Genomic DNA, 56,585 nt, shown 5'->3' on the forward strand with positions numbered 1-56,585 from the left:
CATCGGAGTCGTGGCCGTCGTGGCCATCACTTTCGCCTTCCTGCAGACCCGCAAGTCCTCCGCGTCAGCGGACATCCAGGGACTCGTGCAGAAGGACGGCTTGAGCCGCAACCACGTCCCCACCCCAGTCAAATACGACTCCACTCCCCCGATGGGCGGCGACCACGACGCGGCCTGGCAGAACTGTGATGGCCGCGTTTACGACAAGGAACTGCGCAACGAGAACGCCGTCCACTCGCTTGAGCACGGCGCTGTCTGGATCACCTACAAGCCTGATCTGGCCGCCGATCAGATCAGCAAGCTGAAGGAAAAGGTCGAGGGCAACGACTACACGATGATGAGCCCCTACCCGGGCCTGGACTCGCCGATCGCGCTCAGCGCCTGGGGCAAGCAGGTCAAGGTCCAGGACGCCTCCGACAAGCGCGTGGAAGCGTTCCTGAAGGCGTACGTGAAGGGGCCGCAGACCCCTGAGCCCGGCGCCGCCTGCAACGGGGCCAAGGACACGCCATGAGCGAAGCGGTCCGAGCACCGCGAGGACGCTGGGTGACCGTCGTCCTCGCGGTGCTCGTCCTCGCCGCGGCGGCGGTGTTCGCCGGGCTGTCGGCGCTGCGGTCGGGCGATCCCGTCTCGGACGGGCCCGAGGCCGGTTTTGCCCGGGACATGAGCACCCACCACGCGCAGGCCGTGGAGATGTCGTTCATCATCCGGGACCGCACCGAGGACAAGGCCACCCGGCTGCTCGCGTTCGACATCATCAACACCCAGTCGGCCCAGATCGGCATGATGACCGCCTGGCTGGACGAGTGGGACCTGCCCAAGACGAACCCGGGTGGGCGGATGCGCTGGATGAACGGGCACGGCGGCCACGGGTCCGCGACGGCGCCCGGCGCCGCCGCGACGGCGGGCCCGGACGGCGCGGTGATGCCCGGGATGGCCACCCGGACGCAGCTGAGGGAGCTCGAACGAATCTCCGACCGGGCCGCTGAGATCAGCTACCTGCGGCTGATGATCGCCCATCACCGTGCCGGGGTCACAATGGCCGAGGCCGTGCTGGCCCGGACCGACCACCCACGGGTGCGGCGGCTGGCACGGACCATGGTCGACGGCCAGCGGTCCGAGATCGATCTCATGAACCGCATGCTGGGCGAACGGGGCGCCGGAGGCCGGTAGCACCGCCGAGGTTTGCCGATATCGCTTGACACGTCAGGCGCGGCGCGGGTCACTGACCACCATGGCTCAGAAACTCAGCGGCTACCACCGGGCACTGGACCTGTTCGAAGGCGTGGTCGGCGGCGTCACGCGGGACGGCTGGGACCGGCCGTCCCCGTGCGCCGGATGGACGGCACGCGACGTCACCGGGCATGTGATCGGTGGGCAGTACCTGATCCGGGCCATGGCGACCGGCGCGCCGAAACCGGACATCGGCAGCGAGCCCGCCCAGTACTGCGCCGGGGACGCACTGCTGGAATGGCGGACGGCGCGCAAGGAGTGCGCCGCCGCCCTCACTGCGGACGCGCTGCGGCGGCCCGTCCCGTTCGGCAGCCTCGGCGACCTGCCGCTGGGCGACTTCCTCGGCGGTTACATGCTGGAGCCGCTGATCCACACCTGGGATCTGGCCCGGGCAACCGGCCAGCCCGCCAGGCTCGACCCGGACCTGGTCCATCACGGTTTCGCGACGGCACAGATCATCGCGAAGGAGCTCCGTGCGAGCGGGGATCTGGGTCCGCCGCTGCCCGCGCCGCCCGGCGCCGATGAGCAGACCCGGCTGCTGGCCTTCCTTGGCCGGCGAGCGGGCGGCTGAACCCGGGACGACCGCTAACCGCTACCCGCTACCTGAGCCGGGTGCGGCTGGGAGAACTCCTAGGAGAACTCGGCGAGGGTGCGCTCGGCTTCTTCCAGCCATGCGCGGCGGGCGGTCAGCGCCTCCTCGGCGTCCTTGATGTCCTTGTCCCGCCCGGCACCCTGGGCCTTGGCAAGACGCTTCTCCAACTGCTCGATGGAGTTGCGCAGCTGCGCCACCGTCGCCTCGGCGCGCGCGCGGGCCTCGGGATTGGTGCGCCGCCACTCCTGCTCCTCGGCGCCGCGGATCGTCTCCTCGATCTTGCGGAGCCGGCCCTCCAGGCGGTCGCGCTGGTCGCGCGGCACCATGCCGGCGGCCTCCCAGCGCTCCTGGATGGCGCGCAGCGCCTGCCGTGCCTGGCGGACGTCCCGGATCGGCAGCAGCCGCTCGGCGTCGGCGAGGATCTTCTCCTTCTCCTCGGCGTGCACGCGCAGCTCGGCGTCACGTTCGGCGAACGCGGCGCTGCGGGCCGAGAAGAAGGTGTCCTGGGCGCCCTTGAAACGCGACCACAGCTCCTCTTCGGCGTCGCGGGCGGCGCGGCCCGCCAGCTTCCAGCGGCGCATCAGATCGCGGTAAGCGGCGGCGGTCTCGCTCCAGTCGGTGGACCCGGACATCGCCTCGGCCTCGGCGACCAGGCGCTCCTTCTCGCGGCGGGCGTCCTCACGCTGCTCGTCGAGCGTCGCGAAGTAGACCTTGCGGCGCTTGGTGAAGGCGTTGCGGGCGGCCGACAGCCGCTTCCACAGCGCGGTCTCGGTGGGCCGGTCGATGCGCTCGGCGGCCTTCCACTCCTCCACGAGCTGGCGCAGGCGCTCGCCGCCGTTCTTCCAGTGCGTCTCCTCGGCGGCGATCCGCTCGGCCTCGCCGACGATGCGCTCCTTGATCTCGCGCGCCTCGTGCCGGGCGTGCTCGCGCTGCGCCTTGACCTCCTCTCGGCGCTTGCCCACCGTCTCGGTGAGCCCGTCGAGCCGCCGCCCCAGGGCCTCGAGATCACCGACCGCGTGCGCGTCGGTCACGGCCTCACGCAGCCGCTGAATGCTCTGCTGGGCCTGCGAGGGCTGCAAGTCGGTCGTGCGGACCCGCTGCTCGAGAAGGCCGATCTCGGTGGCCAGCGCCTCGTACTTGCGCTTGAAATAGGCCAGGGCCTCCTCCGGGGCGCCCGCCTGCCAGGACCCGACGGCCCGTTCACCGTCAGACGTCTTGACGTAGACGGTGCCTTCCTCGTCCACCCGGCCCCAGGGATCGGTCGCGCTGGACACGCTTGCCTCCCGCATCACGGGTCCGGTCGTTTCCTATGCAGACCGGACCCTCCACACCTTAATGTCCCAACGCCCTATTTCTTGGCGATCGAGACGTCCTGGATCGTGACCTTCTTCTTCGGTTCGCCCGTACCGTCCTGCCCGGCCTTGGCGATGCCACCCTTGGCGACGGTCTCCAACACGTCGATACCCGAAGTGATCTTCCCGAACACTGTGTAATCGGGGCTGAGCCCGGAATCGCCGTACACGAGGAAGAACTGGCTTCCGTTGGTGCCGGGGCCAGCATTGGCCATGGCCAAGGTGCCCTTGGTGTATTTGGCGCCGTCGGTGTTCTCGTTGCCGAACTGATAGCCCGGGCCGCCGCTGCCGGTGCCGGTGGGGTCACCGCACTGGAGCATCTTCAGGCCCTCGCTGGTGGAGAGACGGTGGCAGAAGGTCTTGTTCCAGAAGTCCTTCTTGGCCAGGAAGGCGAAGGAGTTCGTGGCGCACGGGGCCTTCTTGCCGTCCAGCTCAAGGCCGATGTCGCCCTGGCTGGTCTTGATCGTCGCCTTCACCGTGCCGTCGTAGGCCGGCTTGACCGGCGGCTTGCCCAGGTCCTTGGGCGCGCCCGCCTCCTGAGCCGCGGTGTAGGCGCACTCCCCGGGCTTGGCCGCGGCCTGCGTCGGCGGCGTCGACGGGCTGGCCGCGGCGTCGGCGTTGGCCTTGTCCTTGCTCTTGTCGTCCTTGCCACCGACGAACGTGGCCACGGCACCACCGCCGCCCGCGATGACCGCGACGGCCGCCACGGAACCGATGATCTTGACGCGCCGGGCGCGCGTCTCCCGGGCGAGCCGGGCCTGTTCCTGGCGCTCGTATCGCTGACGCGCGAGCTGCTTCTTGCGGTCCTTCCCCGCCACGTGCCTGCCCCTCCACTGTGATCAGGTGAACGTGCAGCGCATAGTAGCGGTACCGGGGACGCGGATGGGCCATCCCGCGGCCTCGCCGCCCACCGCCGGCGACGCCGCGCCGCCGACACGGCGATCGGCCCTCTCGTTCGCGGGCCCCACGGCCCCGCCGGTACCCTCGAAGCGCTGCACATCTCAGGTTCTCAGCCGTTTCCAGCTCTCAGGAAGGACGACCGTGCTCGTCGCCGGGTTCCCCGCTGGCTCGTTCGCCGCGAACTGTTATCTCGTGGCGCCCGCCGCGGGCGAGGAATGCGTGATCATCGACCCGGGTCAGGACGCCGAGGCCGGGATCGACGAGATCCTGCGCGAGCACCGGCTCAAGCCGGTCGCGGTCCTGCTGACGCACGGCCATCTTGACCACGTCTGGTCGGTCGCGCCGGTGTGCGGCGCCAAGGACGTGCCCGCCTACATCCACCCGGACGACCGCGACCTGCTCACCGATCCGGCCAAGGGCTTCGGCCTGGGCGCGGGTCAGCAGCTGTTCGGGGGGCTGACGTTCAGCGAGCCGGACGACGTCAAGGAGCTGTCGGACGGCGTGGTGGTCGAGCTGGCAGGACTGCGGTTCACCGTGGACCACGCCCCCGGCCATACGCCCGGGTCGGTGACCTTCCGGACCCCGGCGACGCAGGAGCTGCCCGACGTGATCTTCACGGGTGATCTGCTGTTCGCGGGGTCGATCGGACGCACCGACCTGCCGGGCGGCTCGTACGAGGAGATCCTCAAGAGCCTGTCGCGGGTGTGCCTCTCGCTGCCGGACGAGGCCGCTGTCCTGCCCGGCCACGGCGAGCAGACCACCATCGGCCGTGAGCGCGCCGCCAATCCGTTCCTCGCGGATCTGGCGCCTACAGACGGACCCAACAAGGGATTCTGAGCCAAACGATCATGAGTTCGAGCTTTCAGGCCCCCAAGGGGGTCAGTGAATACGTTCCGCCGCGCGCGGACCTCTTCGCCGCCATCCGGCAGGCGTTCGCCGAGCAGGCCCGGCTGGCCGGTTACGGCTATCTGGAGCTGGCGGTCTTCGAGGACACCAACCTCTTCAGGCGGGGCGTCGGCGAGTCGACCGACGTGGTCAGCAAGGAGATGTACACCTTCGAGGACCGCGGCGGCCGGTCGCTGACGCTGCGCCCCGAGTTCACCGCGGGCGTGCTGCGGTCGGTGCTGGAGAACGGCCTGCACAAGCAGGGCGGCCTGCCGGTCAAGGTGTGGACGACGGGCCCCGCGTTCCGAGCCGAACGGCCGCAGCAGGGCCGCTACCGGCAGTTCTACCAGCTGGACCTGGAGGCGATCGGCAGCGAGGACCCGCAGGTCGACGCCGAGACCATCGCCATCGCCTGGCAGTGGTACCAGAGCCTCGGCCTGCGGCAGGTGCGCCTGCTCCTCAACTCCCTCGGCTGCAAGGAGTGCCGCCCGGCCTACCGGGCGCTGCTGCAGGACTTCCTGCGAGGGCTTGACCTGGACGAGCCCACTCGGGAGCGCATCGAGATCAATCCGCTGCGCGTCCTGGACGACAAGCGCCCGGCGGTGCGGGCGCAGCTGACCGGCGCGCCGCTGATGGCCGACCACCTGTGCGGTGCCTGCAAGGCGCACCACGACAGGGTCCGCGAGCTCCTGGGCGACCTGGGGATCGAGTGGGAGGACACCCCCACGCTGGTACGCGGGCTGGACTACTACACCCGCACCACCTACGAGTTCGACCACCCTCTGCTGGGCGCCCAGTCGGGCATCGGCGGCGGCGGGCGGTACGACGGCCTCTCGGAGGACATCGGCGGACCCCCGCTGCCGGGCATCGGCTTCGGCCTGGGCCTGGACCGCACGATCCTGGCTCTGGAGGCGGAGTCGCCCGGCGAGGGTGCCGGGTTCGCCGCCCCGCCCCGCTGCGAGGTCTTCGGCGTCGCGCTCGGTGAGGAAGCCGAGCGCAAGCTGTTCGCCTTGACCGCCGAGTTCCGCCGGGCCGGGATCGCCGCGGACATGGCGTACGGAGGCAAGAAGCTCAAGGGCGCCATGAAGGACGCCGACCGTTCGGGGGCCGCCTATGCCGTGATCCTCGGCGAGCGAGATATCGCCGCCGGGTCCGTCCAGCTCAAGGACCTGGCGGCGGGCGACCAGACCGCCGTACCACTCACCGAGATCACTTCGACGTTGAAGGAAAGGCTTTCACGATGATCCGCTCGCACGAGGCGGGGACGCTCCGCAGGGAGCACGCCGGGCAGCAGGTGACGCTGGCCGGCTGGGTCGCCCGGCGCCGGGACCACGGCGGCGTCACGTTCATCGACCTGCGGGACGCCTCGGGCACCGCCCAGGTCGTCTTCCGCGAGGAGGACACCGCGCACGACCTCCGTTCGGAGTTCTGCGTCCGGATCACCGGTGAGGTTCGGGTCCGCCCGGCGGGCAACGAGAACCCCGAGCTGCCCACCGGCGAGATCGAGGTCGCGGCGGCCGAGATCGAGGTGCTCTCGGAGGCCGCGCCGCTGCCGTTCCCGATCGAGGGCGACGTCAACGTCAACGAGGAGGTCCGGCTCAAGTACCGCTACCTCGACATCCGGCGTGACGCGGTGGCCAGGGCGATGCGCATCCGCTCCGAGGGAGCGTTCCTGGTCCACGAGGTCATGCGCGAGCATGACTTCCTCAACGTCGAGACCCCCACGCTCACGCGCTCCACCCCCGAGGGCGCCCGCGACTTCGTGGTGCCGGTGCGCCTCAAGCCGGGCCACTGGTACGCACTCCCCCAGTCCCCGCAGTTGTTCAAGCAGCTGCTCATGGTCGGCGGCCTGGAGCGCTACTACCAGATCGCCCGCTGCTACCGGGACGAGGACTTCCGCGCCGACCGGCAGCCGGAGTTCACCCAGATCGACATCGAGATGTCGTTCGCCGAGCAGGACGACGTCCTGAAGGTCGGCGAGGACCTGGTGGCGCGGCTGTGGAAGGAGATCGCCGGCTACGAGATCCCGCGGCCGATCCCCCACATGACCTACGCCGACGCGATGTCGCGGTTCGGGTCGGACAAGCCCGACCTGCGATTCGGCAACGAGCTGACCGACATGACCGAATACTTCGCGGGCACCTCGTTCCGGGTCTTCCAGGCCCAGTACGTGGGCGCGGTCGTGATGCCGGGCGGCGCGTCCCAGACCCGTAAGGAGCTGGACGCCTGGCAGGACTGGGCCAAGGCGCGCGGCGCCCGTGGCCTGGCGTACGTGCTGCTCCAGGAGGACGGCACGCTCGGCGGCCCGGTCGCCAAGAACCTGTCCGACGAGGAGAAGGCAGGCCTGGCCGAAAAGGTCGGGGCGAAGCCCGGCGACGCGGTCTTCTTCGGCGCGGGCGTCCCGCACTCCACCCGCGAGCTGCTCGGCGCCGCCCGGCTGGAGATCGGCCGCCGCTGCGGCCTGATCGACGAGTCCGCCTGGGCCTTCGTCTGGATCGTGGACGCGCCGATCTTCGAGGCCGTCCACGACGAGAAGGGCGAGCGGATCGGCTGGACGTCGGTGCACCACCCGTTCACCTCTCCCAAGCCCGAGTACGCCGACGACTTCCAGGACCGGCCGGGCGAAGCCCTCGCCAACGCCTACGACATCGTCTGCAACGGCAACGAGATCGGCGGCGGTTCGATCCGTATCCACCGCGCCGAGATGCAGCAGCGCGTCTTCGACGTGCTGGGGCTGTCCAAGGAGGAGGCGGAGTCCAAGTTCGGCTTCCTGCTGGAGGCGTTCAAGTTCGGCCCGCCGCCCCACGGCGGTATCGCCTTCGGCTGGGACCGCATGGTCATGCTGCTGGCCGGCCAGGACTCGATCCGCGACGTGATCGCCTTCCCGAAGGCCGCGTCCGGTTACGACCCGCTGACCGCCGCGCCCACACCGATCACCGAGCAGCAGCGCAAGGAGGCCGGGGTCGACGTGATCCCCGGCGAGGACGAGGAGGCCGCGGAGGCCTGATCCTCCTGCGCGGCTCAGAACGATCAGGCGGGCCCTGCATCCTTGACGGGTGCAGGGCTCGCTCGTTCACCGGAAAGTCGCCGTATGGACGTTTCAGAGCCGTACAGGACGGGTAGAGCCGCGCGACTTGGGACGGTTTCCGGGATGCTGCGGCGCGGTTCAGCGGTGGTGCCGGCTGGTTGTGCCGCTCAGCGGTTGGTGCCGCTGGTGACGCGGTAGACGTCGTACACGCCGTCGATCGAGCGCACGGCCTTGAGGACGTGGCCCAGATGCTTGGGGTCGCCCATCTCGAAGGTGAAGCGGCTGACCGCGACCCGGTCGCGGGTGGTGGTGACCGAGGCCGACAGGATGTTGACGTGCTGGTCGGAGAGGACCCGGGTGACGTCCGACAGCAGGCGCGGGCGGTCGAGGGCCTCCACCTGGATGGCCACCAGGAAGACCGAGTCCTCGCCCGGTGACCACTTGACGTCGATCAGCCGGTCGGGCTGCTCCTTCAGCTGGGCCACGTTGACGCAGTCGGCGCGGTGCACCGAGACGCCGTGACCGCGGGTCACGAAGCCGACGATGTCGTCACCGGGCACCGGGGTGCAGCAGCGCGAGAGCCGTACCCAGACGTCCGAGTCGCCTGCGACGACGACGCCGGGGTCGCCGGTGGACCGCGTCCGCTTGCGCCTGGTCGGCAGCGCGATCTCGGCGAGGTCCTCCTCGGCGCTCTCGACCCCGCCGAGCGCCTCCACCAGGCGATGGACGACGTTCTGCGCGGAGACGTGGCTCTCGCCCACCGCCGCGTACAGCGACGACACGTCCGGATAGCGCATGTCGCGGGCGAGGGCGAGCAGCGCCTCTCCGGACATCATGCGCTGGAGCGGCATGTTCTGCTTGCGCATCGCGCGGGCGATCGACTCCTTGCCGGACTCGATCGCGGTGTCCCGGCGCTCCTTGGAGAACCAGTGCTTGATCTTGTTGCGGGCACGCGCGCTCTTGACGAAGTTGAGCCAGTCGCGGCTGGGCCCGGCGTCGGGAGACTTGGAGGTGAAGACCTCGACGGTGTCGCCGTTGTCGAGGGTGGACTCGAGCGGGACGAGGCGCCCGTTGACCCGGGCGCCGATACATCGGTACCCGACCTCGGTGTGGATGGCGAACGCGAAGTCGACCGGCGTGGCGCCCTGGGGCAGCGCGATGACGTCGCCCTTGGGGGTGAAGACGAAGACCTCCGACACCGACAGGTCGAAGCGCAGCGACTCCAGGAACTCGGCCGGATCGGCCGTCTCCTTCTGCCAGTCGAGCAGCTGGCGCAGCCACTGCATGTCGGCGGCCTTGCGGCCGGCGACCGTCTCTTCCTTGTACTTCCAGTGCGCGGCGACGCCGTACTCGGCCCGGCGGTGCATGCCCCAGGTGCGGATCTGCAGCTCGACCGGCTTGCCCTCGGGACCTATCACCGTCGTGTGCAGCGACTGGTACATGTTGAACTTCGGCATCGCGATGTAGTCCTTGAACCGGCCGGGGACCGGGTTCCACCGCGCGTGGATCGAGCCGAGGGCGGCATAGCAGTCGCGGACGCTGTCGACGAGGACCCGGATGCCGACCAGGTCATAGATGTCGTCGAAGCTGACATCGCGGGCGATCATCTTCTGGTAGATCGAGTAGTAGTGCTTGGGCCGGCCGGTCACCGTCGCCTTGATCCGGGCGTCGCGCAGGTCGGTCGACACGTTCTCGATCACGTCTTGGAGGAACACGTCGCGGCGCGGGGCCCGCTCGGAGACCAGCCGGGCGATCTCGTCGAACCGCTTGGGGTAGAGCGTGGCGAAGGAGAGATCCTCCAGCTCCCACTTGAGCGTGTTCATGCCGAGCCGGTGGGCCAGCGGCGCGAAGACCTCAAGGGTCTCGCGGGCCTTCTTCTCCTGCTTGTGCCGGGGCATGTAGCGCAGCGTGCGCATGTTGTGCAGCCGGTCGGCGAGCTTGATCACCAGGACCCGGATGTCGCGGGCCATCGCGACGACCATCTTGCGCACGGTCTCGGCCTCGGCGGCCTCGCCGTACTTGACCTTGTCGAGCTTGGTGACGCCGTCGACCAGCGCGGCGATCTCGTCGCCGAAGTCGGCGCGCAGTTCGTCGAGGGTGTAGGGGGTGTCCTCGACGGTGTCGTGCAGCAGCGCGCCGCACAGGGTCTCGGTGTTCATGCCGAGCTCGGCGAGGATGGTGGCGACCGCAAGCGGATGGGTGATGTAGGGGTCGCCGCTCTTGCGCTTCTGGTCACGGTGATAGTGCGCCGCGACGTCGTAGGCGCGCTCGATGAGGCGCAGGTCCGCTTTGGGATGGGTGTTGCGGACCGTCTTGATCAGTGGTTCGAGTACCGGGTTCATAGCGGGGCCGCGCTGGGCGCCCAACCTGGCGAGCCTACGGCGCACCCGGGCGGCAGACGGTGGGATCGTGGCCGGTGTCGGCCTGGACGTGTTGGCGGGTTGGACCGGAGCGGGTGGAGTCGTGGCGGGAGCCGCCTGGCTCGTGCCTGCGGGGCTCCTGCCTGCCGGCCTCTCTTCTGCGTCCTTGGCCGCTTTGGCCGCGGGCTTCCTGGTCGGCGCCTCGGCGCCGGGCGTCTGCTTCTCGGGGGCCTGTTTCTCGGGGGCCGGCTTCGTGGAAGGCTGCTTGTCGGCAGTCTGCTTCTCGTCGCGCCCGGCCGGCCCGGCCGCAGCATCCGGCCGCGCGTGCCCCGGCTCCGCGGCGTGCTCCACCGCGGCGTCGGTCACCGCGTCGGTCGATACCACCTCACCGGGCACTCAGCCTCCCCTGACATGTGGGCGCCGTATCTCGCCAGTGTATCCGGCACCCTTTTGGTGCTAGACCGTAACCAGCGAATGGACGTCCAGATTCCCCAGTTTGTCCCGTCCGTGAAGGAACGAGAGCTCCATCAGGACCGACAGCCCGACGACGTACCCGCCGCCACGCCGCACCAGTTCCGCGGCCGCCCGGGCCGTTCCCCCGGTGGCCAGCACGTCGTCGACGATCAGCACCCGCTCGCCGGGCGCGAACGCGTCGACGTGCACCTCGATCGTTTCCGTCCCGTACTCGAGATCATAGGTCTCTTCGTACGCTTGCGCGGGCAACTTTCCCTTCTTCCGCACCGGGACGAAGCCCGCGCCGAAGTGGTAGGCCACCGGGGCGGCCAGGATGAACCCGCGCGCCTCGATGCCGACGATCTTGTCGATGGTGCCGCGGCCGTGGTGGTTGACGATGGTGTCCACCACGCCGGCGAAGGCCACGTGATCGGCCAGCAGCGGGGTGATGTCCTTGAACAACACGCCCGCCTTGGGGTAGTCGGGCACGTCGCGGATCCGGTCCCGGATCAGCTTGTCGAGGTCCACTGCTCTGCTCCCTGATCATGGAACCGCGCCCCCTCCCGACGGCGTGTCGGAGGAGGGCGCGGTCCAGGGTGATTCGTGTCACTTACCCCGGCGTTGCTGCCGGCTGCCCCGCTTGGGCTGCTGGCGTGGCCCCTGCTGGACCACCTTGCGGACGGTCACGCCCGCGGGCGTCGCAGCGGTGCCGGCTTTGGGCGCCGTGTCGGTGTCACCGGCGTCGCCCTCGTCGTCGACCACCGTCTCGGCGACCTTGGCCGCCTTGGCCTGCCGCTTGGTGCTGCTCTCGCGCCGGGCGATGTTCTCGCGCAGCTGCTTGAACTTCGGCTCGCGCTCCTTGAGCTGGACCAGCAGAGGCGTGGCCACACAGATCGAGGAGTACGTACCGACGATCATGCCGACGAACAACGACAGCGACAGGTCCTTCAGCGTGCCCGCGCCGAACAGCGTGGTGCCGATGAACAGGATCGCCGCGACCGGCAGGATCGCGACCAGCGAGGTGTTGAGCGAGCGGACCAGCGTGCTGCTGAGCGCCTGGTTCGCCGCCTCGCTGTAGGTGATCTTGGACGTGGGGCCGAGCGGCTTGGTCACTTCCTTGATCATGTCGAACACCACGACGGCGTCGTACAGCGAGTAACCGAGGATCGTCAGGAAGCCCAGCAGCGTGGCCGGGGTGACCTCGAAGCCGGACCAGGCATAGATGCCGGCGGTGATGACCAGGTCGTGGACCAGCGCCACGACCGCCGCCACCGCCATCCGCCATTCGAACGCCACCGACAGATACGCGATGATCAAGACCATGAACACCGCGAGGGCCTGCCAGGCCTTCTTGGAGATCTCACCGCCCCAGGTCGGCCCGACCACCTGGGTGGTGATCGAGTTCGCTGAGACGTCCAGCTCCTTGGAGACGTTCTGCTTGACCTGGGTGACCTGGCCGGAGGTCAGGCTCTCGGTGGTCACCCGCCAGTCGCCGCCGGCCTTCTGCACCTTGGTCTCGCCGTGCACGCCGCCGCCGGCGACGGCCGAGCGGACCTCCTCGATGGAGGCGCTGGACGCCGGGATGGTGAAGACGGAGCCGCCCCTGAACTCGACACCGAAGTTGAGTCCCTGGACCAGCAGCCCCGCGATGGAGATGATCAGCAGCAGGCCGGAGATGGAGTACCAGAGCTTCGGCCGGCCGACGATGTCGGCGCTGACCTCGCCACCGTAGAACCTTGAGAAGACGGAGCGCGTGGACATCAGGCCTCCTGGCTCTTCGGAAGGGGAGCGGTGGTGCCGCCGCGGCGCAACCGGCCCGGGCTGAGGCCGGACAGCCGGTGGCCCTTGCCGAAGAACCGCGTCCTCGACAGCAGCGCCACCAGCGGCTTGGTGAAGAAGAACACCACCACGACGTCGATCAGCGTGGTGAGCCCCATGGCGAACGCGAAGCCCCGGACCCCGCCGACCGCCAGGAAGTAGAGCACCACGGCCGCCAGGAACGTGACCGCGTCGGCGACCAGGATGGTGCGCCGCGCCCGCTTCCAGGCGCTCTCGATCGAGGGCCGCAGCGTTCTCCCGGCTCTCAGTTCGTCCCGCAGTCGTTCGAAGTAGACGATGAACGAGTCGGCGGTGATACCGATCGAGACGATGAGACCGATGATGTGCGGCAGCGAGAGCCGGAAGCCCATGCCCTCACCGAGGATGACCACCGAGACATAGGTGATGGCCGCGGCCACCACGAGGCTGGACACCGCCACGAGCCCGAGGCCCTGGTAGTAGATCATGCAGTAGAGCACCACCAGCGCGAGACCGATGGCGCCGGCGATCAGGCCGCCGCGCAGCTGGTCCGAGCCCAGTGTCGAGGACACCTCGTCGATGGAGCTCTGCGTGAACTCCAGCGGCAGCGCACCGTACTTGAGCACGTTGGCCAGGTCGTCGGCGTACGTCTGGGTGAAGCTGTCGGGCGGGCCGAAGATGCTGGCGGTGCCGCCCGTGATCGCGCCGTTGTCGATGCTCGGCGCCGAGACGACCTGCCCGTCCAGCACGATCGCGACCTGGCGCTGCGGGGTGCCCTGCGGCGCCTTGAAGGCGTCGCTCGTCACCGCGGCGAACTCCCTGGAGCCCTGCGACTTGAACTTGATCGCCACGGTCCAGCTGGACTGACCCTGCTGGGGGTCCGGCGGCATGGCGTTCGCGTCGGAGACCTGGGTGCCCTGGACCCGTACCGGCCCGAGGATGTACTTGCCGTTGCCGTCCTGGTCACACGCCGCGACCCACTTCTTGTTCGGGTCGTTGGAGCCGGGCGCGGTGGTCCCGTTGGGCGAGCAGACCAGCTTCTTGTACTGGTCGATGACGGCCTTGTCATCGATGCCGGAGAAGTCCTCCTGGCCGCCGAGGTCCGGCGGCAGGCTCGGCACCTCCGACGGGTTGGGCGAGGGAGTCCCCGACGGGGTCGCCGAGGGGCTCGCCTTGCCCGTGCCGGACGGCGTGGGCGTGGGCGCCGACAGGGCCTCCGACAGCGCGCGGCCACGCGGGGTCGCCGAGGAGGACGGCTTGGCCCCCGGCTTGGGCGAGGTGCTCCCGGTCGCCTTCGGCGACGGGCTCCCGCTGGCCTTGCCCGTCGGGCTGGCCGACGGGCTGCCCGTCGGGAGCGGCTGCGTCGGCTGGGGCGTGCCGGCCCCCACCACGTAGACCTGGCGGAACTGCAGCTTGGCGGTCTTGCCGATGGTGTCGACGACCTGCTGCTGACCTTCGCCGGGCACGCTCACCACGATGTTGTTGCTGCCCTGCTTGTTGACCTCCGCGTCGGACACGCCCAGGCCGTTCACCCGCTGGGTGATGATCTTCACGGCCTGGTCCATCTGACTGGCCGGCGGATTCTTGCCCGCCTCGGTCTTGGCGGTGAGCGTCACCGTCGTGCCGCCGGCGAGGTCGAGCCCCAGTTTCGGGGTGCTCCTCCCCTGGAGGAACATGACCCCGGTCAGGGCCACCATGACCGCGAGCAACCCGAGGAGCGTGCGCGCGGGATTGGGAATGCTGCTACGAGGCGGAGCCACTGGTCGTCTTACTTCCCGTCTTCAAATCGTTGCCTGCGCGCCGTCAGGCCGAGGGCTTCTCCGTCGAGGAGGCCTTGGCCGCGGGCTTCGACTCGGCGTCGTCCGGCGCCTCGTCGGCGACGTCCTTGTCGTCCTTGGACAGATCGATCGAGTCACCGGCGGGCTTGCCGTCCTCGTCGCCGTCCTCGGTGTCCTCGGTTTCGTCGAGTTCGTCGGCCTCGTCGTCCTTGACGACGTTCATGATGGCCTGCTTGACGAACCGGGCCTCGACACCCGGGGCGATCTCCAGGACCAGCCCGTCGTCGTCGGTGGCCACCACGGTCGCGTACATGCCGCTCGTGGTGACGACACGGGCGCCGGGCTCGATGGAGCTCTGCATCTGCAGCTGCTCCTTGCGGCGCTTGCTCTGCGGCCTGATCAACAAGAAGTAGAAGACCAGGGGCACGGCGAGGAGAAGCAGCAGATTGAAGGCTCCGCCGCCGCCACCGTTCGCCGCAATAATCATGTTGCCGCCCATTGCTGGGGCTTCCTTCCGATGTGATGTGCTCCAGCCTGTCGCCAGAATGGCTTTCACGCACGGGAACCGCCGGCTGGAAGACGGTGACCAAGTCCCGGAGTCTAGAGAGTACGCGAGAGCCCGGCAACGACGTGACGACCGGCGGCGCCGGGAAGTTCCCAACCCGTTACTCCATGCCCGCCGTGCTGTGACCGCAGGGCCGGGCGGCTACTCCGGATCTTCGTCGATCTCGAAGAGGACGCCCGCCATCGGGGAGGTGGGCGGGGGCGTCAAGCCCAGGTGGGCCCAGGCCGCCGGAGTGGCGATGCGGCCGCGGGGAGTGCGGGCCAGCAAGCCCTGGCGGACGAGGAAGGGCTCCGCCACGACCTCGACGGTCTCGGGCTCCTCCCCCACCGAGACCGCCAGGGTCGAAAGCCCCACCGGCCCCCCGCCGAACTTGCGCATCAGGGAGCTCAGCACGGCCCGGTCGAGCCGGTCCAAGCCGCGTTCGTCCACCTCGTACAGGGTGAGCGCGGCCCGGGCCAGCTCAAGGGTGATCGCTCCGTCGGCGCGGACCTCGGCGAAGTCGCGTACGCGGCGCAGCAGGCGGTTGGCGATGCGGGGGGTGCCGCGGGAACGGCCGGCCACCTCGGCGGCGGCGTCGCCGGAGATCTCCACGCCCAGCAGGCGGGCGGACCGTTTGACGATCACCTCCAGCTCGGCGGGCTCGTAGAAGTCCATGTGCGCGACGAAGCCGAACCTGTCGCGGAGCGGGCCGGGGAGCATGCCGGCCCGGGTGGTGGCGCCCACGAGGGTGAACGGCGCGATGTCCAGCGGGATCGCGGTCGCGCCGGGCCCCTTGCCGACCACGACGTCGACGCGGAAGTCCTCCATCGCCATGTAGAGCATCTCTTCGGCGGGACGGGCCATCCGGTGGATCTCGTCCAGGAACAGCACCTCACCCTCGGCCAGCGTGGACAGGACCGCCGCCAGGTCGCCCGCCCGCTCGATCGCCGGGCCGGAGGAGATGCGCAGCGGCGCGTTCAGCTCCGCCGCGATGATCATGGCCAGGGTGGTCTTGCCGAGCCCGGGCCCGCCGGAGAGCAGCACGTGATCGGGTGTCCGGCCGCGCCGGAGGGCGCTGTGCAGGACCAGGGAGAGCTGCTCGCGGACGCGTTCCTGGCCGATGAAGTCATCGAGCTTCTTGGGCCGGAGGGCGGCCTCGATGACCTGCTCCTCGGGCCCGTCCGCATCGGCCGACACGAGCCGTTCCTCCCCACTCATGGCTTCGCTCCGCTGCTCGCGTCCGCCACTACCTGCTCAGCTTCTTGAGCGCGGCCTTGAGCAAGGCCGGGACGGGCGGGGTCTCGCCGCCATCAAGATCGGCGGCGACGGCGTCCACGGCCGCGTCGGCGTCCCTGGCCGACCAGCCGAGGTTGATCAGACCGGCCTGGACCTGGTCGCGCCAGACCTCGGTGCGGACGGGCGCGCGGACGTCGTCGGCATCGCCGATCGGGCCGCCCAGGCGGTCCCGGAGTTCGAGGACGATGCGCTGGGCGCCCTTCTTGCCGATGCCGGGGACCTTGGTGAGCGCGGTCAGGTCCTCGGTGGACACCGCACGCCGCAGGGCGTTGGGCGTGTGCACGGCGAGCATGGCGAGGGCCAGCCGGGGGCCCACGCCGCTCGCGGTCTGGAGGAGCTCGAAGACCGACCGCTCATCCTCGTCCGCGAAGCCGAAGAGCGTCAGCGAGTCCTCGCGGACGACCAGGGAGGTCGGCACCTGCGCCTGGTCACCGACCCGCAGCCCGGCGAGCGTGGCGGGCGTGCACTGCACGGCGAAGCCGACCCCGCCGACATCCACCACGGCTCCGTCCGGTCCGGCGGCGGCCACCCGGCCGCTGACGAAGGCGATCAATCTCCGGTCCTTCCTGTCGTACGCGCGGCAAGCCGTGCCGCGTCGATCCGGGCCTGCGCACCGCCGCGCCAGACGTGGCAGATGGCCAGCGCCAGTGCGTCGGCGGCGTCGGCGGGTTTGGGAGGGGCGTCCAGGCGCAGCAGGCGGGTGACCATCGCGGTCACCTGGGCCTTGTCGGCGCGCCCGTTGCCGGTGATGGCGGCCTTGGCCTCGCTGGGCGTGTGCATGGCGACCGGGATGCCGCGGCGGGCGGCGCAGACCATGGCGATGCCCGCGGCCTGCGCGGTGCCCATGACCGTGCGCACGTTGTGCTGGGCGAACACGCGTTCGACGGCGACGGCGTCCGGTTGCAGCTCGTCCAGCAGGGCCTCAAGGCCGAGCTCGATGCCGAGCAGCCGGGTGGCGATGTCGTCGTCCGGGCTGGTCCGGACGACGTCCACGCTCACCAGCCGCAGCGGCTTGCCGGGGGCACCCTCCACGACGCCGACACCGCATCTGGTGAGCCCCGGGTCCACTCCCAGCACCCGCACGGCCCACCCCTTCGATCATTTGTTCGGCAATCGCCAACGGTACCGAAACAGCATGGCACCGGCACGCAAGTGGCGCGTCGTGTCCCTGCCGGTCAAAGGTAGCCGCCGGTCAGAAGTAGTCGAGCGGCTGGGCTGCGAACGCCGCGGAGATGACGGAAGCCGCCGTCCCCGGCTGCGGGGCGGCGGCTTCCGTCGGACGTGGGACGCCGGTCAGGCGTCGATCTTCTCCATGACCTCGTCCGTCACGTCGAAGTTGGCGTAGACCTCCTGGACGTCGTCGCTGTCCTCCAGCGCGTCGAGCAGGCGGAACACCTTGCGGGCGTTGTCCTCGTCGAGCGGCACCGACATGGTCGGCAGGAACTTGCTCTCCGCCGAGTCGTAGTCGATGCCCGCGTCCTTGAGCGCGGTGCGGACGGCGACCAGGTCACCGGCCTCGCAGACGACCTCGAAGCTCTCGCCCAGGTCGTTGACCTCCTCCGCGCCGGCGTCGAGGACGGCCATCATCACGTCGTCCTCGTTCGTCCCCTCCTTGGGCACGATCACGACGCCCTTGCGGTTGAACATGTACGACACCGAGCCCGGATCGGCCAGGGAGCCGCCGTTGCGGGTGAGCCCGACGCGGACCTCGGAGGCGGCGCGGTTGCGGTTGTCGGTGAGGCACTCGATGAGCACCGCGACCCCGCCGGGCGCGTAACCCTCGTACATGATGGTCTGCCACTCGGCGCCGCCGGCCTCCTCACCGGCGCCGCGCTTGCGCGCGCGCTCGATGTTGTCGCTGGGGACCGAGCTCTTCTTCGCCTTGTAGATGGCGTCGTACAGCGTCGGGTTGGCCTCGGGGTCACCGCCGCCGGTGCGGGCCGCCACCTCGATGTTCTTGATCAGCTTGGCGAAGAGCTTGCCCCGCTTGGCGTCGAGGGCCGCCTTCTTGTGCTTGGTCGTCGCCCATTTGGAATGGCCGGACATCTGTCAATCCTCCTGCTCCGTCGCCCGGCGCACCATATCGGCGAAGTAGTGGTGCACGCGGAAGTCGCCCGTCAGCTCCGGGTGGAACGCGGTCGCCATGAGACGGCCCTGACGGACGGCGACGATCCTACCGGCGTTGGAACCGGTCTCGGCGCGGCCGAGCACCTCGACGCCGGCGCCGACCGACTCGACCCATGGGGCCCGGATGAAAACGGCGTGGTAGGGCTCGTCGGCGATGCCGCTGAGCCGCACGTCGGACTCGAACGAGTCGACCTGGCGGCCGAAGGCGTTGCGGCGCACCGTCATGTCGATGCCGCCGACGGTCTCCTGGCCCTCGATGCCGTCCCGGATCCGGTCGGCCAGCATGATCATGCCGGCGCACGATCCGTACGCGGGCATGCCGGCCTCGATCCGCTTGCGCAGCGGGTCGAGCAGGTCGAAGGCGCGGGCCAGCTTCCACATCGTGGTGGACTCGCCGCCGGGGAGGACCAGCGCGTCGACGCGCTCCAGCTCCTCGGGCCGGCGGACCGAGCGGGTCCGCGCCCCCGCCGCCTCCAGGGCCCGCGCGTGCTCACGCACGTCGCCCTGCAGAGCGAGCACACCGATCTCGGGCGCAGCAGTCACCAGTGAAAACCTTCCGGGGAGTCGGCTGGGGGTCGCCTCGGGGGGCCGTTCACAACCCTAGACGCTCCTTACAACGCCCCGGCACCTGCCGGAGCTTCCCTAGCCGAGCTTGAACCGGCGCAGTGGAAGCTCCATCGGCAGGAAACCGTCGGGTCCGCGCTCGGCCAGGTGGCGGCCGAACATGTGCCGCTCGGCGAGCGCCAGGCCGAACTGCTCCGGATCGAACGGCAGCGGCACGTCGTCGGCGCCCTCGTCGATCGCCTGCCAGAAGGGGCGTTCGGCGGCCAGCCGGGGCCCCTGGTCGACGACCACGCCGTCCTCCGCGGTCACGAACACGTCGCGGCGCAGCTCGCCGGCCTCGTACCAGCGGAACCAGCACCCGGAGATCACGCTGTGCAGCACGAGCACGCCGCAGTTGGCCCCCGGCAGGGCCGCGGCGGCCGTGTCGGCGATCCGGCGGGCGTCGTCGTCCAGGCAGAACAGGCGCCGGTCGCACAGCAGCAGGGCGCGGTCGAACACGCCCACGAACAGCTCGTCCTCGTACGGCCAGAGCGCGAAGTCCAGCACGGTGTCGCCGGTCTCCACGAGGGAGGCAGCCGGATAGAGCCCGCGCGCCATGCTCGCCGCCGCCTCCGGGTCTGCTACCAGCCCCGGCCTGAACACCTTGCCCGGCTCACCGTCGCTCGCGCAGGCCAGCGCCACGGACCACCCCATGCTCGTCCCCTCCTGCGGCCGCCCGACGGGCCCGCCCGCCCCTCGATCCGGCCGCGGCCAGCGTAATCCTTCAAATGGCGGCTGTGGAGGGGCAGCGAAAAGTAACCACCCGGTCACCAGACCGGGTGGTTTCCCTCTCCATCCGCTCTGCCCGCCTGCCGCCGTCTACCAGCCGCGGTGCGCGAACTTCTGATCTTCGCCCAGCGAGGCGACGTTGATGCCGACCATCGCGTCGCCCAGGCCGCGCGACACCTTGGCGATCACGTCCGGGTCGTCGTGGAACGTGGTGGCCTTGACGATGGCCTCGGCGCGCTGCGCGGGGTTGCCGGACTTGAAGATGCCCGAGCCGACGAACACGCCCTCGGCGCCCAGCTGCATCATCATCGCCGCGTCGGCGGGGGTGGCGATGCCGCCGGCGGTGAACATCACGACCGGCAGCTTGCCGGCCTGAGCCACCTCCTTGACCAGCTCGTACGGGGCCTGCAGCTCCTTGGCGGCCACGAACAGCTCGTCCTCGGGCAACGTCTGCAGCCGCCGGATCTCGCCGCGGATCTGGCGCATGTGGGTGGTGGCGTTGGAGACGTCTCCGGTGCCGGCCTCGCCCTTGGAGCGGATCATCGCGGCGCCCTCGGTGATGCGGCGCAGCGCCTCGCCGAGGTTGGTGGCGCCGCACACGAACGGCACGGTGAAGGCCCACTTGTCGATGTGGTTGGCGTAGTCGGCCGGGGTCAGCACCTCGGACTCGTCGACATAGTCGACACCGAGGGCCTGCAGCACCTGGGCCTCGACGAAGTGGCCGATGCGGGCCTTGGCCATGACCGGGATCGAGACGGCGCCGATGATGCCCTCGACCATGTCGGGGTCGCTCATGCGGGAGATGCCGCCCTCGGCACGGATGTCGGCGGGCACCCGCTCCAGCGCCATGACGGCGACCGCCCCGGCGTCCTCAGCGATCTTGGCCTGCTCGGGCGTGACGACGTCCATGATCACGCCGCCCTTGAGCATCTCCGCCATGCCGCGCTTGACCCGGGCGGTCCCGGTCGCGGGCGCGGTGTTGTCGGGAGCGGGACTGGAAGTGGACACGGCATTCCTCACATGAACGTACAACGGGACAACTTCCATGATATTGCCTGCTCTCACCCCGTCTCGACCCGGCAGAGTGTCAGCAACCAGGCATGGCGCCTTACGGCATGTAGGGCGTACGGCAATGTAGGGCTTACGGCATGTAGGGCTTGCCGTCGTTGACCAGCGCGACCCAGACCTGGCCGGGGGCGAAGGTCATCGGCTTGCCGTCGGCGGTGGTGAAGGTCGTGCCCTTGCCCTCGGACGGCCGTGACCACTTGGCGTCGTAGGCCTTGCCGTCGCGCAGGACCAGGGCCCGGCCGGTCCCGGTGGTCTTGATCAACGGGGTGTACGCGCCGAGCACGTCGCGGAACTGCGACCGCCCGGTCTTGGCGTACTGGATGACGACGGTCTGCCCGCCGAGCCGCCCTCCCTCGCGGGCCGTGTCGGGACTGCCGTTGTACGAGGCCAGCCAGCGCTTCTGCTTCGCCGACCAGGTGAAGCCCATCCGGACGGCCGGCCACCTGGCGGTGTACGACTTCATGGGCCTGCCCCCGGCGGGCGCCGGGCCGAACCGGAAGCCGATGTCGCGCGGCCCGGTGGCCTTCGGCGCCTGCTTGAGCAGGTCCTTGGGGTCGGCGTAGAGGTTGTACGGGATCGGCTTCGGCCCCCAGCGGACGTAGGAGCTGCCACCGTTGTCCTGCGAGATGTCGTAGACCGGCGACTTGCGGATGTACTTCTTCATCTTCGGCTGGACACCGGAGAAGGCGAAAGCCGGCCTGCCGAACTGCGGCAGGATGTGCATGTCGGAGATGCGCGCGCTGCGGACCGGGCCCACCCTGCGGGGCAGTTTGGACGAGTAGACCGCCATGAGACGCGTCTCACCGCCCTCGACCTGCTCGATGTAGACGATGTCGGCGGCCGAGACACCGCTCTGCGGCATGGCGTTGCGGGTGTTCTCGATCTTCACGGCCAGCACCGGGTTCTTCAGCCCCGACCTGCCGCCGGTGAAGGGATGGGTGGTGGGCGGAGGGCTCGCGCTGGACGGGGCGCCGGGGACGCCGGGAGCACCGGGCGGAGCGGCTTGTGCGGGCTTGTCCGAGCCAGAGCAGCCCGCAAGCGAGCCGCCGAGCGCGACCACCCCGAGTACCGCCGCCGTCCTCCCACGGACGATCCCGTTCCATGCGTTTCGCACCATTCACCCCTTCTCTGGTGACCCGCCAGAGGTTAGCGAACTCTCGTGAATGTCAAGACATACTCGACCCGGGGGGTGATCGGTTCAGAGTCTGGGCGGGTCGTCGTCGATCTCGAAGAAACCCGGCACGGGCGCCCGGCCCGCCAGCGGCAGCACCCTGATCAGGAGCTTACGCCGCGCGATCCGCGCCGCGGCGACCGCGTCGTTGTAGAAACTGCGCGCGTAGGCCACCTTGGCGGCCGCGGCGCCGAGCTCCTCCAGAACGGCCTCCCCGTCACCCTTGGCCTCCAGGGTGGCCGCGAAGTCGGGCTGGTCGACCACCGCTCGCAGCGCCCTCGACAGGTCGCTTTCGGCGAACTCCCGGTTGTCGGCGTCGGCGGTCCGGGCCTCGTGCGCGGCGGTGGCCAGGACCAGGCTGGTCGCCGGATCCAGCAGATGCGAGGCGGCCAGTTCCAGGGAGACGGCCGCCCGCCGCACCAGCGCCGCGTCCAGGGCGGCGCGGGCGGTCTCCACCCGGACGTGCAGCCGGTCCAGCCTGGTCGCGCGCCAGGAGACGTACACGCCGATCAGGAAGAGGACGGCGACCCAGAACAGCACATCGACGATCCAGTCGGGGAACATCAGACCACTCCTCAGGCGCCGACGCCGGACTCGACCACGCCGGAACCGCCGAGGGCGACCGTCTCGTACACCCGCACCACGTCACGCGCCACCGACGACCAGTCGTAGGCGCGGACCGCCGCGCGCGCCTCGGCCGACAGGTGCTTGCGCCGCGCCGGGTCGTCCAGCAGCTCCCCCGCCGCCGCGGCGAGCGCCACGTGGTCACCGACGGGGAACAGCGCCCCCGCCCGGCCGCCCAGCAGCACCCGGTCGAACGCCTCGATGTCGCTGGCCAGGATCGGCGCGCCCGCCGACATGGCCTCGGCCAGCACGATGCCGAAGCTCTCGCCGCCCAGGTTGGGCGCCACGAAGACGTCCACGGAGTGGTAGGCGCGGATCTTGTCCTCCTCGCTCACCATCCCCAGCATCATGACCCGGTCGCGCAACTCCGGCGACACCTTGGCGATCGCGTCGTCGGCGTCGCCCGGCCCGGCGACCAGCAGCCGCAGACCGGGACGTTCACGGCCGAGGATCTCGAACGCGCGCAGCAGCACCGGCAGGCCCTTGCGCGGCTCGTCCATCCGGCCGAGGAACCCGAGCGTGCCGTCCCCCGACCGGCTCGGGTCGCCCTCACGCGTCGCTGTGGCGGGCCGGCCCCCCACACCCCCCGTGGCGTGCGGGCGGCTTCGCCGATGGTCACCTTCAATTCGCCCCGGCCACCCGTCCAGCGGCTCGGCCATGGCGTAGCGCTCGGTGGCCACGCCGTTGGGGATCAGGACCGCGTCGCCGCCGAGATGCTCGACGAGCGTCGTGCGGGCGGCCTCGGACACCGCGATCCGGCCGGTGATCTTCTCCAGGGCGCTCTGCAGGATCGGCGCGGTGACCGAGACCACCCTCGACTTCTCGTACGAGGCGTGGAAGGTGCCCACGATCGGGCCGTCCGCCGCCCAGCAGGCCAGGATGCCCAGCGACGGCGCGGCGGGCTCGTGCACGTGCAGCACGTCGAAGCCGCCCTCGTTGACCCAGCGGCGCACGCGTGCCGACGACAGGAAGCCGAAGGCCAGCCGCGCCACCGAGCCGTTGTAGGGCACGGGGACCGCGCGGCCCGCCGACACCGCGTACGGCGGCAGCTTCGCGTCGTCGTCGGCCGGCGTGATCACCGACACGTGGTGGCCGAAGCCGATCAGCGCCTCGGCCAGGTCGCGGATGTGCTGCTGGACGCCGCCGGGGACGTTCCAGGTGTAGGGGCAGACGATCCCGACCTTCACCGGCCGTCCCCCGCCGCGGCCGCGGGCAGGTCCGCCACCCACACCTTCTGCAGCATGTGCCAGTCCTCGGGATGGGCGGCGATCCCCTCCTGGAAGGCGTGCGCGAGCTCCTGGGTCATGACCTGGATCTTCTCCTGTCTGACGCCCTCGGCGGGAACGGGGATCTCCTCGTGGACCCTCGCTCCCCAGTAGTCGCCCTCGTACCACAGGGTCACCGGGAACAGGGCGGCTCCCGTCTGGATCGCCAGCGCCGCCGACACGGCGGGCATCCGGGCCGTCGAGCCGAAGAACTCGACGTCGATCCCGTTCTCGGTCAGGTCACGGTCGACGACCAGGCAGACCGGCCGGCCGCCGCGGAGCCGCTGGGCCAGCCGCCCGAACGCGGAGGAGCCCTTGTGCGGCAGTACCTCCATACCCAGGCTCTCGCGGAATTCCACGAAACGGTCAAAAAGGGACTCTGGCTTCAGCCGTTCGGCCACCGTGGTGAACGGGTAGCCGCTGTGCACCAGCCATGCCCCTGCCTGCTCGTAGTTGCCCATGTGCGGCAGGGCCAGGACGGCCCCGCGGCCGGAGTCGAGCGTGGCGAACAGCTTCTCGTGGCCGGTCACGCGCATCCGGCCCAGAATGCGCTGCTTGTCGTATTCCGGCAGCCGGAAGACCTCCAGCCAATAGCGGAAGTACGAACGCAGGACCCGCTTGCTCAGGATCCGCACATCGTCGTCGACCGCGTCCTTGCCCAGGACGCGGCAGAGGTTTTTCTCCAGCTGCTTGACGCCCGCGCCGTGCTGGTGCCAGGTGCGATCCGCGAGCGCTGCGAACGCCCCGCGGGCGACGCGCTCGGGTATCTTGCGGACGACCGTCCAGCCCATGGCGTAGGCGGCGTCCATCACCTCGTCCCGGAGGGGCGCCTTCATGCGTGTGACCCTGCCGAGGACTCGTGGTTCTGCGGGGGCCCGGCGGGCTTCTCGGAGTCCCGTGCCTGCTGGTAGACGGTGGCGAAGCGCTGGCCGACGGTGACCGTGCTGAGGACGGCCAGGACCCAGAGCGCCAGCGCCAGGATGTAGGGCACGCCCAAGCCGTCGAACCCTGCGGCCACGAGCGCGACGATGAGCCGTTCGGCACGTTCGGCGATGCCCACGTTGCAGGTGTAGCCGAGCCCCTCGGCGCGGGCCTTGGCGTACGAGACGACGACGCCCGACACGAGGCAGTAGAGCGCGACCGCCGCCAGTGCCTCCTGGTCGTCGCGGTAGAGGCCGATCATCAGCCCGGAGAAGATCGCGGCGTCCGCGACCCGGTCCATCGTGGAGTCCAGGAAGGCGCCGAACTTGGACGTCTTGCCGGTGACCCGGGCGACCGCGCCGTCCAGCATGTCGAAGAGCACGAACGCGGTGATCACCATCGTGCCCCAGAAGAACTCACCGCGGGGGAAGAAACCGAGCGCCCCGGCGGCCACCCCGATGGTCCCGATGACGGTGATGGCGTTGGGCGAGACCCCGGTCCGCGCGACCGCCTGTCCGATGGGGGTCAGGACGCGTCCCAGCGCGGGCCGCACTTTGTTGAGCATCGCCGTCCGTTCTCGTGAAGTCCCTTGAGGGTGTGCGCTGTACGAGGGTGTGCCCGCAGCCGCCACCGCGATGACTCGGGGGGCAGGGCGGCACAGCGCGCCCATCGTAGTGGGCGTGGTCTGCACAGGTGGTCAAGGCGGGGCACTGATCCCGGTTCGCCCGGAAAGAGATGACCATCACTTGAAACTCACCCCTTGTGATCCTGGCCGTCCCGGGAAAAGGTGTTGAACACGGGTGTGACGCCGGTCACGCACGTCGGGCGTACTCCGCCCGTCGGACGACGCCGTTCGGAAGGAGGGGGCCGCCACCGCGCCGCACTCGGCTGGGGCCCCGCACGCCGCCGCGAAGCAAGGCGTGATGGGGAAACCCCGGGGGTCTGGGGGTCGCCCCCCAGAAGAAACAGCCCCGCACGCCGCCGCGAAGCAAGGCGTGATGGGGAAACCCCGGGGGTCTGGGGGTCGCTCCCCAGAGAGGAGGGCCTGGCCATGACGGCCGGGCTCCAACTGCACGCGGGCCCGCACCCGTCGGGCCCGTCCGAGGAGGTAGGCATGGCGGACAGAGGAGGCCACCCGGGAGCCGCCGGCAGGGCACCGGAGGCCGGCCGGCCCGACAGGGTTCGCAACGTCGCGCTGGTCGGCCATTCGGGCGCGGGGAAGACCACGCTCGTCGAGGCCCTGCTCAGTGCGACCGGTACGATCCAGCGGCCCGGGCGCGTCGAGGACGGCTCGACGGTCAGCGACTTCGACGAGGTCGAGGTGCGCCAGCAACGCTCGGTCAACCTGGCCCTCGCCCCGTTCATGTACGGGGACATCAAGGTCAATCTCATCGACACCCCCGGCTACGCCGACTTCGTGGGCGACCTGCGGGCCGGGCTGCGCGCCGCCGACGCGGCGCTGTTCGTCATCTCCGCGGTGGACGGCATCGACGGCCTCACCAAGCTGCTCTGGGAGGAGTGCGCCGCGGTCAGCATGCCGCGCGCGGTCGTCATCACCAAGATCGACCAGCAGCGGGGCGACTTCGACGACGTCGTGCTCACCTGCCAGGACGTCTTCGGCGAGGGCGTGCTGCCCTGCTACTTCCCGGTCGGGGCGGGCGACGAGCTCAAGGGCCTGATCGGCCTGCTCACGCAGCGCTGCTTCGACTACTCCTCCGGGGAACGCGTCGAATGCGCCCCCGACCCCGCCTTCCTGGACCAGATCGAGGAGCAGCGCGGCGCGCTCATCGAGGGGATCATCCAGGAGAGCGAGGACGAAGGCCTCATGGACCGGTATCTCGCCGGGGAGGACATCGACGTCAAGGCGCTCATCGAGGATCTGGAGACCGCCGTCGCGCGCGGCTCGTTCTACCCGGTGCTGGCCACCTCCGTGCCGCACGGCGACCACCCCGGCCCGGTCGTCGGCATCCGGGAACTGCTGGAGGTCATCACCCAGGCCTTCCCCTCCCCCCTCGAACACGGCATCCCACCCGTCACCGCCGTCACCGGCGGGCCGCCCAAGAACATCGAATGCGATCCCGAGGGGCCGCTCGTAGCCGAGGTCGTGAAGACGGCGTCCGACCCGTACGTCGGCCGGATCTCGCTGGTCCGCGTGTTCTCCGGCACGTTGCGGCCCGACACCGTGCTGCACGTCTCCGGCCATGGCCTGGAGGACCGCGGGCATGAGGACCACGACGTGGACGAGCGCGTGGGCGCGCTGACCTCGCCGCTCGGAAAGGTGCAGCGGACGATCTCCGCGTGCCGGGCCGGCGACATCTGCGCGGTCGCCAAGCTCAGCCGGGCCGAGTCCGGCGACACTCTCTCCGACCCCGGCAACCCGCTGCTCATGGCGCCCTGGTCCATGCCGGACCCGCTGCTGCCGGTGGCGATCCGGGCGCACTCCAAGGCCGACGAGGACAAGCTCAGCCAGGCGCTGGGCCGGCTCGTCGCCGAGGACCCGACACTCCGGCTGGAGAACAACTCCGAGACCCGCCAGCTGGTCCTGTGGTGCATGGGCGAGGCCCACGCCGACGTGCTGATCGACCGGCTCCGTACCCGCTACGGCGTGGAGGTCGAACGGGTCGACCTGCGCGTCCCGCTGCGGGAGACCTTCGGCGGCTCCGCCAAGGGCCTCGGCCGGCACGTGAAGCAGAGCGGCGGGCACGGCCAGTACGGCATCTGCCACGTCGAGATCGAGCCGATGGCGTCCGGCGAGGGCTTCGAGTTCGTCGACAAGATCGTCGGCGGTGTGATCCCGCGGCAGTTCATCCCGTCGGTCGAGAAGGGGATCAAGCAGCAGATGGACCGCGGTGTCGCCTCGGGCTACCCGCTGGTCGACATCAAGGTCACGCTGCGCGACGGCAAGGCCCACTCGGTGGACTCCTCCGACATGGCCTTCCAGGCCGCCGGCGCCCTCGCGCTCAAGGACGCCGCCGCCAAGGTGCCCGTCCTGCTGCTGGAACCGGTCGACGAGGTCGCCGTGCTGGTGTCGGACGACTACGTGGGCCCGGTGATGTCCGACCTGACCTCGCGCCGCGGCCGGGTCCTCGGCTCGGAGAGCATCCCCGGCGGCCGCACGATGATCAAGGCGGAGGTGCCGCAGCTGGAGATCATCAGATACGCGATCGACCTGCGTTCGATGTCGCAGGGCACCGGGAGCTTCAGCCGCACGTTCCTGCGGTACGAGCCGCTCCCGTCGCACCTGGCCGACAAGGTCGCCGCGGAGGCCCGGGACGCCTGACAGGGACGCCTGACAGGGACGGCTGGCTGAGGACAGCCGGCTGAGGACGACTGAACCCGCAGGGCCGCCGGTACCGGGCGATTCCGGTGCCGGCGGCTCATCCTTGAGAGTGACCGCGGTTCACCCGTGCGTCGGACGGAACCGCTTCAGGCGTGTGCCATTCTTACGTTCGCTATGACGAATACGGGGGAAGAAGAGGCGCCCGCGCTGCCGGGACGCCGCGTGGTGATCAAGGGCTTCGGCATCGCGGCGGGCGGCCTCGCGGCAGGTGCCGCCGGGAGCGCCGCCGTGGTGACGGGCCTGCCGGCGGAGACCCCGGCGTCGGCGATGGCGATCCCGAGCGCCGGTTACTGGCGCCCGGCCCGCGGTCACGTCGACGTGACCTGGTCGGTGGACACCTCGCAGAAGCTGGTGGCCCTCACATTCGACGACGGCCCGATGCCCAACTGGACGCCCATGGTCCACGACATCCTCGACACGGAGAAGGTCAAGGCCACGTTCTTCATGGTGGGCGAGCGCCTGCTGGCGAACGCCCGCCTCGTGCACGGCCGGATGGCGCGGCACGAGGCGGGCAACCACACCTGGCAGCACAAGGACCTCTCCCTCTTGACCCACGACCAGGCCTACCGGCAGCTCCACCGGGCGCACGCCGCGATCAAGCAGATCACCGGCAAGGAGGCCCGGCGTCTGCGGCCGCCCTTCGGCCAGCTCGGCGGCACCACGCTGAGCGCCGCAGGCCAGCTCGGCTACGACGTGACGATCTGGTCGATCAAGATGCTGGAGAAGACGTACGAGAAGAACCCGCCCCAGCTGGTCGACTACATCGTCAACAACACCCGGCCCGGCACCATCGTGCTCGCCCATGACACCGGCAAGCCCGACCGCCTCGTCGCCCTGAAGAACCTCGTGCCCATGATCCGGGGCCTGCGCGCCAAGGGTTTCGAGTTCGTCACCGTCTCCGAGCTCATCGAGGCGGCGGCACGGCCCGAGCCGGCCAAGCGCCCCTAGGGCGGCAGCCCGGCCCTTGTGATCACAGGTGTTCGTGCGGCCAGGCGTCGGCGAGCATCTGGCGGGTGTCACGGAGCAGCTGCGGAAGCACCTTGGTGTGGCCCACGACCGGCATGAAGTTGGTGTCGCCGCCCCAGCGCGGCACGACGTGCTGGTGCAGGTGGGCGGCGATCCCGGCGCCCGCCACCTGGCCGAGGTTCATGCCGACGTTGAAGCCCTGGGCGCCGCTGGCCTTGCGCAGCGCCGTGAGTGCCTGCTGGGTGTACATGGCGAGCTCGGCGCACTCGGCGCCGTCCAGCTCGGTGTAGTCGGCCACGTGCCGGAACGGCACGACCATGAGATGGCCGGAGTTGTACGGGTAGAGGTTGAGCACCGCGTAGACCGAGCGGCCCCGGGCCACGATGAGCCCTTCGTCGTCGGTCATCTCGGGGATCTCACAGAACGGGCAGCCGTCTCCGGACCCCGCTCCGGTCGGCTTGCCCTCACCCTTGATGTAGGCCATCCGGTGCGGAGTCCAGAGCCGCTGGAAATTGTCGGGTACGCCCGCGCCACCCCGTTCTTCCTCGATAGAGGGCTGGTGTGCGTTCTGGGCACCCGACTCGGGCGCGTCGTCGCGCGCCTCCTCCATCCCGGGCTCCTCCGGCTCTACGCTCAAGGCGGCGCTCTCCTTTTGTTCACGGCCTGACCAGCAGCATAGAGAGAGAAGCCGGACGGCCTGAAGTCGGGATCCCGGCGGGCTCCGGCGTGGCGCCCTCGACGTACCGGACCATTCTGGCGCCCCGGGCGACATCTCGAGATCATGGACACACAATCCACCCGTGGGGGGAATCGATGACCGACCTCGACAAGGGCTATCCGGGGAACGGCGGGGACGGCCCGCGCCCCGAGGTCCGGTCCATGCCGTTCTTTCCGGGACCGACGGGACAGGCTCAGGTCCCGCCGCCGGCGCCCGGGGCGCCGCTCTCCGCACCGCCGCTGGTGCCCGCGCAGACGGTGAGCGGCCGGCATTCGCAGCAGCAGGAGGCCGAGGGCCGCATCACCATCGACGACGAGGTCATCGAGAAGATCGCAACGCTGGCCGCCATGGAGGTCAACGGGGTGGCCACGCTGGCAGGGCGGATCGAGGCCGGTGAGGACGGCCGGCTGGGCACCGGGCCGGGCGGCCGGGGCGTCCGGGTCCACATGCACGAGAACACGGTGTCCCTGGACCTCGGCCTGATCGTGGAGTACGGCAGCGTGATCATGGAGGTCGCCAAGGCCGTCCAGGGGAACGTGGCCCGGGTGGCCGGGCTGATGCTCGGCATGCGGGTCATCGCGGTCAACGTCTCGGTCGAGGACGTCCAGATGCCCGCTGAGAGCCGCAGCCAGGAATCCGGCCAGGGATAGGGATCGGGGTCGTTCCCCTCCCGCCCACAGGAACGACCCCGACGACTGGACACGCACTCTAGACAGACGACACGCCGATACCAAGCGGTTTCCGAGCGTCACCCGCCGGGGCTGGCGTAGCAGCTCTCCGTCGCCAGCCCGGTGAACGTGGTGATCTTGACTCGCTGTACGGCGGCGACGGAGACGCCGCCGAACTTGAAGGTGTGCAGCCGGCCGCCCTTGACGGTGGTCTGCTGGGAGGTGGTGCGGCCGCCCCGAACGGTCACCTCGGCGCGGACGAAGCCGTTGCCGGCGACCTTCACGTCGACCTCGAGGGCGCCGCCGACCTGCCGGTAGAGCGCGGTGCCGACGGGACACCAGGTGATCGTGCCGGTGCCGCCGCCGGTGCCGGGCAACGGCGGGCCGGACCCCTGCTGCCCCGGGCCCTGCTGCCCGGGATAGGGACGTCCGGTGGACTGGTTCTGCTGGGGCTGCCCGGGGTTGGGCTGGCGGCCCGGGGCCTGCCCTCCGGTGGGATCACCGGCCGCGGGGGCCTGCCCGGGCGAGGGCACCAGCGTGCCTGCGGCCTGCCCTCCGGTGGGGGCCCCGCCCGCGCGCCCCTTGTCCAGCAGCGGCATGAGCAGGACCACGATCGCGGCCACGACGAGGGCCGCCGAGCCCCCGTAGCCGAGGACACGGCTCCAGGCCGAACGCGGTCTTCCGCGCGGCCTCGTGGACCCCATCCGCATTCTCCCGGTTGTGACAAGTGACCCCGGTTGTGACAAGTGACCGCCGAGGCTATCAACTCGCCCGGCGGTCCACGTCCGGCGTCAGATCTGGACGCGGGCCTCGACCGCCTTGACGATCTCGGCGACCGCCTCGTCGATCGGGACACCGTTCTTCTGGTCGCCGTTGCGGTAGCGGAACGACACCGCGTCCTTGGCGACGTCGTCGTCACCGGCGAGCAGCATGAACGGGATCTTCTGCTTCTGCGCGTTGCGGATCTTCTTCTGCATGCGGTCCGAGGACGCGTCGACCTCAACCCGGATGCCCTGCTCCCGCAGCTTGGCCGCGATCTTGTCCAGATGCGGGACGTGCGCGTCGCCGATCGGGATGCCGACCGCCTGCACCGGCGACAACCACGGCGGCATGGCGCCCGCGTAGTGCTCCAGCAGCACGCCGAAGAACCGCTCGATCGAGCCGAACAACGCCCGGTGGATCATGACCGGCTGCTGCCGGGTGCCATCGGCCGCCTGGTACTCCAGCGCGAACCGCTTGGGCTGGTTGAAGTCCACCTGGATGGTGGACAGCTGCCAGGTCCGGCCGATCGCGTCCTTGGCCTGCACGGAGATCTTCGGGCCGTAGAACGCGGCGCCGCCCGGGTCGTCCACCAGATCGAGACCGGACTCGTCGGCGGCCTGCTTCAGCGCGGCGGTCGCCTCCTCCCAGTCGGCGGCCTCACCGATGAACTTCTCCGAGTCGTCCCGGGTGGACAGCTCCAGGTAGAACTCGTTGAGCCCGTAGTCGCGCAGCAGCCCCAGCACGAAGGAGAGCAGCGACTTGATCTCGTCGCCCATCTGCTCCTTGGTGCAGTAGATGTGCGCGTCGTCCTGGGTCATGCCGCGCACGCGGGTGAGGCCGTGCACGACGCCCGACTTCTCGAACCGGTAGACGCTGCCGAACTCGAACATCCGCAGCGGGAGCTCCCGGTAGGACCGCCCGCGCGCGTCGAAGATCAGGTTGTGCATCGGGCAGTTCATCGGCTTGAGGTAGTAGTCACCCCCGTCGACCTCCATCGGCGGGAACATGTCGTCCTTGTACCAGCCGAGGTGCCCGGAGGTCTCGAAGAGGTCGCCCTTGGTGATGTGGGGGGTGTTGACGAACTCGTAGCCCTCCTCCTCGTGCCGCCGGCGCGAGTAGTCCTCCATCACCCTGCGGACGACGCCGCCCTTGGGATGGAAGACCGCCAGCCCGCTGCCGATCTGGTTGGGGAACGAGAACAGGTCGAGCTCGGCGCCGAGTTTGCGGTGGTCGCGCTTCTCGGCCTCCTCAAGGAACTTGAGGTATTCGTCCTGCTTTTCCCGGGACTCCCAGGCGGTGCCGTAGATCCGCTGGAGCTGCGGGTTCTTCTCGCTGCCCCGCCAGTAGGCGCCGCCGGTGCGCATCAGCTTGAACGCCGGGATGACGCGGGTGGTGGGCACGTGCGGCCCGCGGCACAGGTCCTTCCACCGAAGGTCGCCGCTCTTGGCGTCGAGGTTGTCGTAGATGGTGAGCTCGCCCGCGCCGACCTCCACATTGGCGCCGTCGTCGGACCCCGCGGCGCCCTTGAGCCCGATCAGCTCCAGCTTGTAGGGCTCGCCCGCCAGCTCCTCGCGGGCGGCCTCGTCGGAGACCGGGCGCCGGGAGAACCGCTGCCCCTGCTTGACGATCTCGCGCATGCGCTTCTCGATGCGCTTGAGGTCGTCGGGGGTGAACGGCTCCGCGACGTCGAAGTCGTAGTAGAAGCCGTTCTCGACGGGCGGGCCGATGCCCAGCTTGGTGCCCGGGAACAACTCCTGGACGGCCTGGGCCATCACGTGCGCGGCCGAGTGGCGCATGATCGCGCGGCCGTCGCCGGAGCCGATCTCGACCGGCTCGATCTCGTCGCCGTCGCGCACCTCGTAGGCCAGGTCGCGCAGCTCGCCGCCGACGCGGGCGGCGATCACCTTTCGGCCGTCCGCCTGGAGGGCCTCCCCGGCGGTCGTGCCTGCGGGCACCACTCGCTCGCTTCCGTCGAGGGTGATGCGCAGCTCAGACACGGTGGACACGGATTCTCCTCGCGATGGTGATGTGGGCGATGCGGTTCTCATGCTTGAACGGATTTGATGCTATCGAGTCGAGGCCCTGGGCAAACGGAGAAGGCCCCGGGAAGAACTCCCGGGGCCTCACCGCGTGCGAAAGTCAGGACATGCGGCCGCGGCGCCGGGAGCGACCCGGCGTCGTCGTCTCGAAAACAGCCGCCATGCCCTCATGATAGCCGTAAAGACCCGGCAATCGCACGGGCGCCCCGCGTCTGCGCCGGCGAGGCACTGGTCAGCGGTGATACTCAGGGATCGGATGGGATCTCCCTCTTCGGGGGCACGTCAGAATGCCCGCGGCGGCCTAGGCTCGGGCTCAAATGAACGTGCACAGTCACTCCGCAGCGCACACGCCGATGGCGGTCGTCAAAGGCGTCCGCAACGCCGTGCTGTCCCCGCCCGGCGGGCCGCACAGGCTGCTCTTGCCCAGGCCGCTCTGGCTGCGCATACCGATCGGCCTGATTCTCTTGGCCATGACGATCGGGTTCACCGGCGGCACGATCGCGATCCCGCTGAACGTCTACAAGTCGGAGCCCACCGCCTCCGCCGCCTGGTTTCTGGGACTGGCGCAGGTGCTGCCTCTGCTGTTCGCGCCGCGATGGCCCCTCATGGCATGGCGGATCAGCGCGCTGGGCTTCCTGGCCGGTGTCCCGGTCATGGACGGCAGGTACTTCTGGCCCTGGCCGGTGACGGCGTGGCTGGCGTTCATGCTCATGCTGTTCATGGTCGGTGTGGGCTGCGAGCGCCAGACCACGATCGGCGTAGGCGTGGTCACCATCGCCGGGGTGATCGTGCCGGGCGCGCTCGGCTCCATGCCCGGCTGGTTCGGGCTGATCCTCGCCGGGCTTGTGATCATGGCCCTCGCCTTCGGTGACGCGATCGGCGGGCGCTCGGCCGCCGAACAGAGCCTGCGCGAGCAGGAGGCGCTGCGCCGCCAGGACCTCGCCCGGGCGGCGGTGCTGGAGGAGCGCGCACGCATCGCACGCGAGCTGCACGACGTCGTGGCCCACCACATGTCGGTGATCGCCATGCAGGCCGAGGCCGCGCCGTACAAGATCCCCGACCTGCCGGACGCCGCCCGGCAGACCTTCGGCGTCGTCCGCGACGCGGCCCGCGACGCCCTCACCGAGACCCGCCGCGTCGTCGGGCTGCTGCGCTCCGACGACGAGGGCGCCGAACGCGCGCCGCAGCCGGGCCTGAACCTCCTGGAGGAGCTGCTCGCCGGGGCGCGCCGGTCTGGCCTGTCAGTGGAGCTCGCCATCGTCGGCGTGCCGCGGGAGGTGTCGGCGGGGGTCGACCTGTCGGCGTACCGGATCGTCCAGGAGTCGCTCAGCAACGCCTCCCGGTACGCGCCGGGGTCGCGGGTGCTGGTGGAGATCAGGTACGCGCGGGACGCGCTGCAGGTGACCATCACCGACGACGGCGCGCGCACGACGCCGGACGACTCGCAGGGCGGCGGCCACGGGCTGGTCGGCATGCACGAACGGGTCACGATGCTGGGCGGCGTCCTCACCGCCGCCACGCACGAGGGCGGCGGCTGGCAGGTCGCGGCCGAGCTCCCGTACGGCGAGGACTAGACAACCCCACCGAAGATCGCGGTCACGCCGTAAGGTGCTTCCGTGAGCATTCGGGTGCTGATCGCCGACGATCAGGTGATGATCCGCGACGGCCTGGCCGCGCTGCTGTCCTCCGATCCGGAGATCGAGGTGATCGGGCAGGCGGGCAACGGCCGGGAGGCCGTGGAGATGGCCCGCGAGCTCGACCCCGACGTCATCGTCATGGACATCCGCATGCCGGAGATGGACGGCCTGGCCGCCACGGCGGAGCTGGTCGGCGAGCCGCCCCCCGACGGGGTGGACCCGGCCGGGGTGCGGCCCAAGGTGCTGGTCCTCACCACGTTCGACCTCGACGAGTACGTGTACGAGGCGCTCGGCGCCGGGGCCAGCGGTTTCCTGCTCAAGGACGCCTCCGCCGCCGACCTGGTCAACGGCGTCCGGGTGGTCTCCACCGGCGACGCGCTGCTCGCGCCGTCGATCACCCGGCGGCTCATCGGCGACTTCGCGCGGCGGCGCCGCCACCAGCGGCCCAGCCCCGGCGCGACCGCGGGGCTCACCCCGCGCGAGCTCGACGTGCTGCGGCTCATCGCGCGCGGGTTGTCGAACGCGGAGATCGCCGCCGAGCTGGTGCTCGCCGAGCAGACCATCAAGACGCACGTGGGGCACGTCCTCACCAAGCTCGCCCTCCGCGACCGCACCCAGGCCGTGGTCTACGCCTACGAGAACGGCCTGGTCGGCTGAGACACGTCAGCGTGACGGGTCGAGCAGCAGCTTGCCGCTGGTCCGCCGCGCCCGCAGGTCCTCGTGTGCCCGGCGTACCTCCGGCAAGCCGTACTCGCCGCCCGCGATGACGCGCAGGCGCCCGTCGGCGGCGAGCGCGAACAGGTCGTCCAGCGCCTTGCGCATCAGATCGCCGGGCAGCTGGAAGATGTGCGCCAGCCACATGCCGGCGATGGTCGTGGAGTGGGCCATGAGGTTCGCGGGCTTCACCGGCTGGGGCTGCTGCCGCGAGGCCATCCCGTAGAAGGCGAGGCGGCCGTACGGGGCGAGGGCCTTGAGGCTGTCGTCGGTGACGGTGCCGCCGGTCATCTCCAGCACGATGTCCACGCGCCGGCCGCCGTTGGCCTCGATCAGCGCGGCCTTCATGTCGGGCTCGGCCGCGTCCACGGCGACGTCGGCGCCGAGCTCCAGGGCGAGGTCGCGCTTCTCCTTCGTCGAGGCGGTGGCGATGACGCGGCCAGCGCCCCAGGCCTTGGCGAGCTGCACGGCCAGCGTGCCGACCCCGCCCGCGGCGGCGTGCACGACCACGGACTCGCCCGGCTCCATGTGCACGCTGCGGCGCAGCAGAATCCAGGCCGTGGCGCCCTGCACGATCATGCCGAGCGCGGTCAGGTCGTCGATGGCGTCCGGCACGTCCCAGGCCAGCGTGGCGGGAGCGACCGCCTTCTCCGCGTACCCGCCGGTGCCGACGAGGGCGACGACCCGGCGGCCGTCGGCGGTGCGGCCGACGACCTCGCCGCCCGGCACCATCGGCAGCGTGGACGGGGACAGGTAGCTGTTCTCGGCCTGGTGGGTGTCGGCGTAGTTGATGCCGGCCCGGGAGACCTCGACGAGCAGCTGCCCGTCGCCCGCGACCGGGTCGGGCAGCTCGGTGACGTTCAGGACCTCGGGGCCGCCGAACTCGGTGATCTGGATGGCGCGCATGTCTCTGGTCCTCTCTCAGCGCGGGCCGGGGACGCCGCGGAACTTGAACGGGCCGGACTCGCGGCCCGGCACCACGAACCAGGCGTCCCCGGCGGTGTCGGCCGCCAGGATCGCCATGAAGGCCTCCACCACATCGGACACGTGGAGGATCGGGAAACCGGTCTCCTCAAGCTGGCTCTTCATCGGGCCCAGGATGTCGGTGTCGGCGAACGACGGGCACAACGCGTTGACCCGGATTCCCTCAGCCAGGTGGGCGGGGCCGAGTGCGCGGACCAGACCCACCACCGCCGCCTTGTTGGCACCGTAGACCGGGTCGAACGGCGTCGCGGTGAGAGCGGCCATGCTCGCGGTGGCGATGATCTGGCCGCCGCCCCGGGCCCGGAGCGCAGGCAGCGCGGCGTGCACGCCGTAGACGACTCCGTCGACGTTGATCGCCATCGCGCGCCGGTAGGTCTCCAGGTCGAAGTCGGCGTCCACGCCGCACCCGCTGGCGATCCCCGCGTTCAGGAACGCGATGTCCAGCCCGCCGAACCGCTCCACCGCCGCCGCGACCGCCGCCTCGCTGTCGGCGGGTTCGCGGACGTCGCACCGTACGAACACGCCATCCAGCTCCTTGGCGAGCGCGGCGCCGCGGTCCTCGTCGATGTCCGCGAGCACGACCCCGGCACCCTCGCCGGCCAGCCGCCGGGCGACCGCCGCCCCGATGCCCTTCGATCCGCCCGTGATGAGCGCGACCCTGCCCTCCATCAGCCCCTCCATCGGCCCTCCCTTCCTAAGTAACTGACCCGTCAGTTACTATAACCGAATGGACTTCGGTTTGAGTGCGCGGGCCCAGGAGTACATGGGCCTGCTTCAGGACTTCATGGACTCTCACGTCTACCCCGCCGAGCCGGTCTACGAGACTCAGCGGCACGAGCTCCGCGCGGCGGGCCACGAGCACACCGTCCCGCCGATCGTCGAGGAGCTCAAGGTGGAGGCCCGCAAACGCGGCCTCTGGAACCTCTTCCTACCCGACAGCGAGGACCCCGCTCACGGCCTGTCGGTCACCGACTACGCGTCCCTCGCCGAGGTGACAGGCCGCTCCCCGCACCTGGCGCCCGAGGCCATCAACTGCGCGGCGCCCGACACCGGCAACATGGAGGTGCTCCACCTGTTCGGCACGCCCGAGCAGAAGGAGCGCTGGTTGAAGCCGCTGCTGAACGGCGAGATCCGCAGCGCGTTCGCCATGACCGAGCCGGACGTGGCCAGCTCCGACGCCACCAACATCTCCACCCGGATCGAGCGCGACGGCGACCACTACGTCATCAACGGGCGCAAGTGGTGGATCAGCGGCTCCGCCGACCCGCGCTGCAAGATCATGATCGTGATGGGCAAGACCGACCCGGAGGGCCACCGCTACCGGCAGCAGTCGATGGTGCTGGTGCCGCTCGACACTCCCGGCGTGGAGGTCGTCCGGCCGCTGCCCGTGTTCGGGTACTCCGACCAGCACGGCCACTGCGAGATCCGCTTCACCGACGTCCGCGTCCCGGTGGAGAACCTCGTCGGTGAGGAGGGCGGCGGCTTCGCCATCGCCCAGGCGCGCCTCGGACCCGGCCGCATCCACCACTGCATGCGCGCCATCGGCATGGCCGAGCGCGCGCTGGAGCTGATGTGCCAACGCGCCGTGTCGCGTGTCGCCTTCGGCGGGCCGCTGGCCAAGCAGGGCGTGGTCCGCGAGCAGATCGCCGAGTCGCGGATGGCGATCGAGCAGGCCCGCCTGCTCACCCTCAAGACCGCCTGGATGATCGACAAGCACGGCGTGCAGGCCGCCCGTTCCGAGGTGGCCGCCATCAAGGTCATCGCGCCCCGTATCGCGCTGGAGGTCGTCGACCGGGCGATCCAGGTGCACGGCGGCGCCGGCGTCAGCGACGACACCCCGCTGGCGAGCATGTGGGCCGGGCTGCGCACGCTCCGCCTCGCCGACGGGCCCGACGAGGTCCACGTGCGTTCCGTGGCCCGCGCCGAATTGGGTAAGTACGTCGGCCAATGACGGACGCCACGGGGGAAACAGCTGGAACGGAAAAGGTAGAGCCTGCTCCGGGCGTACGGCGCCGTATGCCGTACGCCCGGCGGCGTGAGCAACTCCTGCAGGTCGCGCTGGAGGAGTTCGGGCGCCGGGGCTACCACCTGACCCAGATGGAGCACGTCGCCGCCGCCGCGCAGGTCTCCAAGGCGCTGCTCTACCAGCACTTCACCTCGAAGGAAGACCTCTTCGCCGAAGTGACGGAGGCGATCGTCGCCGACATCAGGCAGCGGCTGAACGAGGCGGTGCTGGGCGAGCAGGAATCGGTGGCGGGCATCCGGGCGATGGTCCGGGTGCTGTTCGACTATGGCACCGAGAAACCCGACGCCTGGGCGCTGGTCGTGCGGCATCTGGACAAGCCCGAGGTCGGTTTGGAGCTGCGTGAGCTGCGGGACCGGCTCGGCGAGGCGTTCGCGGACATCCTGCTGAGGCGGCGCCGGGTCGACCCGGCGCTGTCGCCCGCCGTGCTCGAGGCCAACGAGCGCCGGGCCCGGCTGCTGGTGCCGCTGATGTACGGGTCGATGCTCTCGATGGTGTCCTGGTGGCTCGACCATCCCGAGATTCCACGCGAACGGGCCGAGCGCATTTCGGTGGAGTTCATCTGGCTCGGCCTCGACCGGCTCCGCCACGGCGAACGGCTGCGCTGAGCGGCTGCGCTGCGCTGAGCGGTTGCGCTGAGCGCCGTCATCCCTGGCGGGGCGGTATCTCTCCGGAGCCGCGGACGACAAGACGGGTCGGGAGCAGGATCCGCGCGGGCGGGCGCGCGTCGCCCCGGATGCGGGCTTCGAGCAGGCCGGCCGCCTGCCTGCCCATGTCGGCGGGTTCATGGGCGACGACGGTGACCGGGGTCGCCAGCAGATCGGCGAGCTCGAAGTCGTCGAAGCCGACCAGCGCGACGTGCGCGCCCACGGCTCCGATCACGCGCAGCGCTCCGACCGTCAGCAGGTTGTTGCCGGCGAAGACGGCGGTCGGCGGGTCGGGCAGCGCGAGCAGCTCGGTCATGGCGTGCCCGGCGCCCCGCACGTCGTGGCGTCCCGTCCGTACGAGCGCGGGGTCGGCCGGGACGCCGTGCGCGGCGAGCGCTTCGAGGTAGCCCTGGTGGCGTTGCCGCGCCGTGAAGATCTCCGGAAGGTCGACCAGGCAGGCGATCCGGCGATGGCCGTGGGCGAGCAGGTGCTCGACGGCCGTGCGCGCTCCGCCGACGTTGTCGATCAGCACCGTGTCAGCCGGCACTGTGTCGTCCGGCGCGGCGGGGTCGCCGGGTGGCCGGTCCAGGAAGACCGCCGGGGTGCCTGAGATCAGCTCGGCGCGGAGGCGGGGGTCGCCCGTCTCGGACGGCACGATCAGGAGGCCGTCCACGCGGCGTTCGCACAGGGACCGGATGAGGAGCAGCTCGCGTGCCGGGTCCTCGTCCGAACTGCCGGAGATGACCAGCCGTCCCCCGGCCCGCGCCACGTCCTCGACGCCGCGGGCGATCTGCGAGTAGAACGGGTTGGCGACGTCCTCGATGATCAGGCCGATGCTGCGGGTCCGCCCGCCGCCGCGCAGCGTGCGGGCGAGGTCGTTGCGCTGGAAGCCGAGCCGGGCGATCGCGTCGTGCACTCGCTCGGCCGTGTCGGGCCGCACGAAATCCTCGCCGTTGACCACGCGCGACACCGTCTTGAGGCTCACCCCCGCCGCCGCCGCGACATCCCGCATGGTCGGCCGCCTGTCCCCCATGTCACTGATGTCACCACGACCTGGGGCCTGAGCGACAGGCCGGATCCGGTCATTGACGCGCCCGCGTCCGGCGACGACCATCGGGGTGCTTTGACAACGTTGTCATCGACGACACGTCCTCAAGGAGCACACGTGTCCGCATCCCGCTCCCCCAAAGCCCTCCTCGCCGGGGCCCTCGCCCTGGTTTTGCTCCCCGTGGCCCCCGCCGCCCCCGCCCAGGCCGGCCTGCTTCTCCCGGGCCCCGACCTCACTTCCCACGTGAACCCGTTCGTCGGCACCAAGGACGGCGGTCCCGACTTCGGCCACGGCGGCGGCGCCGGGATGAACTTCCCCGGCGCGGTGACCCCGTTCGGAATGATGCAGTGGAGCCCGGACACCGTCCGCACGTCGGGCGGCGGCTACAAGTACGAGGACAACCGGCTCCGCGGCTTCTCGATGACCCACATCAACGGCCCCGGGTGCACGGGCGCGCAGGACTTCCCGGTCATCCCGGTCTCGGGGACGATCGGCCGCTCCCCCGCCACGAACGGCGCCGACTACGTGCAGACGTTCAAGCACGAGAACGAGCAGGCGAGCCCCGGCTACTACGGCGTCACGACCGACACCGGGGTCAAGACCGAGCTGACCGCCTCGACGCGCGCCGGGGTCGGGCGCTTCACATTCCCCGCAGGCAAGCCCGGGACCGTCCTGGTCAACGTCACCGGCTCCATCAACGGGGTGGACGACGCCGAGGCGACGATCCGGGGCAACACCGTCTACGGCTGGGCCAAGACCGGTGGCTTCTGCGGCGCCAAGAGCCGCTACTACGTCTACTTCCACGCCACATTCGACCGGCCGGTCCGGGCGTACGGCACGTGGAAGGACGACTCGGTGCAGCCGCGTGCCGAGAGGGCGCGGGGGGCGGCTCCGCCGAAGATCCCGCGCGAGACCGCCAAACCCGTCGGCCGTGTCAACAACGGGCGGGACGGGCGGTCCTCTCCGTCCACGCGCCGCACGTTCGCGGGTGATGTGAACGTGAAGGGACCCGGCTCGGGGATCTACCTGCAGTTCGACTCGGACAAGCCGGTCCAGATGCGCACCGGCCTGTCGTACGTGAGCATTGACGGCGCCAAGCGGAACCTCCGCGCCGAGATCGGCGGCAAGGACTTCGACAAGGTCCGCGCGTCGGCCCGGGACGCCTGGCAGCGCAGGTTGTCGCAGGTGAAGGTCACCGGGGGCTCCGTCGACCGGCTGCGCACGTTCTACACCGCGCTCTACCACGTCTTCCTCCAGCCCTATGTCTTCGACGACGTGGACGGCACGTACACGGGCTTCGACTACCGGACCCAGAAGGTGCGCAAGGGGCATCACCAATACGCGACGTTCTCCGGGTGGGACATCTACCGAAGCGAGACGCAACTATTGGCGTTCCTCGCGCCGGACGTGGCCTCCGACATCGCGCAGTCGATGTACGAGAACGCGCGATCGATCGGCGACGTCTGGGATCGCTGGTCGCATCAGAACACCATCACCGGCGTCATGAACGGCGATCCGTACCACTCGATCATCGCGAGCACCTACGCGTTCGGCGCGCGCGGGTTCGACGCCAAGGGCGCGCTGGCGTCGATGATCGCGGGCGCGGAACGGATCGGCCCGAAGTCCGGTTACACCGAGCGGCCAGGTAACGCCCAGTACCTCAAGCTGGGTTACGTGCCGGGCGACGTCGCCACCACCGAGGAGTACGGGATCGCCGACTTCGGCATCGCGCAGATGGCCGAGCGGCTCGGCGACCAGGGCACGGCGAAGACGTTCATGCAGCGGTCGCACAGTTGGCAGAACCTCTACAACCCGCTGAACGGCTGGATCCAGCCGAGGTTCGCCGACGGCTCGTTCCTCAGCCCGTTCGATCCGGCCGATTCCGGCTGGTACGTCGAGGGCAACGGCGCTCAGTACCACTGGATGACCTATCAGGACGTGCGCAGCCTGTTCAACGCGATGGGCGGGCGCGACGAGGCGGCCAAGCGGCTGGACCACTTCTTCACCAAACTGAACGCGGGCCCGCACGAGCCGTACGCCTACCTCGGCAACGAGCCCTCGATGCAGTCACCGTGGCTGTACGCATGGGCCGGGAAGCCCTACCGGACGCAGGACGTGGTCGACCGCGCCCGCAGGGAGCTGTTCAAGCCGACGCCGGACGGCCTGGTCGGGAACGACGACCTCGGCACCATGTCCGCGTGGTACATCTGGGCCTCGTTCGGTGTCTACCCGGTGATCCCGGGCCGGGCCGAGCTGCTGGTGAACGGCCCGGCGTTCGCCAAGATCGAGGTCAGGCGCTCGTCCGGGCAGAAGGTGACGATCAACGCGCCCGGCGTCTCGGACACGGCGCGCTACATCCAGGCCCTGAAGGTCGGCGGCAAGAGCACCTCGAAGGCCTGGCTGCCGGAGTCGTTCGCCCGCAACGGCGGACGCCTCGACTTCACGATGGGAGAGTCGCCCAACACGGCGTTCGGATCGGCCGAGTCGGACGCTCCGCCGTCGTTCGGCGAGGGCGGCAGGTCGTACCTCACTGCCGTCAGCCCCGGGCTGATCCCGCTCGAACCCGGCGGCTCCGGCACCACGACCCTGCGCGTGCAGGCACTGGCGGGCGGCGGCACGGTCTCCTGGAAGGCGCGGCCCCCGGCGGGGATCACCGTGACGCCGGAGTCCGGGACGCTCACCGTGCCCGCCTCAGGCCACGCCGACCAGCAGGTGACGATCTCCGTGGCGGCCGGCGCCAAGCTCGACTATCACTCCGTGCCGTTCGACATCCCTGGCGCCGGGGACGCGGGCGTGACGGTCAACGTCGCCCGCAAGGGGACGATCGAGTGGTACCACAACAACGCCGGGATCTCCGATGACAGTGCCCCCGGCACCGCCAACTTCGACGGCGGCGGCTGGTCGTACTCCACTCAGGCGCTCGCCGCCGCGGGCCTGACACCGGGCAAGCAGGTGCCCTGGAACGGTTTCACCTTCGGCTGGCCCACCCGGCGTCCGGGGCAGCTCGACAACGTGCAGGCGCAAGGCCAGACGATCGAGCTCGCCGACGCCCCCAAGGCGGGACGGCTCGCGTTCCTCGGCGCGTCCGGCAACGGAGACGTGCAGACCACGGTCACCGTCACCTACACCGACGGCTCCACGCAGAGCGGAACGCTGGGGCTGAGCGACTGGGCCCTGGGAGCCGACGCCTATCCCCCGAAGTTCGGCAACGAGATCATCGCCAAGGCGGCCTACCGGAACGGCGGCGACGGGACACCACACAAGATCAACGTCTACGTGTTCGCCGCCGCCCCGATCGAGCTCGACAAGGACAAGCAGGTGAAGAGCTTCACGCTGAGCACGCCGGAAGAGGGAGGCGGTTCGCTCCACGTCTTCGCGTGGTCGTTCTCCTGAAACGACCTCCTGAAACGACCAGGCCCGCACCACGCGGACGTGGTGCGGGCCTGCCGGAAGACCAGGGGTGCTTCAGAGCGCGGTGACGCCTTCGGCCTGCGGGCCCTTCTGGCCCTGCGTGATCTCGAACGCGACGCGCTGGTTTTCGTCAAGGCTGCGGTAGCCACTGGTGGCGATCGCCGAGTAGTGGACGAAGACGTCAGGGCCGCCGTCGTCCGGCGCGATGAAGCCAAAACCCTTTTCGGCGTTGAACCACTTCACGGTGCCTTCGGTCATGTTTCTCTCTCCTGGTGAAACCTCACCGTCCGCCGGGTGGCGGACCGGGGCTGCCTGCGGGCCGATTTTCCGTTTCGCCGGAATGGCCGGAGAAAGAAGAAATGCCCGCTGTCTTGAACTTCCTGCGGGCGCTTCGATTGAACAAACGTACGAGGAAATGACGACTGCAACACCTTCAGCCTACCCCCTGAGGCTCGCCAGCGCCTCCACCACGCGGTGGCAGTCGTGGAAAGTGTTGTAGAGAGGCACCGGCGCGAGCCGTACCACATCGGGCTCGCGGGCGTCGGCGATCACGCCGAACGAGCCCGCCAGCCGCCGTACCAGGCCCCCGGCGTCGCCGACCCGGAGGGAAAGCTGGCATCCGCGCGCGGCCGGGTCGTCCGGGGTGATGATCTCGGCGGCGCCGGCCAGCCGGGCCGCGAGATACCCGGTGAGCCGCTCGCTCCTGGCCCGCAGCGCGTCCATCCCGTACCGGTCGAAGATCTCCAGCGAGGCCAGCACGGGCGCCAGCGCCATGATCGGCGGGTTGGACAGCTGCCAGGCGTCGGCCGAGGCGGGCGGCGAGATCTCCGGCTCCATCCGGAAGCGCGTCGCCGGGTCGGTCCCCCACCAGCCAGAGAGCCTGGGTAGTGACCTGTTCCGGACATGGCGTTCGTGGACGAAGCAGCCCGCCACGGCTCCCGGGCCGGAATTGAGGTACTTGTAGGTGCACCAGGCGGCGAAGTCCACGTCCCAATCGTGCAGGTGCAGCGGCACGTTCCCCGCCGCGTGCGCCAGGTCCCAGCCGACCACGGCGCCGGCGGCCCGGCCGGCCTTGGTGATGGCCTGCATGTCCATGAGCTGGCCGGTCAGGTAGTTGACGCCGCCGAGCAGGACGACCGCGACCCGGTGCCCGTCGCGTTCGAGGAGGTCCACGATGTCCTCGGTGCGCAGGTGCTCCTCACCGGCTCGCGGACGCAGGCGGACGACCGTCTCCGCCGGGTCCAGCCCGTGATGGACGGCCTGGCTCGCCACCGCGTACGAGTCGGAGGGGAAGGCGGAGTCCTCGATCACGATCCGGGTCCGCTCCCCGGCGGGCCGGTAGAACGTGGCCATCATCAGGTGCAGGTTGACCGTGAGCGAGTTCATCGCGACGACCTCGTGCGGCAGCGCGCCGACCAGGCGGGCGGCGGGCTCGCGCAGGAGCTCGTGGTAGTCCACCCAGGGGCGCCGGGCCTGCGTGTGGCCCTCGACGCCGAGCCGCGCCCAGTCCTGGAGTTCCTCGCGGAGACGCCCGGCGACCGCGCGCGGCTGGAGGCCCAGCGAGTTGCCCGCGAAGTAGGCGGACTCCTCGTAGAGCCCGCCGGGCGCGGGCGGCACGTGGAACTCCGCCCGCGCCGACGGGAGCGGGTCGGCCTCGTCCAGCTGCCGGGCCTCGGCCTCCTGCTCACCGGTCATTTCTCTCCCCCGATCAGGTCCAGCGCGATGTCGACGATCATGTCCTCCTGGCCGCCGACCATGCCGCGGCGCCCCACCTCGACGAGGATGTCGCGGGTGTCGAGGCCATAGCGGCGGGCCGCGTCCTCGGCGTGCCGCAGGAAGCTGGAGTAGACGCCCGCGTAGCCGAGCGTCAGGGTCTCCCGGTCCACCTGAACGGGCCTGTCCTGGAGCGGCCGGACGATGTCGTCGGCGGCGTCCATGAGCCGGAAGACGTCGCAGCCGTGTTTCCACTCCATGAGGTCGGCGACGGCGACGAAGGCCTCCAGCGGGCAGTTGCCGGCGCCCGCGCCCATCCCGGCGAGCGAGGCGTCCACGCGGCGGACGCCGTTCTCGACGGCGACGACCGAGTTGGCGACGCCGAGGCCGAGGTTGTGGTGGGCGTGGATACCGATCTCGGTCTCCGGGTCAAGGATGTCGCGGTACGCGCGGACACGGTCGCGGACGCCGTCCATGGTGAGCCGCCCGCCGGAGTCGGTGACGTAGACGCAGTGCGCGCCGTACGACTCCATGAGCTTGGCCTGCTCGGCGAGCTTGGGGGCCGGGGCCATGTGGGACATCATCAGGAAGCCGGCGACGTCCATGCCGAGCTCACGCGCGGTGGCGATGTGCTGGGCGGAGATGTCGGCCTCGGTGCAGTGCGTCGCGACGCGCACGGACCTGACGCCCAGTTCGTACGCCCGCTTCAGCTCGGCGATCGTGCCGATCCCGGGCAGGAGCAGCGTGGTGAGGACGGCGCGTTCCATGACCTCGGCCGCCGCCGCGATCCACTCCTCGTCCAGGTGCGCGCCCGGCCCGTAGTTGACGCTGGAGCCCGCCAGCCCGTCGCCGTGCGCGACCTCGATCGCGTCCACGCCCGCCGCGTCGAGGGCGGCGGCGATCTCTCGCACCTGGTCGACGGTGTAGCGGTGCCGGATGGCGTGCATGCCGTCCCGCAACGTCACGTCCTGGACGTACAGCTCGTGGGTCATCACAGAGCCAGCCTCTCCGCCACCCGCAGCGCTGCGGAGGTCATGATGTCGAGATTTCCGGCGTACGCGGGCAGGTAGTGCGCGGCGCCCTCCACCTCGAGGAACACCGACACGAGATGTCCCTCCCCTCCGGCCAGGTCTGCGAGCGGATCGCCGGACGTGAGGGGACGGATCTGGACCTGCTGTTTGAGCCGGTAGCCGGGCACGTACGCGGCGACCTCGTCGACCATCTTCTCGACCGAGGTGCGCACGGCCTCCTCGTCGCAGTCGCCGACGACGCAGTAGACGGTGTCGCGCATGACAAGCGGCGGCTCGGCCGGGTTGAGCACGATGATCGCCTTGCCGCGCGCGGCGCCGCCCACGACCTCCAGTGCCCGGGACGTGGTCTCGGTGAACTCGTCGATGTTGGCGCGGGTGCCGGGCCCGGCCGACTTCGAGGCGATCGAGGCGACGATCTCCGCGTACCGCACCGGGGCGATCCGGGAGACGGCCGCGACGATCGGGACGGTGGCCTGGCCGCCGCAGGTGACCATGTTGACGTTGGGTGCGTCCAGGTGCTCGTCCAGGTTGACGGGCGGGACGACGTAAGGGCCGATCGCGGCGGGCGTCAGATCGACGAGCCGCTTGCCGTACGGGGCGAGGACGGCGGCGTTGTGCTCGTGCGCCTTGGCCGAGGTGGCGTCGAGAACGATCGCGACATCGGCGAACACGTCGAGCTTCACCAGGCCCTCGACGCCCTCGTGGGTGGTGGCCACGCCGAGGCGGCGGGCCCGGGCGAGGCCGTCGGAGCCGGCGTCGATCCCGGCCATCGCCACGACCTCCAGGCTGTCCGACAGCCGGATCACCTTGATCATCAGATCCGTGCCGATGTTGCCCGAGCCGATGATCGCGACTCTGCTCTTCGTCAACGGAGTCTTCATCGGGGCGTGGTCCCTTCCAGATCGAAGAAGCGGCGGGCGTTGCCGCCGAGCAGCGCGGCACACTCCGCGTCGGTCAGCGACTCGCAGGCGCGGATGGTCGAGCCGGGCTCCAGCTCGCCGAGGGGGAACGGGAAGTCGGTGCCGAGCATGACGCGATCGGCCCCCATCACCTCGACCAGCAAACGCAGTGCTCCCGGGTCGAAGACGGCCGAGTCGACGTAGAAGCGGTCGGTGTAGGCCGAGGGTGGCTTGGGCGAGTCCTTGCGGACGATGTCGCGGTTGCGCCAGGCGTTGTCAGCGCGGCCGAGGAGGTAGGCGAAGCTGCCGCCGCCGTGGCAGAAGCAGAGTTTCAGCGAGCCGGGCAGCCGTTCGAACGCACCCGACAACATCAGCGACAGGATCGACAGCTGGGTCTCGGCGGCCATGCCGACCAGCCACGGCAGCATGTAGCGGCCGCCCATCCGGTCGTCGCCGAGCATGTCCCAGGGATGCACGAGCACCGGCATGCCTTCGTCGGCGCAGTGCGCGAGAAACGCGGTGATCTCCGCGTCGTCCAGGTAGCGCGCCCCGACGTGGTTGCCGATGTGCACGCCGCGGTGCCCGGCGGCCTTGGCCTTGGTGACGGCGGCGCAGGCCAGCTCGCTGTCCTGGAGCGGCACCTGGCAGAGCGGGAGGAGCCGGCTAGGGGTGTCCGCGCAGTAGGCGAGGATGCGGTCGTTCACCAGCTCGCACCAGTCGGCGGCGCGGGGGGCCTCCGCGTCGTACCCGAACATCAGCGGGGTGGACGAGACCGCCTGCACGTCGACGCCGACACGGTCCATCGCGGCGAGGCGGGCCGCCGGATCCCACAGCTCGGGGGCCACCGGGCGGTACTCGGCGTCGCCGCTCATCATCATGCCGGTGCCGTCGCCGTTCTCGCGCAGCCACGGCTCGCCCGCGCCCGCCAGCACCCGGGCCTCGTCCCGGGTGATCGGCGGGAAGACATGGGCGTGGACGTCGATCACGCTCACGAGGCTCGCTTCCGGGTCTGCGGGCGGAGCTCGGCGGGCCACTGCTTGCCCGGGTGCACGGCAGCGCAGTTCGGGCACTTGCGGTCGCCGTCGTAGAACCTCTGGAACGTGGGCGGCAGGTCGTCGACGATCGAGCGAACCTGGAGCTCGGCGCGATGAACGAGGTGGTGGCAGCTCATGCAGTACCACTCGAACGCCTCGCGCAGGCCCTCCGGACGGGAGACCTCGACGACGAGGCCGATCGAGCCCTCCTCGGGCCGCTGCGGCGAGTGCCGGACGTGCGGCGGCAGCAGGAAGACGTCACCCTCGTTGATCTGGACGTCGACCGGCGGCTTGCCCTCGTCCTCCATGACGCGCAGCACCATGTTGCCCTTGAGCTGGTAGAAGAACTCCTCGGTCGGATCGTCGTGGAAGTCGGTGCGCTGGTTGGGCCCGCCGACGACCATCACGATCAGGCCGGCGTCCTCGAAGACCTGCTTGTTGCCGACCGGCGGCTTGAGCAGGTCGCGGTGCTCGTCGATCCACTTCGGGAAGTTGAACGGCTGCCCGTGGCTGAGCTGTGGCAGGGTCATGACTGTGTCTCCTTGGTGAGGGTCTCCTTCGCGGGGATGATCGCGGGGATGTACGCCACGCACGAGATCTCGATCAGCAGGTGCGGATGCGGCAGCTGGTGGACGGCGACGGTGGTGCGCGCCGGTCCGGTCTCGTCGAAGAACTCGCCGTAGACCTCGTTGTAGCCGCCGAAGTCGTTCATGTTGACCAGGTAGGTCGTGACGTTGACGAGGTCGCCGAGGTCTCCGCCGGCCACCTTCAGCAGGTCACGGATGTTGTCGAGGACGGCGCGCGTCTGCTCGCGGATGTCGAGGTCGGTGACGCCCATCGCGTCGGCGCTCGCCCCGGCGAACGTGCCGTCCGGTCGCCGCGAGCTCGTGCCCGACACGTAGACGAAGTCGCCCGCGCGCTTCACGTGAGGGAAGCGCCCGCGCGGCTTGGCCTTGCCCTGGATGGTGAATGCGTCGCTCACTTCGTCGTCACCTCCACGCTGCCCAGCCCGGCGCCCGTCACGCGCACGTGGGCGTCCTTGGGGAGCGGGACGGCGGCGGTCGCGGCTCCGGCCAGGATGATCGAGCCGGGTTCGAGCGGCGTGCCGGCGTCGCGGGCGAGCCGTACGGCGGCGCGCAGCGATCGGACCGGGTCACCGAGGATCGCGGCGGACGAGCCGGTCTGCACGGTCCGGCCGTCGATCTCCATGACGAGCCCGACGTTCGACAGGTCGCGCGGCTCATGCCAGGCACCGAAGCCGAATCCAGCCGCGGACGCGTTGTCGGCGATGACGTCCGGCAAGGTGAACTTGAAGTCCTCGTAGCGCGAGTCCAGCACCTCGAAGCCCACGGCGACCTTGAAGCCGTCGCGGCCGAGCAGGAACACGATCTCCGGCTCGACGCGCGGGTGGATGAGCCCCGACAGGTCCAGCGTCGACTCGATGAGCATCGCGTCGGTGAGCTGCCCCCAGATGACGTCGTCGACGCCCATCTGGATCATCTTCGCGCGGCTGGTGAAACCCATCTTCACGCCGATGCGGCGCTCGCCGCGACGCTCGCGGCGAGCGATGCCGGCGCGCTGGATCTCGTAGGCGGTCGCGCCGTCGAACGGCTCGGTGTCGGTGAGCTTGGGCACCGCGCGGACGTCGCGTACGGCCCCTTCGAGGATCTCGGCGAAGACGGCGATGTCGGTCACCGGCTTGGTCACGAGGCCTCCTTCGCGAAGGCGACGCGCACGTCGCCGAGCCCCTCGATGCGGGCCTCCAGCACATCGCCGGGAGCGGGCACCGCCACCGGCCCGAGCGCCCCGGTCAGCACGGTGTCCCCAGCGCGCAGCGGGCGTCCGAGCCGCACGGCGATGTCGGCGAGCCAGAGCGCCGCGTTGAGCGGGTGGCCCAGGCAGGCGCCGCCGGTGCCGGTGGACAGCTGCTCGCCCCGGCGTTCCAGGACCATCCCGCAGAGCCGCAGGTCGACGTCCTGAAGGCGGGTGGGGCGGTTGCCCAGGACGTACATGCCGGATGAGGCGTTGTCGGCGACGGTGTCGGCGAGCGTGATGTCCCAGTCGCGGATGCGGCTGCCCACGATCTCGATGGCGGGGAGCACGAAGGCGACGGCCCGGATGACGTCGGCGACGGTGTGCCGTTCGAACGTGAGGTCGTGTTCCAGGACGAGCGCCACCTCGGCCTCGGCCTTGGTCTGCATGACCGATCCGGCCGGGATCTCCGCGCCGTCCGGCACCGCCATGTCGGCGAAGAGGACGCCGAAATCGGGGCTGTCCACGCCCAGCTGAGCCTGGACGGCCGCCGACGTCAGGCCCACCTTCCGGCCGGCCAGCCGCCGTCCGGACGCCAGCCAGCCCTCGGTCAGCCGCTGCTGGACGGTGTACGCGGCGTCGACGCCGTCGATCAGGTCGCGGACGGGCTCGCACGGCACGCCGGAGGCGTACGCGCCGAGGATGCGCTCGGCCGCCGCCTCGATGGTCGTCATGGTCGTCTGAGTCGTTTGGGGCTGCTGGGTCACAGGCTCGCTCTCGGCTCTCTTAAATCTGGATGCAGACATTGACGGGTTCGGAAAAGAAGTCCAGCGAGTATTCGCCACCCTCGCGGCCGATGCCGGAGGCTTTGACACCGCCGAACGGGGTCCGCAGGTCGCGCAGGTTCCAGCAGTTGACCCACACGATGCCGGTCTCGACCCGTGGCGCCACCCGATGCGCCCGGGACAGGTCGCGGGTCCACACGGTGGCGGCCAGCCCGTACGGGCTGTCGTTGGCGAGGCGGAGCGCCTCCTCCTCGGTGTCGAAGGGGGCGACATGGCAGACCGGTCCGAAGATCTCCTCGCGGACCGTCCGGGCGGTCTCGGGGAGGCCGGTCAGCACGGTCGGCTCGACGTGGAAGCCGGAGTCGCGCCGGTCGCCGAAGACGGGCACCCCGCCTCCCGCGACGACGGTCGCGCCCTCCTCGCGGGCAAGCCGGTAGTACGAGAGCACCTTGTCCCGGTGCGCGGCCGAGATCATCGGCCCGAAGTCCGCCAGCGCCCTGGCCCGCTCGCCCAGCGCCGCCACGAACTCGTCGAAGACGGGCCGTTCGACGTAGACACGCTCGGTGCACAGGCAGATCTGGCCGGAGTGGGTGAAGGAGGACCGCGCGGTGCCCGCGACGGCCGCGTCCAGGTCGGCGTCGGCGAAGACGATCGCGGGGTTCTTGCCGCCGAGCTCGAACGACAGCGGCGTCACGTGGTCGGCGGCGTTGCGCATGATGGCGGCGCCGGTGGCCGACTCTCCGGTGAAGGCGATCGCGTCCACGCCCGGGTGCCCGGTGAGGAACTCCCCGGCCGCCCCGGCGCCGTGCCCGTGGACCAGGTTGAACGCACCGGGGGGAAGCTCGGCCTCATGGATCACCGAGGCCAGCAGCGTCGCCGTCGAGGGTGTCTCCTCCGACGGCTTGGCGACCACCGCGTTGCCGGCCGCCAGCGCGGGGGCCACCTTCCAGGTCAGCAGGAGCAGCGGGAGGTTCCAGGGCGAGATGATCGCGACGACGCCGAGAGGGCGCCGCACGGTGTAGTTGAGCGCCTGCCCGGTGCCGCCGCTCCAGCCCGGCACAGCCGTCGTGTAGGCCCGCTCGGGCCTGCCGTACAGCAGGTCCGCGTAGGCCCGGAAGTTGCCGATCGCCCTCGGAATGTCGACGGTGGAGGCGAGCTCGCGTGGCTTGCCCGTGTCACCTGTCTCGGCGTCCACGAACTCCTCGAACCGGGCCTCGATGCCGTCGGCGATCCGCCGGAGCGCCGCCGCCCGTTCCTCGGCCGTCGCCGCGCCCCAGGCCCCGGCGAGTGCCGCGCGGCCCGCCCGCACGGCGTCGTCGACGACCTCGCGCGTCGCCTCGGGGGCCGTCCCGGACTCGGCCCCGTCCACCGGGTCGACGAGCGGGAACTCCACCCCGTCCGACCGGAACATGCCGCCCACGTAGTGCTCAGCCTTCATACCTGCGATGATTCCCCATCCAGCTATGCCGGACCAATACCGATTGACCAGGCTGACATAACCAGTTTGTGATAGTAAGGCCATATAGTTGGGCAGCATGCGCCCGATCGACCTGCTCAACGGGCGGCTGAAGCTCCGGCACCTCGTGCTGGTCGTGGCCGTCGCCGACGAGGGCAGCGTGCTGCGCGCCGCCGAGCACCTGCGGCTGGCCCAGCCCGCCGTCACCCGCAGCCTCCGCGAGGTCGAGCACGTCCTCGGCGTCGAGCTGTTCACCCGGGGGCCGCGCGGCATGACCCCGACCCTGTTCGGCGAGGCGTTCATCGAGCACGCCCGCGCCGTCCTCGCAGAGCTGCGCCGGGCCGGCGAGCGCATCTCCGGCCTGGCCGACGGGGCGGTCGGGACCGTCACGATCGGTACCCTCCTCGCCGGCTCCAACGTCCTGCTGCCACGGGCGATCGCGACCCTCAAGAAGGCCCGGCCGGGAGTCACGGTGATCGTCCAGGAGGCCACGTTCGACGCGCAGGTCCCGCGGCTGCTGGAGGGCGAGATCGACCTGATCCTGGGCCGCCTCAACCCGATCGGCGACCTGCGCGGCCTGCGCCAGCTGACCCTGTACGCCGAGCCGGTGCTCCTGGTCGCCCGCCGTGACCACCCCGCCCGGTCCCAGCCGGACCTCAGACTCCGGGATCTGATCGACTACCCCTGGGTGCTCCCTCTCGAACAGACCGCCCTTCGCCAGGAGCTGGAGCAGATCTTCCGCAGCGAGGGCCTGGCGCTGCCGTCCAATCTCGTGGAGTGCACCTCGATCCTCACCGTCCGCACGCTCGTCCACGACGCCGACATGATCGCCGCCCTCCCCGAGCTGGTCGCCCGCACCGACAGTGAGCTGGCGCCCCTGCCCATCCCGCTCGAACCCGTCCGCCGCCAGGTGGGGGTCACCCTGCCCGACCGGCGCCCGCTCACGCCCTCGGCGCGGCTGATGCTGGATCACCTGCGGGCCCAGGCCGCGGAGCTCACCGCTCAGACGGAGCCCACCGACTGAATCAACTCGAGCAGCTTCCGGCTCACCAGCGCCTCCGGATCACCGAGATCCAGCACCACGTCGAAGTGGTCACGTTCCGGCACGACCAGCAGCTCGCCGCCCCACTGCGCGCGGAACCGCCGCGACTGGTCGACGAAGCCGGACCCGTCGTGCTCGGCAACCGTGATCACCGTGGGGCACCGCCGGGCGCCCGCCACGAGTGCGGGGCTCAGCCCGGCCGCCCTCGGCACGTCCAGCCCGAGCCACTCGTTCACGTACACCCGGGTCAGGGGCCGGAGATCGAACAGCCCGCTGAACGGCATCGCGGCCTTCACCACGTCCTCCGGCAGCCCGAACGCCTCCTGCCAGCCCTCCACCATCGTCATCCCGGTCAGGTGGCCGCCCGCCGAGCTCCCGCCGACCACGATGCGGTCGGGGTCAAGCCCGTGCTCCCGTCCGTGCCCCCAGATCCAGGCGATCGACGCGCGCACCTGCCGGATGATCTCCTCCAGGGTCACCGCCGGCGCCAGCGTGTAGTCCAGCACCACGGTCGCGACACCCCGCTCGTGCAACATCCGCGCCATGAACGCCGAGTCGGCCCTCGACAGTGCCTTCCAGTAGCCGCCGTGCACGAACACGAACACCGGCCGCAGCGCGCCGCCCGTTCCCTGCACACCGCCCGCGCCCCATACGTCGAGCCGCTCGCCGCTCGCCTCGTCGTAGACCAGGCCCGGCGCCCCGGGCAGCCCCTCGACGGCCTTATCTGACTCCGCCCGGTACCGGACCATGAGCTGCCCGAAGAGTTCCTCTCCCGCTTTCCGGCGCACGTTGTACGCGATGTCCAGTTCCTCGTCGCTGAGCTCCTGGCCCGGCCAATCACGCACGTCCATGCCCCGCAGCCTTCCTGCCCGGCGGCAGACTGGGCAAATACCGTTGCCGACCGCCGCTATAACCGCCCTGCTATGCGTGTGGTTAGTCTGGCGGCGGAGGCGCGCCAGCCACCCCCTCCAGAATCGTCCTATATAGACATGAATGTCCATATATAATCTGGATGGCGGCCCGGTGGGTTAGGTTTCCAGGTGTGGGTGGCGATCTCGGGCGGGTGCTGGCCGGGCGGTACCGGTTGCTCGCGCTGCTGGGGCAGGGCGGAACGGGGGCCGTCTGGCGTGCCAGCGACGAGCGGCTGGGCCGCGAGGTCGCCGTCAAGGAGGTCCGGCCGCCGGTGCGGCCCGACGCGGGCTGGCCTGCCCGGCTGGACCGGGAGGCCGGCGCCGCCGCACGGCTGGCTCATCCCGGCATCGTCACCGTCCACGAGCGGATCACCGGCGAGGACGGACGGCCGTGGATCGTCATGGAGCTGCTGCGCGGGTGGTCCCTGGAGGGTCTTCTCAGGACGGGAGGGCCGCTGCCGCCGGCGCGGGTCGCCGGGATCGGCCTGCAGCTCCTGGGTGCCCTCCGGGCCGCACACCGGGCGGGCGTGACGCACTGCGGCATCAAGCCGGCCAACGTGATGCTCGATGGCGACCGGGCGGTGCTGACCGACTTCGGCATGGCCGCCGCCGGCGGCGAGATGATCTTGACATGGCGGGCGGCGTTCGCCGGCACCCCCGCCTTCCTGTCCCCCGAGCAGGTCGGCGGACTGCCGGGCACCGCCGAGTCCGATCTGTGGTCGCTGGGCGCGACCCTGTTCGCCGCCGTGGAGGGCCGTCCGCCGTACGTGGGCGACTGCGCCGGAGCGGTCTGCATCGCCATCACGACACGGGAACCCGCGCGCCCGCTGCGCGCCGGTCCCCTCGAACCCGCTCTCACCGGGCTGCTGCGCCGGGATCCGGCCGAACGGTTGTCCCTCGAACAGGCACGGGAGCTGCTGGTCCTGCCTGCCCGGCGCGCCGCCGGGTGAGAGCGGCGCGCCGGGCCGGATTCAGAGGAGACTGACGTCAGCGGACGGCGAGGTCAGCGGACGGAGAGGTCGGCGCTCTGGTCGCCCGCGGTGATCTGGTACGCGCCGGACTGGGCGGACGGGGTTCCAGCCCCGTTGATGTCGCCCGGGGTCACGGCGAGGTTGGACATCGGGAAGGTGAGGGTGACCGAGCGGGTCTCACCGGCCTTGAGGGGGACGCGGGTGAACGTGGCGAGCCGGTTCGGCGGCACCTGGACGCGGCTGTACGGCTGACCGGCGTAGACCGGGACCACCATGTCGCCGTCGCGGTTGCCGGTGTTGCTGACCTGGAGGGTGAGCTTCACCGTGCCGCGCTTGGAGACCGATCGGTCGGCCAGAGCCAGGCTCTTGACGGCGAACGTGGTGTAGGACAGGCCGTGCCCGAAGGGGAACAGCGGGTCGTAAGCGGAGCTGGGACCGCTGTTGGTGCCCGGCAGCTGCTGGTAGTACATCGGCTGGTCGCCGACGGACTTGGGCCATGAGACGGGAAGGCGGCCGCCAGGGTTGGCGCGGCCGTAGAGCACGTCCGCGACCGCGGTGCCGGCCTCGCTGCCGGGGAGCCAGGCCATCAGGAGCTGCTTGGCGTCGGCGGCCTTGCCGAGCACGAGGGGACGGCTCGCGAGGACCACGACGGTGACCTTCTTGCCGGTGGCCTGCAGGCGGTCGACGAGCTCCTGCTGGTCGGCGGCGAGCTCGGGGGTCTCGTTGTCGGCCACGCCCTCGGCGCCGGGCTTCTCACCCACGACGACGATGGCGCCGTCGGCGTCCTCGGTCTTGTCCACGGCCTCGCCGGCGTCCTTGACGAGCTCGGCCTTGTCTCCGGCGAGCGCCTTGACGCCCTCCCAGACGGTGACGCCGGGGTCGTCGACGCCGTCGGGGATGCCCTGCCAGCCGATGGTCCAGCCGCCGTTCTGGATCGGCACCGAGTCCGCCCCGGAGCCGGTGACGACGACCTTGTCACCGGTGGGCAGCGGCAGCACGTTCCCGTCGTTCTTGAGAAGTGTCATCGACTCGGTCGCGGCCTTCACCGCGAGCGGCTTGTCGGCGCCCAGCACCGCGGCGTCGGCCTTGGCCGGGTCGACGTACGGGTTGTCGAAGAGTCCCAGCTGGAACTTCAGCGTCAGGATGCGCCCGACTGCCTCGTCGAGGCGCTTGCGGGAGACCTTGCCGCTCTTGACCTGCGCCACGAGGCCGTCGATGTAGCCGTCGACGGAGCCCGGCGGCAGCATCGCCACGTCCACGCCCGCGTTCATGGCGATGCCGGCGGCGTCGGCGTAGTCGGCCGCCACCTTG

The 56,585-nt window shown here is 70.4% G+C and carries 53 protein-coding genes (2 of these 53 cut by a window edge); 16 read left to right on the forward strand and 37 right to left on the reverse strand.

The window, feature by feature from the left end:
* The 3 genes from ACH34W_RS47065 to ACH34W_RS47075 form a co-directional block, all read left to right on the forward strand.
* On the forward strand, window positions 1–511 hold the 3' portion of the coding sequence (locus ACH34W_RS47065) for a DUF3105 domain-containing protein (RefSeq protein WP_395967769.1). The gene continues 89 nt to the left of window position 1, outside the view; 511 of the gene's 600 nt are visible here — the last part of the coding sequence; the start codon falls outside the window, past its left edge; it ends in the stop codon at window positions 509–511.
* Window positions 508–1,170 carry a DUF305 domain-containing protein gene (locus ACH34W_RS47070; RefSeq protein ID WP_395967770.1) on the forward strand — a complete coding sequence of 221 codons (663 nt, stop codon included), beginning with the start codon at window positions 508–510 and terminating at the stop codon, window positions 1,168–1,170. Before ACH34W_RS47065 ends, ACH34W_RS47070 begins: the two co-directional genes overlap by 4 nt.
* A gap of 61 nt (window positions 1,171–1,231) precedes the next feature.
* Entirely contained in the window at window positions 1,232–1,801 is a 570-nt protein-coding gene (locus ACH34W_RS47075) for a TIGR03086 family metal-binding protein (RefSeq protein ID WP_395967771.1), read from the forward strand.
* A gap of 59 nt (window positions 1,802–1,860) precedes the next feature.
* Here the strand turns inward: ACH34W_RS47075 and ACH34W_RS47080 are convergent, their stop codons facing one another.
* Window positions 1,861–3,111 carry a DUF349 domain-containing protein gene (locus ACH34W_RS47080; protein WP_395967772.1) on the reverse strand — a complete coding sequence of 417 codons (1,251 nt, stop codon included), beginning with the start codon at window positions 3,109–3,111 and terminating at the stop codon, window positions 1,861–1,863.
* 59 nt (window positions 3,112–3,170) lie between these two features.
* Entirely contained in the window at window positions 3,171–3,992 is an 822-nt protein-coding gene (locus ACH34W_RS47085; RefSeq protein WP_395967773.1) for a peptidylprolyl isomerase, read from the reverse strand.
* 223 nt (window positions 3,993–4,215) lie between these two features.
* Here ACH34W_RS47085 and ACH34W_RS47090 point away from each other — a divergent pair, with 223 nt between their 5' ends.
* From ACH34W_RS47090 to aspS, 3 genes are read left to right on the forward strand one after another with little or no spacing between them, the layout of a single operon-like run.
* A complete protein-coding gene (locus ACH34W_RS47090; protein ID WP_395967774.1) occupies window positions 4,216–4,911 on the forward strand; it encodes an MBL fold metallo-hydrolase in 696 nt (231 codons plus the stop codon).
* A gap of 11 nt (window positions 4,912–4,922) precedes the next feature.
* Window positions 4,923–6,203 (forward strand): histidine--tRNA ligase, encoded by a 1,281-nt coding sequence (gene hisS / locus ACH34W_RS47095; protein ID WP_395967775.1) that lies wholly within the window; start codon window positions 4,923–4,925, stop codon window positions 6,201–6,203.
* Window positions 6,200–7,966: an aspartate--tRNA ligase gene (gene aspS / locus ACH34W_RS47100; protein WP_395967776.1), complete on the forward strand. Its 1,767-nt coding sequence runs from the start codon at window positions 6,200–6,202 to the stop codon at window positions 7,964–7,966. Before hisS ends, aspS begins: the two co-directional genes overlap by 4 nt.
* Before the next feature lie 188 nt (window positions 7,967–8,154).
* Here the strand turns inward: aspS and ACH34W_RS47105 are convergent, their stop codons facing one another.
* From ACH34W_RS47105 to pgsA, 17 genes are all read right to left on the reverse strand, one after another.
* Window positions 8,155–10,329: a RelA/SpoT family protein gene (locus tag ACH34W_RS47105; RefSeq protein WP_395967853.1), complete on the reverse strand. Its 2,175-nt coding sequence runs from the start codon at window positions 10,327–10,329 to the stop codon at window positions 8,155–8,157.
* A 474-nt stretch (window positions 10,330–10,803) separates the two neighbouring features.
* Window positions 10,804–11,328, reverse strand: coding sequence for an adenine phosphoribosyltransferase (locus tag ACH34W_RS47110; protein WP_395967777.1), 525 nt, complete (start codon window positions 11,326–11,328; stop codon window positions 10,804–10,806).
* Window positions 11,329–11,406: 78 nt separating this feature from the next.
* Complete coding sequence (gene secF / locus ACH34W_RS47115) at window positions 11,407–12,561, reverse strand: protein translocase subunit SecF (RefSeq protein ID WP_395967778.1); 1,155 nt, start codon at window positions 12,559–12,561, stop codon at window positions 11,407–11,409.
* Window positions 12,561–14,357, reverse strand: coding sequence for a protein translocase subunit SecD (gene secD / locus ACH34W_RS47120; RefSeq protein WP_395967779.1), 1,797 nt, complete (start codon window positions 14,355–14,357; stop codon window positions 12,561–12,563). Before secD ends, secF begins: the two co-directional genes overlap by 1 nt.
* Before the next feature lie 43 nt (window positions 14,358–14,400).
* Window positions 14,401–14,874, reverse strand: coding sequence for a preprotein translocase subunit YajC (gene yajC / locus ACH34W_RS47125; RefSeq protein WP_395967780.1), 474 nt, complete (start codon window positions 14,872–14,874; stop codon window positions 14,401–14,403).
* Between the two features lie 207 nt (window positions 14,875–15,081).
* Window positions 15,082–16,137: a Holliday junction branch migration DNA helicase RuvB gene (ruvB, locus tag ACH34W_RS47130; RefSeq protein ID WP_395967781.1), complete on the reverse strand. Its 1,056-nt coding sequence runs from the start codon at window positions 16,135–16,137 to the stop codon at window positions 15,082–15,084.
* 28 nt (window positions 16,138–16,165) lie between these two features.
* Window positions 16,166–16,768 carry a Holliday junction branch migration protein RuvA gene (gene ruvA, locus ACH34W_RS47135; RefSeq protein WP_395967782.1) on the reverse strand — a complete coding sequence of 201 codons (603 nt, stop codon included), beginning with the start codon at window positions 16,766–16,768 and terminating at the stop codon, window positions 16,166–16,168.
* Window positions 16,765–17,298, reverse strand: a complete 534-nt coding sequence (gene ruvC, locus ACH34W_RS47140) for a crossover junction endodeoxyribonuclease RuvC (RefSeq protein WP_395967783.1) — start codon at window positions 17,296–17,298, stop codon at window positions 16,765–16,767. Before ruvC ends, ruvA begins: the two co-directional genes overlap by 4 nt.
* Before the next feature lie 210 nt (window positions 17,299–17,508).
* A complete protein-coding gene (locus ACH34W_RS47145) occupies window positions 17,509–18,261 on the reverse strand; it encodes a YebC/PmpR family DNA-binding transcriptional regulator (protein WP_395967784.1) in 753 nt (250 codons plus the stop codon).
* A gap of 3 nt (window positions 18,262–18,264) precedes the next feature.
* Window positions 18,265–18,885, reverse strand: a complete 621-nt coding sequence (gene pdxT, locus ACH34W_RS47150) for a pyridoxal 5'-phosphate synthase glutaminase subunit PdxT (protein ID WP_395967785.1) — start codon at window positions 18,883–18,885, stop codon at window positions 18,265–18,267.
* Between the two features lie 99 nt (window positions 18,886–18,984).
* Entirely contained in the window at window positions 18,985–19,599 is a 615-nt protein-coding gene (locus ACH34W_RS47155; RefSeq protein WP_395967786.1) for a DUF6928 family protein, read from the reverse strand.
* A gap of 165 nt (window positions 19,600–19,764) precedes the next feature.
* On the reverse strand, window positions 19,765–20,682 hold the full coding sequence (gene pdxS / locus ACH34W_RS47160) for a pyridoxal 5'-phosphate synthase lyase subunit PdxS (RefSeq protein ID WP_395967787.1): 918 nt from the start codon (window positions 20,680–20,682) through the stop codon (window positions 19,765–19,767).
* Between the two features lie 133 nt (window positions 20,683–20,815).
* Window positions 20,816–21,859 carry a DUF3048 domain-containing protein gene (locus ACH34W_RS47165; protein WP_395967788.1) on the reverse strand — a complete coding sequence of 348 codons (1,044 nt, stop codon included), beginning with the start codon at window positions 21,857–21,859 and terminating at the stop codon, window positions 20,816–20,818.
* 81 nt (window positions 21,860–21,940) lie between these two features.
* Window positions 21,941–22,477: a hypothetical protein gene (locus ACH34W_RS47170; RefSeq protein ID WP_395967789.1), complete on the reverse strand. Its 537-nt coding sequence runs from the start codon at window positions 22,475–22,477 to the stop codon at window positions 21,941–21,943.
* An 11-nt stretch (window positions 22,478–22,488) separates the two neighbouring features.
* Window positions 22,489–23,724: a glycosyltransferase family 4 protein gene (locus ACH34W_RS47175; RefSeq protein WP_395967790.1), complete on the reverse strand. Its 1,236-nt coding sequence runs from the start codon at window positions 23,722–23,724 to the stop codon at window positions 22,489–22,491.
* The gene (locus ACH34W_RS47180; protein ID WP_395967792.1) at window positions 23,721–24,638 is read right to left on the reverse strand and encodes a phosphatidylinositol mannoside acyltransferase; all 918 of its coding nucleotides are present in this window, start codon (window positions 24,636–24,638) and stop codon (window positions 23,721–23,723) included. The genes ACH34W_RS47175 and ACH34W_RS47180 overlap by 4 nt, the downstream gene beginning before the upstream one ends.
* Window positions 24,635–25,288: a phosphatidylinositol phosphate synthase gene (gene pgsA, locus ACH34W_RS47185; RefSeq protein WP_395967793.1), complete on the reverse strand. Its 654-nt coding sequence runs from the start codon at window positions 25,286–25,288 to the stop codon at window positions 24,635–24,637. The genes ACH34W_RS47180 and pgsA overlap by 4 nt, the downstream gene beginning before the upstream one ends.
* Window positions 25,289–25,837: 549 nt before the next feature.
* On the opposite strand from pgsA, the gene ACH34W_RS47190 reads away from it, so the two are divergent.
* Window positions 25,838–28,003, forward strand: coding sequence for an elongation factor G-like protein EF-G2 (locus tag ACH34W_RS47190; RefSeq protein WP_395967794.1), 2,166 nt, complete (start codon window positions 25,838–25,840; stop codon window positions 28,001–28,003).
* Window positions 28,004–28,177: 174 nt separating this feature from the next.
* Complete coding sequence (locus tag ACH34W_RS47195) at window positions 28,178–29,011, forward strand: polysaccharide deacetylase family protein (RefSeq protein WP_395967795.1); 834 nt, start codon at window positions 28,178–28,180, stop codon at window positions 29,009–29,011.
* 22 nt (window positions 29,012–29,033) lie between these two features.
* Here ACH34W_RS47195 and ACH34W_RS47200 read toward each other — a convergent pair whose 3' ends face one another.
* Entirely contained in the window at window positions 29,034–29,666 is a 633-nt protein-coding gene (locus ACH34W_RS47200; protein ID WP_395967796.1) for an HIT family protein, read from the reverse strand.
* 176 nt (window positions 29,667–29,842) lie between these two features.
* Here ACH34W_RS47200 and ACH34W_RS47205 point away from each other — a divergent pair, with 176 nt between their 5' ends.
* Window positions 29,843–30,397 carry an Asp23/Gls24 family envelope stress response protein gene (locus ACH34W_RS47205; protein WP_395967797.1) on the forward strand — a complete coding sequence of 185 codons (555 nt, stop codon included), beginning with the start codon at window positions 29,843–29,845 and terminating at the stop codon, window positions 30,395–30,397.
* Window positions 30,398–30,495: 98 nt separating this feature from the next.
* Here the strand turns inward: ACH34W_RS47205 and ACH34W_RS47210 are convergent, their stop codons facing one another.
* Together ACH34W_RS47210 and thrS are read right to left on the reverse strand one after the other, a co-directional pair.
* A complete protein-coding gene (locus tag ACH34W_RS47210; protein ID WP_395967798.1) occupies window positions 30,496–31,119 on the reverse strand; it encodes a hypothetical protein in 624 nt (207 codons plus the stop codon).
* Window positions 31,120–31,206: 87 nt separating this feature from the next.
* Window positions 31,207–33,183, reverse strand: coding sequence for a threonine--tRNA ligase (gene thrS / locus ACH34W_RS47215; protein ID WP_395967799.1), 1,977 nt, complete (start codon window positions 33,181–33,183; stop codon window positions 31,207–31,209).
* 350 nt (window positions 33,184–33,533) lie between these two features.
* Here thrS and ACH34W_RS47220 point away from each other — a divergent pair, with 350 nt between their 5' ends.
* Both ACH34W_RS47220 and ACH34W_RS47225 read left to right on the forward strand, forming a co-directional pair.
* On the forward strand, window positions 33,534–34,790 hold the full coding sequence (locus ACH34W_RS47220) for a sensor histidine kinase (RefSeq protein WP_395967800.1): 1,257 nt from the start codon (window positions 33,534–33,536) through the stop codon (window positions 34,788–34,790).
* Between the two features lie 42 nt (window positions 34,791–34,832).
* Window positions 34,833–35,510, forward strand: a complete 678-nt coding sequence (locus ACH34W_RS47225) for a response regulator (protein WP_395967801.1) — start codon at window positions 34,833–34,835, stop codon at window positions 35,508–35,510.
* Window positions 35,511–35,516: 6 nt separating this feature from the next.
* On the opposite strand, the gene ACH34W_RS47230 is transcribed toward ACH34W_RS47225, so the two are convergent.
* Both ACH34W_RS47230 and ACH34W_RS47235 read right to left on the reverse strand, forming a co-directional pair.
* The gene (locus ACH34W_RS47230; RefSeq protein ID WP_395967802.1) at window positions 35,517–36,473 is read right to left on the reverse strand and encodes a zinc-binding alcohol dehydrogenase family protein; all 957 of its coding nucleotides are present in this window, start codon (window positions 36,471–36,473) and stop codon (window positions 35,517–35,519) included.
* Window positions 36,474–36,488: 15 nt separating this feature from the next.
* On the reverse strand, window positions 36,489–37,232 hold the full coding sequence (locus ACH34W_RS47235; protein WP_395967803.1) for an SDR family oxidoreductase: 744 nt from the start codon (window positions 37,230–37,232) through the stop codon (window positions 36,489–36,491).
* Between the two features lie 46 nt (window positions 37,233–37,278).
* Here ACH34W_RS47235 and ACH34W_RS47240 point away from each other — a divergent pair, with 46 nt between their 5' ends.
* A complete protein-coding gene (locus tag ACH34W_RS47240; protein ID WP_395967804.1) occupies window positions 37,279–38,502 on the forward strand; it encodes an acyl-CoA dehydrogenase family protein in 1,224 nt (407 codons plus the stop codon).
* The gene (locus ACH34W_RS47245) at window positions 38,499–39,182 is read left to right on the forward strand and encodes a TetR/AcrR family transcriptional regulator (protein ID WP_395967805.1); all 684 of its coding nucleotides are present in this window, start codon (window positions 38,499–38,501) and stop codon (window positions 39,180–39,182) included. The genes ACH34W_RS47240 and ACH34W_RS47245 overlap by 4 nt, the downstream gene beginning before the upstream one ends.
* A gap of 37 nt (window positions 39,183–39,219) precedes the next feature.
* Here the strand turns inward: ACH34W_RS47245 and ACH34W_RS47250 are convergent, their stop codons facing one another.
* Complete coding sequence (locus tag ACH34W_RS47250) at window positions 39,220–40,254, reverse strand: LacI family DNA-binding transcriptional regulator (protein ID WP_395967806.1); 1,035 nt, start codon at window positions 40,252–40,254, stop codon at window positions 39,220–39,222.
* Window positions 40,255–40,386: 132 nt separating this feature from the next.
* Between ACH34W_RS47250 and ACH34W_RS47255 the strand changes: the two genes are divergently transcribed.
* Window positions 40,387–43,662 carry a GH92 family glycosyl hydrolase gene (locus ACH34W_RS47255; RefSeq protein WP_395967807.1) on the forward strand — a complete coding sequence of 1,092 codons (3,276 nt, stop codon included), beginning with the start codon at window positions 40,387–40,389 and terminating at the stop codon, window positions 43,660–43,662.
* 72 nt (window positions 43,663–43,734) lie between these two features.
* Here ACH34W_RS47255 and ACH34W_RS47260 read toward each other — a convergent pair whose 3' ends face one another.
* The 10 genes from ACH34W_RS47260 to ACH34W_RS47305 form a co-directional block, all read right to left on the reverse strand.
* Entirely contained in the window at window positions 43,735–43,938 is a 204-nt protein-coding gene (locus ACH34W_RS47260; RefSeq protein WP_395967808.1) for a cold-shock protein, read from the reverse strand.
* A gap of 180 nt (window positions 43,939–44,118) precedes the next feature.
* Window positions 44,119–45,375 (reverse strand): kynureninase, encoded by a 1,257-nt coding sequence (kynU, locus tag ACH34W_RS47265; RefSeq protein WP_395967809.1) that lies wholly within the window; start codon window positions 45,373–45,375, stop codon window positions 44,119–44,121.
* On the reverse strand, window positions 45,372–46,385 hold the full coding sequence (dmpG, locus tag ACH34W_RS47270; protein ID WP_395967810.1) for a 4-hydroxy-2-oxovalerate aldolase: 1,014 nt from the start codon (window positions 46,383–46,385) through the stop codon (window positions 45,372–45,374). Before dmpG ends, kynU begins: the two co-directional genes overlap by 4 nt.
* Window positions 46,385–47,293 (reverse strand): acetaldehyde dehydrogenase (acetylating), encoded by a 909-nt coding sequence (locus ACH34W_RS47275; RefSeq protein WP_395967811.1) that lies wholly within the window; start codon window positions 47,291–47,293, stop codon window positions 46,385–46,387. The genes dmpG and ACH34W_RS47275 overlap by 1 nt, the downstream gene beginning before the upstream one ends.
* 8 nt (window positions 47,294–47,301) lie before the next feature.
* Window positions 47,302–48,309 (reverse strand): amidohydrolase family protein, encoded by a 1,008-nt coding sequence (locus ACH34W_RS47280; protein ID WP_395967812.1) that lies wholly within the window; start codon window positions 48,307–48,309, stop codon window positions 47,302–47,304.
* Window positions 48,310–48,311: 2 nt separating this feature from the next.
* Window positions 48,312–48,887, reverse strand: a complete 576-nt coding sequence (locus tag ACH34W_RS47285; protein ID WP_395967813.1) for a 3-hydroxyanthranilate 3,4-dioxygenase — start codon at window positions 48,885–48,887, stop codon at window positions 48,312–48,314.
* Window positions 48,884–49,339, reverse strand: a complete 456-nt coding sequence (locus tag ACH34W_RS47290; RefSeq protein ID WP_395967814.1) for a RidA family protein — start codon at window positions 49,337–49,339, stop codon at window positions 48,884–48,886. Before ACH34W_RS47290 ends, ACH34W_RS47285 begins: the two co-directional genes overlap by 4 nt.
* Window positions 49,336–50,064, reverse strand: a complete 729-nt coding sequence (locus ACH34W_RS47295; RefSeq protein ID WP_395967815.1) for a 2-keto-4-pentenoate hydratase — start codon at window positions 50,062–50,064, stop codon at window positions 49,336–49,338. The genes ACH34W_RS47290 and ACH34W_RS47295 overlap by 4 nt, the downstream gene beginning before the upstream one ends.
* Entirely contained in the window at window positions 50,061–50,843 is a 783-nt protein-coding gene (locus ACH34W_RS47300) for a 2-keto-4-pentenoate hydratase (RefSeq protein WP_395967816.1), read from the reverse strand. Before ACH34W_RS47300 ends, ACH34W_RS47295 begins: the two co-directional genes overlap by 4 nt.
* A 52-nt stretch (window positions 50,844–50,895) precedes the next feature.
* The gene (locus tag ACH34W_RS47305) at window positions 50,896–52,332 is read right to left on the reverse strand and encodes a 2-hydroxymuconic semialdehyde dehydrogenase (RefSeq protein WP_395967817.1); all 1,437 of its coding nucleotides are present in this window, start codon (window positions 52,330–52,332) and stop codon (window positions 50,896–50,898) included.
* A 97-nt stretch (window positions 52,333–52,429) separates the two neighbouring features.
* Between ACH34W_RS47305 and ACH34W_RS47310 the strand changes: the two genes are divergently transcribed.
* Window positions 52,430–53,374, forward strand: a complete 945-nt coding sequence (locus ACH34W_RS47310; protein ID WP_395967818.1) for a LysR substrate-binding domain-containing protein — start codon at window positions 52,430–52,432, stop codon at window positions 53,372–53,374.
* Here ACH34W_RS47310 and ACH34W_RS47315 read toward each other — a convergent pair.
* Complete coding sequence (locus ACH34W_RS47315; RefSeq protein WP_395967819.1) at window positions 53,353–54,243, reverse strand: alpha/beta hydrolase; 891 nt, start codon at window positions 54,241–54,243, stop codon at window positions 53,353–53,355. The two genes, ACH34W_RS47310 and ACH34W_RS47315, sit on opposite strands and share 22 nt — an antisense overlap.
* A 191-nt stretch (window positions 54,244–54,434) precedes the next feature.
* On the opposite strand from ACH34W_RS47315, the gene ACH34W_RS47320 reads away from it, so the two are divergent.
* Window positions 54,435–55,253 carry a serine/threonine-protein kinase gene (locus ACH34W_RS47320; RefSeq protein ID WP_395967820.1) on the forward strand — a complete coding sequence of 273 codons (819 nt, stop codon included), beginning with the start codon at window positions 54,435–54,437 and terminating at the stop codon, window positions 55,251–55,253.
* A 53-nt stretch (window positions 55,254–55,306) separates the two neighbouring features.
* On the opposite strand, the gene ACH34W_RS47325 is transcribed toward ACH34W_RS47320, so the two are convergent.
* A protein-coding gene (locus ACH34W_RS47325) for a glycoside hydrolase family 3 N-terminal domain-containing protein (protein ID WP_395967821.1) crosses the window boundary here: on the reverse strand, window positions 55,307–56,585 show its 3' portion. It continues 974 nt past the right edge of the window; the window shows 1,279 of its 2,253 coding nt (coding positions 975–2,253); the start codon falls outside the window, past its right edge — the gene reads right to left on this strand; its stop codon occupies window positions 55,307–55,309.

Source organism: Actinomadura sp. 6N118 (genome assembly GCF_044326415.1).
Taxonomy (GTDB): Bacteria; Actinomycetota; Actinomycetes; order Streptosporangiales; family Streptosporangiaceae; genus Spirillospora.

What these genes read in the sequence shown, in the direction of transcription:
- ACH34W_RS47105 (WP_395967853.1), bottom strand. Translation starts at nt 10,329, where the DNA reads ATGAACCCGGTACTCGAACCACTGATCAAGACGGTCCGCAACACCCAT.
- hisS (WP_395967775.1), top strand. Translation starts at nt 4,923, where the DNA reads ATGAGTTCGAGCTTTCAGGCCCCCAAGGGGGTCAGTGAATACGTTCCG.
- ACH34W_RS47190 (WP_395967794.1), top strand. Translation starts at nt 25,838, where the DNA reads ATGGCGGACAGAGGAGGCCACCCGGGAGCCGCCGGCAGGGCACCGGAG.
- aspS (WP_395967776.1), top strand. Translation starts at nt 6,200, where the DNA reads ATGATCCGCTCGCACGAGGCGGGGACGCTCCGCAGGGAGCACGCCGGG.
- ACH34W_RS47170 (WP_395967789.1), bottom strand. Translation starts at nt 22,477, where the DNA reads ATGTTCCCCGACTGGATCGTCGATGTGCTGTTCTGGGTCGCCGTCCTC.
- ACH34W_RS47070 (WP_395967770.1), top strand. Translation starts at nt 508, where the DNA reads ATGAGCGAAGCGGTCCGAGCACCGCGAGGACGCTGGGTGACCGTCGTC.
- ACH34W_RS47075 (WP_395967771.1), top strand. Translation starts at nt 1,232, where the DNA reads ATGGCTCAGAAACTCAGCGGCTACCACCGGGCACTGGACCTGTTCGAA.
- ACH34W_RS47180 (WP_395967792.1), bottom strand. Translation starts at nt 24,638, where the DNA reads ATGAAGGCGCCCCTCCGGGACGAGGTGATGGACGCCGCCTACGCCATG.
- ACH34W_RS47165 (WP_395967788.1), bottom strand. Translation starts at nt 21,859, where the DNA reads ATGGTGCGAAACGCATGGAACGGGATCGTCCGTGGGAGGACGGCGGCG.
- ACH34W_RS47145 (WP_395967784.1), bottom strand. Translation starts at nt 18,261, where the DNA reads ATGTCCGGCCATTCCAAATGGGCGACGACCAAGCACAAGAAGGCGGCC.
- ACH34W_RS47155 (WP_395967786.1), bottom strand. Translation starts at nt 19,599, where the DNA reads ATGGGGTGGTCCGTGGCGCTGGCCTGCGCGAGCGACGGTGAGCCGGGC.
- ACH34W_RS47220 (WP_395967800.1), top strand. Translation starts at nt 33,534, where the DNA reads ATGAACGTGCACAGTCACTCCGCAGCGCACACGCCGATGGCGGTCGTC.
- ACH34W_RS47305 (WP_395967817.1), bottom strand. Translation starts at nt 52,332, where the DNA reads ATGAAGGCTGAGCACTACGTGGGCGGCATGTTCCGGTCGGACGGGGTG.
- ACH34W_RS47195 (WP_395967795.1), top strand. Translation starts at nt 28,178, where the DNA reads ATGACGAATACGGGGGAAGAAGAGGCGCCCGCGCTGCCGGGACGCCGC.
- ACH34W_RS47315 (WP_395967819.1), bottom strand. Translation starts at nt 54,243, where the DNA reads ATGGACGTGCGTGATTGGCCGGGCCAGGAGCTCAGCGACGAGGAACTG.
- ACH34W_RS47210 (WP_395967798.1), bottom strand. Translation starts at nt 31,119, where the DNA reads ATGGGGTCCACGAGGCCGCGCGGAAGACCGCGTTCGGCCTGGAGCCGT.
- ACH34W_RS47300 (WP_395967816.1), bottom strand. Translation starts at nt 50,843, where the DNA reads ATGACGACCATCGAGGCGGCGGCCGAGCGCATCCTCGGCGCGTACGCC.
- ACH34W_RS47245 (WP_395967805.1), top strand. Translation starts at nt 38,499, where the DNA reads ATGACGGACGCCACGGGGGAAACAGCTGGAACGGAAAAGGTAGAGCCT.
- ACH34W_RS47230 (WP_395967802.1), bottom strand. Translation starts at nt 36,473, where the DNA reads ATGCGCGCCATCCAGATCACCGAGTTCGGCGGCCCCGAGGTCCTGAAC.
- ACH34W_RS47235 (WP_395967803.1), bottom strand. Translation starts at nt 37,232, where the DNA reads ATGGAGGGGCTGATGGAGGGCAGGGTCGCGCTCATCACGGGCGGATCG.
- kynU (WP_395967809.1), bottom strand. Translation starts at nt 45,375, where the DNA reads ATGACCGGTGAGCAGGAGGCCGAGGCCCGGCAGCTGGACGAGGCCGAC.
- ACH34W_RS47205 (WP_395967797.1), top strand. Translation starts at nt 29,843, where the DNA reads ATGACCGACCTCGACAAGGGCTATCCGGGGAACGGCGGGGACGGCCCG.
- ACH34W_RS47250 (WP_395967806.1), bottom strand. Translation starts at nt 40,254, where the DNA reads ATGGGGGACAGGCGGCCGACCATGCGGGATGTCGCGGCGGCGGCGGGG.
- ACH34W_RS47240 (WP_395967804.1), top strand. Translation starts at nt 37,279, where the DNA reads ATGGACTTCGGTTTGAGTGCGCGGGCCCAGGAGTACATGGGCCTGCTT.
- ACH34W_RS47080 (WP_395967772.1), bottom strand. Translation starts at nt 3,111, where the DNA reads ATGCGGGAGGCAAGCGTGTCCAGCGCGACCGATCCCTGGGGCCGGGTG.
- pgsA (WP_395967793.1), bottom strand. Translation starts at nt 25,288, where the DNA reads ATGCTCAACAAAGTGCGGCCCGCGCTGGGACGCGTCCTGACCCCCATC.
- ruvB (WP_395967781.1), bottom strand. Translation starts at nt 16,137, where the DNA reads ATGAGTGGGGAGGAACGGCTCGTGTCGGCCGATGCGGACGGGCCCGAG.
- ACH34W_RS47260 (WP_395967808.1), bottom strand. Translation starts at nt 43,938, where the DNA reads ATGACCGAAGGCACCGTGAAGTGGTTCAACGCCGAAAAGGGTTTTGGC.
- secF (WP_395967778.1), bottom strand. Translation starts at nt 12,561, where the DNA reads ATGTCCACGCGCTCCGTCTTCTCAAGGTTCTACGGTGGCGAGGTCAGC.
- ACH34W_RS47285 (WP_395967813.1), bottom strand. Translation starts at nt 48,887, where the DNA reads ATGACCCTGCCACAGCTCAGCCACGGGCAGCCGTTCAACTTCCCGAAG.
- ACH34W_RS47310 (WP_395967818.1), top strand. Translation starts at nt 52,430, where the DNA reads ATGCGCCCGATCGACCTGCTCAACGGGCGGCTGAAGCTCCGGCACCTC.
- dmpG (WP_395967810.1), bottom strand. Translation starts at nt 46,385, where the DNA reads ATGACCCACGAGCTGTACGTCCAGGACGTGACGTTGCGGGACGGCATG.
- yajC (WP_395967780.1), bottom strand. Translation starts at nt 14,874, where the DNA reads ATGGGCGGCAACATGATTATTGCGGCGAACGGTGGCGGCGGCGGAGCC.